General features: G+C 42.5%; 60 protein-coding genes, 2 pseudogenes and 1 other annotated feature (2 of these 63 only partly in view). Of the genes and pseudogenes, 18 read left to right on the top strand and 44 right to left on the bottom strand.

The window, feature by feature from the left end; all coding sequences use genetic code 11:
* On the top strand, positions 1-507 hold the 3' portion of the coding sequence (locus FGG79_RS14330) for a YVTN family beta-propeller repeat protein (RefSeq protein ID WP_138779465.1). The gene continues 486 nt to the left of window position 1, outside the view; the window shows 507 of its 993 coding nt (coding positions 487-993); the start codon falls outside the window, past its left edge; the stop codon is at positions 505-507.
* A 396-nt stretch (positions 508-903) separates the two neighbouring features.
* On the opposite strand, the gene FGG79_RS22450 is transcribed toward FGG79_RS14330, so the two are convergent.
* The 12 genes and pseudogenes from FGG79_RS22450 to FGG79_RS14270 form a co-directional block, all read right to left on the bottom strand.
* Positions 904-1,002 (bottom strand): hypothetical protein, encoded by a 99-nt coding sequence (locus tag FGG79_RS22450; protein WP_481747285.1) that lies wholly within the window; start codon positions 1,000-1,002, stop codon positions 904-906.
* A gap of 133 nt (positions 1,003-1,135) precedes the next feature.
* Complete coding sequence (locus tag FGG79_RS14315; RefSeq protein WP_138779464.1) at positions 1,136-1,576, bottom strand: GNAT family N-acetyltransferase; 441 nt, start codon at positions 1,574-1,576, stop codon at positions 1,136-1,138.
* A 67-nt stretch (positions 1,577-1,643) separates the two neighbouring features.
* Positions 1,644-2,222 (bottom strand): histidine phosphatase family protein, encoded by a 579-nt coding sequence (locus FGG79_RS14310; protein WP_138779462.1) that lies wholly within the window; start codon positions 2,220-2,222, stop codon positions 1,644-1,646.
* A 36-nt stretch (positions 2,223-2,258) separates the two neighbouring features.
* Positions 2,259-3,215 (bottom strand): phosphotransferase family protein, encoded by a 957-nt coding sequence (locus FGG79_RS14305; protein WP_171050943.1) that lies wholly within the window; start codon positions 3,213-3,215, stop codon positions 2,259-2,261.
* Between the two features lie 52 nt (positions 3,216-3,267).
* Entirely contained in the window at positions 3,268-3,723 is a 456-nt protein-coding gene (locus FGG79_RS14300; protein WP_138779457.1) for a GNAT family N-acetyltransferase, read from the bottom strand.
* 52 nt (positions 3,724-3,775) lie between these two features.
* A complete protein-coding gene (locus FGG79_RS14295; protein WP_138779455.1) occupies positions 3,776-4,375 on the bottom strand; it encodes a GNAT family N-acetyltransferase in 600 nt (199 codons plus the stop codon).
* Positions 4,365-4,682 (bottom strand): annotated as a pseudogene (locus tag FGG79_RS14290) (ASCH domain-containing protein); the annotation flags it as partial. The pseudogene FGG79_RS14290 and the gene FGG79_RS14295, both read right to left, overlap by 11 nt.
* A 286-nt stretch (positions 4,683-4,968) precedes the next feature.
* Positions 4,969-5,133: a hypothetical protein gene (locus FGG79_RS21855; protein WP_171050942.1), complete on the bottom strand. Its 165-nt coding sequence runs from the start codon at positions 5,131-5,133 to the stop codon at positions 4,969-4,971.
* Positions 5,134-5,421: 288 nt separating this feature from the next.
* Positions 5,422-6,402, bottom strand: a complete 981-nt coding sequence (locus tag FGG79_RS14285) for a class F sortase (protein ID WP_171050941.1) — start codon at positions 6,400-6,402, stop codon at positions 5,422-5,424.
* Positions 6,403-6,473: 71 nt separating this feature from the next.
* Positions 6,474-7,817 carry a copper amine oxidase gene (locus FGG79_RS14280; RefSeq protein ID WP_138779449.1) on the bottom strand — a complete coding sequence of 448 codons (1,344 nt, stop codon included), beginning with the start codon at positions 7,815-7,817 and terminating at the stop codon, positions 6,474-6,476.
* 152 nt (positions 7,818-7,969) lie between these two features.
* A complete protein-coding gene (locus FGG79_RS14275) occupies positions 7,970-8,389 on the bottom strand; it encodes a DUF4181 domain-containing protein (RefSeq protein ID WP_138779447.1) in 420 nt (139 codons plus the stop codon).
* Between the two features lie 129 nt (positions 8,390-8,518).
* Positions 8,519-9,784: an MDR family MFS transporter gene (locus FGG79_RS14270; protein ID WP_138779445.1), complete on the bottom strand. Its 1,266-nt coding sequence runs from the start codon at positions 9,782-9,784 to the stop codon at positions 8,519-8,521.
* A gap of 99 nt (positions 9,785-9,883) precedes the next feature.
* Between FGG79_RS14270 and FGG79_RS14265 the strand changes: the two genes are divergently transcribed.
* Positions 9,884-11,530 carry an ABC transporter substrate-binding protein gene (locus tag FGG79_RS14265; protein ID WP_138779443.1) on the top strand — a complete coding sequence of 549 codons (1,647 nt, stop codon included), beginning with the start codon at positions 9,884-9,886 and terminating at the stop codon, positions 11,528-11,530.
* A 52-nt stretch (positions 11,531-11,582) separates the two neighbouring features.
* Here the strand turns inward: FGG79_RS14265 and FGG79_RS14260 are convergent, their stop codons facing one another.
* From FGG79_RS14260 to FGG79_RS14250, 3 genes are all read right to left on the bottom strand, one after another.
* A complete protein-coding gene (locus FGG79_RS14260) occupies positions 11,583-11,792 on the bottom strand; it encodes a hypothetical protein (protein ID WP_138779441.1) in 210 nt (69 codons plus the stop codon).
* 278 nt (positions 11,793-12,070) lie between these two features.
* Positions 12,071-13,228 (bottom strand): ABC transporter permease, encoded by a 1,158-nt coding sequence (locus tag FGG79_RS14255; RefSeq protein ID WP_138779439.1) that lies wholly within the window; start codon positions 13,226-13,228, stop codon positions 12,071-12,073.
* Positions 13,218-13,970 carry an ABC transporter ATP-binding protein gene (locus tag FGG79_RS14250; protein ID WP_138779437.1) on the bottom strand — a complete coding sequence of 251 codons (753 nt, stop codon included), beginning with the start codon at positions 13,968-13,970 and terminating at the stop codon, positions 13,218-13,220. Before FGG79_RS14250 ends, FGG79_RS14255 begins: the two co-directional genes overlap by 11 nt.
* Positions 13,971-14,135: 165 nt before the next feature.
* On the opposite strand from FGG79_RS14250, the gene FGG79_RS14245 reads away from it, so the two are divergent.
* Both FGG79_RS14245 and FGG79_RS14240 read left to right on the top strand, forming a co-directional pair.
* Positions 14,136-14,834: a LytR/AlgR family response regulator transcription factor gene (locus FGG79_RS14245; protein ID WP_138779821.1), complete on the top strand. Its 699-nt coding sequence runs from the start codon at positions 14,136-14,138 to the stop codon at positions 14,832-14,834.
* 14 nt (positions 14,835-14,848) lie between these two features.
* Positions 14,849-15,826, top strand: coding sequence for a sensor histidine kinase (locus FGG79_RS14240; RefSeq protein ID WP_240794286.1), 978 nt, complete (start codon positions 14,849-14,851; stop codon positions 15,824-15,826).
* A 116-nt stretch (positions 15,827-15,942) separates the two neighbouring features.
* Here FGG79_RS14240 and blaOXA read toward each other — a convergent pair whose 3' ends face one another.
* A complete protein-coding gene (gene blaOXA / locus FGG79_RS14235; RefSeq protein WP_138779435.1) occupies positions 15,943-16,740 on the bottom strand; it encodes a class D beta-lactamase in 798 nt (265 codons plus the stop codon).
* A gap of 145 nt (positions 16,741-16,885) precedes the next feature.
* On the opposite strand from blaOXA, the gene FGG79_RS14230 reads away from it, so the two are divergent.
* Both FGG79_RS14230 and FGG79_RS21850 read left to right on the top strand, forming a co-directional pair.
* Entirely contained in the window at positions 16,886-18,238 is a 1,353-nt protein-coding gene (locus FGG79_RS14230; protein ID WP_138779433.1) for an aminotransferase-like domain-containing protein, read from the top strand.
* Between the two features lie 49 nt (positions 18,239-18,287).
* Positions 18,288-18,434, top strand: coding sequence for a hypothetical protein (locus tag FGG79_RS21850; RefSeq protein ID WP_171050940.1), 147 nt, complete (start codon positions 18,288-18,290; stop codon positions 18,432-18,434).
* 113 nt (positions 18,435-18,547) lie between these two features.
* Here the strand turns inward: FGG79_RS21850 and FGG79_RS14225 are convergent, their stop codons facing one another.
* The 10 genes from FGG79_RS14225 to FGG79_RS14175 all read right to left on the bottom strand — a co-directional run bounded on the left by FGG79_RS14225 (position 18,548) and on the right by FGG79_RS14175 (position 25,248).
* Positions 18,548-19,204 (bottom strand): DUF3108 domain-containing protein, encoded by a 657-nt coding sequence (locus FGG79_RS14225; RefSeq protein ID WP_171050939.1) that lies wholly within the window; start codon positions 19,202-19,204, stop codon positions 18,548-18,550.
* A gap of 56 nt (positions 19,205-19,260) precedes the next feature.
* Positions 19,261-19,815 carry an ATP-binding protein gene (locus FGG79_RS14220; RefSeq protein WP_138779429.1) on the bottom strand — a complete coding sequence of 185 codons (555 nt, stop codon included), beginning with the start codon at positions 19,813-19,815 and terminating at the stop codon, positions 19,261-19,263.
* A gap of 221 nt (positions 19,816-20,036) precedes the next feature.
* Positions 20,037-20,303, bottom strand: a complete 267-nt coding sequence (locus FGG79_RS14210) for a hypothetical protein (RefSeq protein WP_138779427.1) — start codon at positions 20,301-20,303, stop codon at positions 20,037-20,039.
* Between the two features lie 274 nt (positions 20,304-20,577).
* Positions 20,578-21,720, bottom strand: a complete 1,143-nt coding sequence (locus FGG79_RS14205) for a metallophosphoesterase (RefSeq protein ID WP_138779425.1) — start codon at positions 21,718-21,720, stop codon at positions 20,578-20,580.
* Positions 21,721-21,737: 17 nt separating this feature from the next.
* On the bottom strand, positions 21,738-22,295 hold the full coding sequence (locus FGG79_RS14200; protein ID WP_138779423.1) for a DEAD/DEAH box helicase family protein: 558 nt from the start codon (positions 22,293-22,295) through the stop codon (positions 21,738-21,740).
* A 22-nt stretch (positions 22,296-22,317) separates the two neighbouring features.
* Complete coding sequence (locus FGG79_RS14195) at positions 22,318-22,704, bottom strand: nucleoside 2-deoxyribosyltransferase (RefSeq protein ID WP_138779421.1); 387 nt, start codon at positions 22,702-22,704, stop codon at positions 22,318-22,320.
* A 34-nt stretch (positions 22,705-22,738) separates the two neighbouring features.
* Positions 22,739-23,014 carry a hypothetical protein gene (locus FGG79_RS14190; RefSeq protein ID WP_171050938.1) on the bottom strand — a complete coding sequence of 92 codons (276 nt, stop codon included), beginning with the start codon at positions 23,012-23,014 and terminating at the stop codon, positions 22,739-22,741.
* Positions 23,015-23,220: 206 nt separating this feature from the next.
* The gene (locus tag FGG79_RS14185) at positions 23,221-23,790 is read right to left on the bottom strand and encodes a kinase (protein WP_481747284.1); all 570 of its coding nucleotides are present in this window, start codon (positions 23,788-23,790) and stop codon (positions 23,221-23,223) included.
* A gap of 51 nt (positions 23,791-23,841) precedes the next feature.
* A complete protein-coding gene (locus FGG79_RS14180; RefSeq protein WP_138779417.1) occupies positions 23,842-24,330 on the bottom strand; it encodes a GNAT family N-acetyltransferase in 489 nt (162 codons plus the stop codon).
* 360 nt (positions 24,331-24,690) lie between these two features.
* Entirely contained in the window at positions 24,691-25,248 is a 558-nt protein-coding gene (locus tag FGG79_RS14175; protein WP_138779415.1) for a helix-turn-helix domain-containing protein, read from the bottom strand.
* A 117-nt stretch (positions 25,249-25,365) separates the two neighbouring features.
* Between FGG79_RS14175 and FGG79_RS14170 the strand changes: the two genes are divergently transcribed.
* On the top strand, positions 25,366-26,640 hold the full coding sequence (locus FGG79_RS14170) for an MFS transporter (RefSeq protein ID WP_138779815.1): 1,275 nt from the start codon (positions 25,366-25,368) through the stop codon (positions 26,638-26,640).
* 108 nt (positions 26,641-26,748) lie between these two features.
* Here the strand turns inward: FGG79_RS14170 and FGG79_RS14165 are convergent, their stop codons facing one another.
* Positions 26,749-27,849, bottom strand: a complete 1,101-nt coding sequence (locus FGG79_RS14165; RefSeq protein WP_138779413.1) for a DUF2087 domain-containing protein — start codon at positions 27,847-27,849, stop codon at positions 26,749-26,751.
* A 231-nt stretch (positions 27,850-28,080) separates the two neighbouring features.
* Between FGG79_RS14165 and FGG79_RS14160 the strand changes: the two are divergent.
* Positions 28,081-28,844 (top strand): annotated as a pseudogene (locus tag FGG79_RS14160) (SDR family oxidoreductase).
* Between the two features lie 92 nt (positions 28,845-28,936).
* On the opposite strand, the gene rlmD reads toward FGG79_RS14160, so the two are convergent.
* Positions 28,937-30,337 carry a 23S rRNA (uracil(1939)-C(5))-methyltransferase RlmD gene (gene rlmD, locus FGG79_RS14155; RefSeq protein WP_138779411.1) on the bottom strand — a complete coding sequence of 467 codons (1,401 nt, stop codon included), beginning with the start codon at positions 30,335-30,337 and terminating at the stop codon, positions 28,937-28,939.
* Positions 30,338-30,352: 15 nt separating this feature from the next.
* Positions 30,353-31,222: a DNA-3-methyladenine glycosylase family protein gene (locus tag FGG79_RS14150; protein WP_138779409.1), complete on the bottom strand. Its 870-nt coding sequence runs from the start codon at positions 31,220-31,222 to the stop codon at positions 30,353-30,355.
* A gap of 156 nt (positions 31,223-31,378) precedes the next feature.
* Here FGG79_RS14150 and FGG79_RS14145 point away from each other — a divergent pair, with 156 nt between their 5' ends.
* Complete coding sequence (locus FGG79_RS14145) at positions 31,379-31,561, top strand: hypothetical protein (protein WP_138779407.1); 183 nt, start codon at positions 31,379-31,381, stop codon at positions 31,559-31,561.
* Positions 31,537-31,653, top strand: a complete 117-nt coding sequence (locus FGG79_RS22445) for a DUF4362 domain-containing protein (RefSeq protein ID WP_138779813.1) — start codon at positions 31,537-31,539, stop codon at positions 31,651-31,653. Before FGG79_RS14145 ends, FGG79_RS22445 begins: the two co-directional genes overlap by 25 nt.
* A 66-nt stretch (positions 31,654-31,719) precedes the next feature.
* Here the strand turns inward: FGG79_RS22445 and pdaA are convergent, their stop codons facing one another.
* The 5 genes from pdaA to FGG79_RS14115 all read right to left on the bottom strand — a co-directional run bounded on the left by pdaA (position 31,720) and on the right by FGG79_RS14115 (position 36,013).
* A complete protein-coding gene (gene pdaA / locus FGG79_RS14135) occupies positions 31,720-32,496 on the bottom strand; it encodes a delta-lactam-biosynthetic de-N-acetylase (RefSeq protein WP_138779405.1) in 777 nt (258 codons plus the stop codon).
* A 241-nt stretch (positions 32,497-32,737) separates the two neighbouring features.
* The gene (locus FGG79_RS14130) at positions 32,738-33,307 is read right to left on the bottom strand and encodes a DUF4825 domain-containing protein (RefSeq protein ID WP_171050937.1); all 570 of its coding nucleotides are present in this window, start codon (positions 33,305-33,307) and stop codon (positions 32,738-32,740) included.
* Positions 33,308-33,438: 131 nt separating this feature from the next.
* Positions 33,439-34,995, bottom strand: a complete 1,557-nt coding sequence (locus FGG79_RS14125; RefSeq protein ID WP_138779401.1) for a fumarate hydratase — start codon at positions 34,993-34,995, stop codon at positions 33,439-33,441.
* An 82-nt stretch (positions 34,996-35,077) separates the two neighbouring features.
* Positions 35,078-35,524, bottom strand: coding sequence for a GNAT family N-acetyltransferase (locus FGG79_RS14120; RefSeq protein WP_138779400.1), 447 nt, complete (start codon positions 35,522-35,524; stop codon positions 35,078-35,080).
* 306 nt (positions 35,525-35,830) lie between these two features.
* Complete coding sequence (locus FGG79_RS14115) at positions 35,831-36,013, bottom strand: SE1561 family protein (protein WP_138779397.1); 183 nt, start codon at positions 36,011-36,013, stop codon at positions 35,831-35,833.
* Between the two features lie 115 nt (positions 36,014-36,128).
* Between FGG79_RS14115 and yfkAB the strand changes: the two genes are divergently transcribed.
* Complete coding sequence (gene yfkAB, locus FGG79_RS14110; protein ID WP_138779395.1) at positions 36,129-37,256, top strand: radical SAM/CxCxxxxC motif protein YfkAB; 1,128 nt, start codon at positions 36,129-36,131, stop codon at positions 37,254-37,256.
* 427 nt (positions 37,257-37,683) lie between these two features.
* On the opposite strand, the gene FGG79_RS21845 is transcribed toward yfkAB, so the two are convergent.
* The 4 genes from FGG79_RS21845 to cax all read right to left on the bottom strand — a co-directional run bounded on the left by FGG79_RS21845 (position 37,684) and on the right by cax (position 42,771).
* Positions 37,684-37,857 (bottom strand): hypothetical protein, encoded by a 174-nt coding sequence (locus FGG79_RS21845; RefSeq protein ID WP_171050936.1) that lies wholly within the window; start codon positions 37,855-37,857, stop codon positions 37,684-37,686.
* 104 nt (positions 37,858-37,961) lie between these two features.
* Positions 37,962-38,813: a YfkD famly protein gene (locus FGG79_RS14105; RefSeq protein ID WP_138779393.1), complete on the bottom strand. Its 852-nt coding sequence runs from the start codon at positions 38,811-38,813 to the stop codon at positions 37,962-37,964.
* A 231-nt stretch (positions 38,814-39,044) separates the two neighbouring features.
* Positions 39,045-41,582 carry a transthyretin-like family protein gene (locus tag FGG79_RS14100; RefSeq protein WP_171050935.1) on the bottom strand — a complete coding sequence of 846 codons (2,538 nt, stop codon included), beginning with the start codon at positions 41,580-41,582 and terminating at the stop codon, positions 39,045-39,047.
* A 130-nt stretch (positions 41,583-41,712) separates the two neighbouring features.
* Positions 41,713-42,771, bottom strand: coding sequence for a calcium/proton exchanger (gene cax, locus FGG79_RS14090; protein WP_138779387.1), 1,059 nt, complete (start codon positions 42,769-42,771; stop codon positions 41,713-41,715).
* A gap of 87 nt (positions 42,772-42,858) precedes the next feature.
* Here cax and FGG79_RS14085 point away from each other — a divergent pair, with 87 nt between their 5' ends.
* Entirely contained in the window at positions 42,859-43,272 is a 414-nt protein-coding gene (locus FGG79_RS14085) for a pyridoxamine 5'-phosphate oxidase family protein (protein WP_138779385.1), read from the top strand.
* A gap of 265 nt (positions 43,273-43,537) precedes the next feature.
* Here the strand turns inward: FGG79_RS14085 and FGG79_RS14080 are convergent, their stop codons facing one another.
* Positions 43,538-43,921, bottom strand: coding sequence for an OsmC family protein (locus FGG79_RS14080; RefSeq protein WP_138779383.1), 384 nt, complete (start codon positions 43,919-43,921; stop codon positions 43,538-43,540).
* Between the two features lie 129 nt (positions 43,922-44,050).
* On the opposite strand from FGG79_RS14080, the gene FGG79_RS14075 reads away from it, so the two are divergent.
* From FGG79_RS14075 to FGG79_RS14045, 6 genes are all read left to right on the top strand, one after another.
* Entirely contained in the window at positions 44,051-45,235 is a 1,185-nt protein-coding gene (locus FGG79_RS14075) for an MFS transporter (RefSeq protein ID WP_138779381.1), read from the top strand.
* A gap of 214 nt (positions 45,236-45,449) precedes the next feature.
* Positions 45,450-47,366, top strand: a complete 1,917-nt coding sequence (locus tag FGG79_RS14070; RefSeq protein ID WP_138779379.1) for a heavy metal translocating P-type ATPase — start codon at positions 45,450-45,452, stop codon at positions 47,364-47,366.
* 514 nt (positions 47,367-47,880) lie between these two features.
* Complete coding sequence (locus FGG79_RS14060; RefSeq protein ID WP_171050934.1) at positions 47,881-48,075, top strand: exonuclease/endonuclease/phosphatase family protein; 195 nt, start codon at positions 47,881-47,883, stop codon at positions 48,073-48,075.
* A gap of 298 nt (positions 48,076-48,373) precedes the next feature.
* Complete coding sequence (locus FGG79_RS14055) at positions 48,374-50,095, top strand: pyruvate oxidase (RefSeq protein ID WP_138779373.1); 1,722 nt, start codon at positions 48,374-48,376, stop codon at positions 50,093-50,095.
* Positions 50,096-50,152: 57 nt separating this feature from the next.
* Positions 50,153-51,733 (top strand): FMN-binding glutamate synthase family protein, encoded by a 1,581-nt coding sequence (locus tag FGG79_RS14050; protein ID WP_138779371.1) that lies wholly within the window; start codon positions 50,153-50,155, stop codon positions 51,731-51,733.
* A 259-nt stretch (positions 51,734-51,992) separates the two neighbouring features.
* A complete protein-coding gene (locus FGG79_RS14045; protein ID WP_138779369.1) occupies positions 51,993-53,672 on the top strand; it encodes a hypothetical protein in 1,680 nt (559 codons plus the stop codon).
* Positions 53,673-53,853: 181 nt separating this feature from the next.
* Here FGG79_RS14045 and FGG79_RS14040 read toward each other — a convergent pair whose 3' ends face one another.
* The 5 genes from FGG79_RS14040 to FGG79_RS14025 all read right to left on the bottom strand — a co-directional run.
* Positions 53,854-54,408, bottom strand: a complete 555-nt coding sequence (locus FGG79_RS14040) for a GNAT family N-acetyltransferase (RefSeq protein ID WP_138779367.1) — start codon at positions 54,406-54,408, stop codon at positions 53,854-53,856.
* 194 nt (positions 54,409-54,602) lie between these two features.
* The gene (locus FGG79_RS21840) at positions 54,603-54,776 is read right to left on the bottom strand and encodes a hypothetical protein (protein WP_171050933.1); all 174 of its coding nucleotides are present in this window, start codon (positions 54,774-54,776) and stop codon (positions 54,603-54,605) included.
* Positions 54,777-54,872: 96 nt separating this feature from the next.
* Entirely contained in the window at positions 54,873-55,466 is a 594-nt protein-coding gene (locus FGG79_RS14035) for a hypothetical protein (protein ID WP_138779364.1), read from the bottom strand.
* Entirely contained in the window at positions 55,466-56,896 is a 1,431-nt protein-coding gene (proS, locus tag FGG79_RS14030) for a proline--tRNA ligase (RefSeq protein ID WP_138779362.1), read from the bottom strand. The genes FGG79_RS14035 and proS overlap by 1 nt, the downstream gene beginning before the upstream one ends.
* Before the next feature lie 278 nt (positions 56,897-57,174).
* Positions 57,175-57,380, bottom strand: a binding site (T-box leader).
* A 47-nt stretch (positions 57,381-57,427) separates the two neighbouring features.
* Positions 57,428-57,671, bottom strand: the final stretch of a protein-coding gene (locus FGG79_RS14025; protein ID WP_138779360.1) for a hypothetical protein. Its footprint extends 269 nt past the window's final position; 244 of the gene's 513 nt are visible here — the last part of the coding sequence; its start codon lies beyond the right edge, outside the window — the gene reads right to left on this strand; its stop codon occupies positions 57,428-57,430.

Below are 57,671 nucleotides of genomic sequence, written 5' to 3'. Positions count from 1 at the left end.
GATACCAAAAAAGAAGCAGTTATAGATAGGATTCCTATTACTAATGGAGAGTTCCCTCGAGACCTTGCAGTAACTCCGAATGGAAAAAAGCTGTTTGTGGCCAATCGTGGGAGAGGTGAACCTAGTACAGTTTCTGTTATTGATCTTAAGGGAAATTTAGTAACGAATACGATAAATGTAGGCATTAGACCGAATGGTGTAGCTGTTACACCAGATGGGAAGAAGGTTTATATTACTAATATTAGTAGTGATAATGTAACTGTAGTGAATGCATGTGATGATTCAATTATTACAACGATTAATGTTGGAGATGGTCCAACGGATGTTTGTATTACACCAGATGGAAAAAAAGCTTATATCACTAACTTTAATGCAGGAACAGTTTCAGTTATTCGTATAAAAACTAATAAGGTTACTACTACGATTACTACAGGAAAGCAAACAAGCGATTGTGCTATTTCTCATTCATGCTTTCCTTTCAAAGGAAAAGGCAAAAGACAACTGTAAAAAACCAATTTTGGACTAGAAAAATAAAAAGGGGCTGAGACATAACCAAATCAATATAATCGAAAGACGAACAATCAGGATATAAGACCATGTTAGGGTTTCTTGTGACACCGCTGTTGATTTCCGTGCAAGACTTCGCTTTCCTCGGGGCGGAAGGCGAGCCTCCTCGTCGCTGACGCTCCTGCGGGGTCTCACCTATTCCGCTTTTCCCGCAGGAGTCTTCGTCTTGCACTCCAATCAACAGCTAGAACCAGTTAAATACACTGTGTATGCTTTTAAAATAACATTAAAAAATCCGAACGTTTTCGATTTTCATGAAAGAATATCGAATAATCGTTCGGATTTTTCTTTGGCTAAAACCCTTTTGTCCCAGCCTCTTAAATATCCCCGAACCTTCTAGTATCCACATCTGATGTAATACATTACATCAGATAGTTCTTCTTCGATTGTCCCTTTTATTGTTCTTTGTAGTTCCCATCTCATATCTTGCCTGATTACTTCCGACAGTTCTCCGACTTCTTCTATTACTTTTTGAAAATATGCATTTTAACGATTGGCGAATAGTCTTTCGCTTTAATATATTGCTGTAATTCTTTCATGGTAAGGTTCGTTTCGAATCTGCTTCTCCTTACTTTTTTATTCCCACACCCGATTGTTCTTCGTATGTCTTCCTAAACCCATAAAAGGTCCTGTATCCCTTTTGTTCATAGTACGTATGGGAAGAACTGCTCGCCAACATTTCCACTCTTGTCTTTGGATATAACCCATGGACATAATGAAGCAACGCATCTCCTAACCCTAATCCACGGAAATCGTGGTGAATTAGTAATTCACAAATAAACGTTGTGACGGATTCGTCAGTCATTCCCCGGATGTATCCGATCAGTTGACCATTATGTATAGTTACATACGCAATATTCGAATGGTCCCATGCTTCTTTCGTATCCTCTTTCTTATTCACAAGGTTATTCCATTGTTCTTCTGCGTTGAGGTAATTGATATCGTTAAAATCTTCCGGTCTATATTTTCTCACTTCGATTACATTTTCATCTTTTAATTTCAGCTGCATTTTTAGTCCTCACTTTGTCCTTGTTTTATTTTCACCCTACATATTATCAACAAAGGGTAAAGGGCTTTCACATCAAGTGGTTGGTACAATTGTATAATTCACACTCCCATACCCCTTCAGTTATACTTAAGGTTGTAATGGAGATATTATCCATGTATGTTTTCTCAAACTCCTCTGGAAGTAACTGTTGGAGGGTTAAACCTATTAAAGCACCGTGACTTACGATTAATATTCGCTTTTGGTTATACCTTTGCACTAACCCTTCAATAAACTCAACTCCTCTTTTGCCTACGTCTTCAAAGTGTTCCATTCCAAGCTCTAAATCTCGCCAATTTCTGCCCCATTGGTTTAGTCTGAATTCTTCAGTGGTACCTTCAATTTTCCCACAATTTATTTCTCTAATTCTTTTATCATAGTGACTAATAGGTAGATTAATGGCATTTCCTATGATTTGGGCTGTTTCAATCGCTCTTGATAAGTCACTAGAGATGATCATATCCCATTTGCCTTCATCTAAAAGTCTTTTACCCATTAGGCCAGCTTGTTTTCTTCCCTCTTCATTTAGTGGTATATCGGATACACCCTGAGCTTTGCCAAGAACATTCCACTCTGTTATTCCGTGTCTTATGAACCCTATTGTCGGCATAGAATCGGCACACCTCTTTCAATCTTAAAGTGCTATTCATATATCTAACTCTGGAGTATTGCTTTCACCTGTCTTATTGAATGCGATTCTCTTGATTTCTCCTACCTTGAATTCAATGATTCTTTTCATTTCTTCCTCCTTCGCATACCCCTCAAAATATTTATGAATTTCCCATGCCAACATCATGGTAGTGTGATCTACATAAAGAAGTTTGAAGTCTTTTTGATAATCCTCTTTACCAATAATGAGTTTCTTTTCTTCCAATAGACTTCGATAGGAAAGAAACACGAATTGAATTAATTCAATGTCATAAACGTCCTGCAATAAAATGGTGATATCTCTCAATGGTGAACCGAGGGAGGCCCACTCCCAGTCGATGAACCAAATCTCTCCTTCATGCTGAAAGATATTTTCTAAATGAGGGTCGCCATGAGTTAAGACATAAGGGCCTCTCACTTCATATTGGTCGAAGGACAACTGCTCATATGCATGGTTTATTGTATGTATCCATTCAGCTTGCACCCATTGATGATTGGCACATAACTTGGTCAGTTCATCTAAACACCACCTTCTCCATTCAAAGGTGATTGTGTGAGTTTTTAGCTGGTTACCTAATAAAGGCTGTTCTGAAGTGTGGAGGTCTGATAACCTTTGCAGTACAGACTGGAGTACTTTCTTCTTTTCTTTTAATGATAGTGGCTGAAAACTGTCTTTAAGAGGGGATGAAAGATCACTCATAAGAATCGCCTTTGGAGCCTCATCCCACACCTCTACGACCTTGCTAAACTTCTTCATATGTTTTTTTATCTTCAGATAGATGTCTACTTCATTCTCTCGATTCTCTGCAAATTCTTTATAGATGAACATTCCTCTTTCGTTATCCCCATCCACCACTTCTATTCTAGTGATATGACCTGCGTGAGTACCGTGAATCGTTTCCTTATGAAGCAGCTTCCACTTTTTTTCTCTCACCCTTTGTTCTAACTGTGTCAAAATGTATGTCCTTTCATTTCTAATTGTTTAACTTGATCCCCCAAAAATCTTTTCACCTATGACTATCTTTCCGTGCTTGAATGTAACCATAATAAGCACATGTGCCGTTTTCAGCAGGGTCCTTCACTTCGAATCCACATGTTTCGTAGAATTTGAAATTGTCCGCAGACGTGTGTGCGAACCAATCACCGTGAGGCAGTTTTTGAACACACAGGTCAACAAGTTTCTTCCCTATTCCCTTGCCTCTATATTCTGATAGTACCACCAAGTCCATGATGTTAGCAGCCATGATCTTGTCAGAAATCACCCGTACCATCCCGACCATCTTGTTATTGTCCCACACAGTAAACGCCCAGGTTGAGTTTACAAAAATGAGGGTGAACTTTTCTTTCTGCCAGGTTGGTGTGTCCCTTGCCCATCCCGCATCCTCAAAGAGGGCCTCAACAGCATCTGAAGGTACACCATCTGTTCCCTCGCGAATGACTGAGCCATTAAAATAGTGGTACATGCTGATTTCCTCCTTTGGATTGTGAAAATTTCTTTAAATAGGAGACTCTATATCACTGATAACGAGTCTCTCTTTCCTTAAACTTCTGTTTTATTTGCACCCATTCCTCACCTGTTATCGAATAAAGAACAGCATTACGGATATATCCATCAGACAGGATTCTTTCCTTCCGTAATACGCCTTCTTTCACAGCACCTAATCGCTCAAGCGCCTTTTGAGATCTGATGTTGCGCTCATCTGTTTTGAACTGGACCCTGATCATTCCTAATTCTTCGAAGCAATACATCAGTAGCAGGGATTTGCAATTGGAATTGACGAATGTCCTTTGATACTCCTGGCCATACCAGGTAGAGCCGAGCTCGCATGATTTATGGATGAAATTGATGTCAAAGAGTCTAGTAGACCCTACTATTTTATTCGTTTCTTTCAACCTGACGATAAAGGGCAGAGCAAGTTGATTCTCCCGAAGTTGTATAGCCTCCGCCACCCAGTCTTCCATTTCTTTTAAACTACCAATTTCACGTAGCATATACGCCCAGATACCAGAGTGGTTCTGTTTGAACAGATCAATGGAATGATCTTGTTCCAAAGGCTCAAGCCTTATTTTCTCGTTTTCCAGTATCTGCAGAGTAGAAAACCATTTACTTTTCATTTTCTGCTCCTCCCACCATCGCTTTTGAAAGATTCACCCATATGACGGCTCCAAGTGGATGTTTATAAGGTACAGGTGTTTGATAGAGGACGGGATCTTCGAGTATCCAGGCATACGTTCGTTTGTACGGTAACTGAAGACTACCTTCACTCTTTACTCCATGTCGTGCTGAACTTTGCTGATATTCTGATAACGTCAGTTCTTGGCTACCAACGATATTGACCGTTCCCATTACCCTACCGGAACCACTTTTAATTAATCCTACTCTTCCTCGAATTCGCGTATTGGATCCCCTTATTTCCCAAGTCTTATTTCCATTAGGCTCTTTTCGTAAACTTTGTTGCTATAGAAGGTAGCGAGTGGTGGTTGATTTCCGCTGCAGGCGCTCGCTTTCCGCGGGGCGTGAGTTGAGCCTCCTCGGGCTTCGCCCTGCGGGGTCTCAACTTTCCCGCAATTCCCGCAGGAGTCGAGCACCTTCCGCTACAATCAACTTTCTAGGTATGGAGGATTAATCTACTGTCATACACGGCTAGAAAACATCATTTTTTATCGCTTGCAGTGGTCGATTTTAGCTTGAATAGTAAAATGCCATTTCATTCGTTTTTTTCACTAGTAAGCTCTGTCACGACATCTCTTGTAGATGGTGAGGGGAACGGCGTAGACTCCTGCGGAAAAACGGGCGTGCCGAGACCCCGGAAGCGCAGCTGAGGAGGCTTGGCCGTTCGTCCGCCGGAAAGCGAAGCCGTTCCCCTCACCATCTATCGCATTCACTCATAGACAGAACCTTGGCAGCAACTCCTATGTTTAGAAAACAACAATCTTTGCGAAAAGAGCCTTCCATTAAGAATGTAATCGACCCACGGGGATTTGACTAGTAGCCCTTTCACTCGTTTCTCCCCTCCCTATATATGTACATGTTTTTTCTTAAGCTCCTATTAAATTAGTATACCATCTTAAACACCTAAAAAATGACAATAATCAGATAAATCCGAATGATGGCAAAAAAAAAGCAGAGAAACGAATTCCCCTGCTTTTCTATCTGACGATTATTTTGCTTCTACGGTTGTTGATGGTGCTGATTCTTTTTCCTCAATATTTACGGTTGTGATGTAATAGGCATCACCCTTTTCAGCATTTTCATCAAAGAAGCTTTTTCTCTCATGAGCTGAAATGCTTTCAATCTGTTTGAATTCTTTATCATTTGCACCTTTCTTATACAATCGATAGCCCATAACTGTATCATCTTTTACAGAATGCCAGGAAACTGAACCAGTATCATATGCTACAGCTGTCGGTTGTTCAGGAGTCGTCATCTCTTTAGCCTGTGTTTCAGAAACAAGCTCTGTATACACGACTAGTCGATCCGGATACAGATGTTGGTCATGATTAAACGTACCTGTACAAGTAATGACATTCAAGTGTCGTTTATCTGAGGGTCCAAATATTTTCTCAATCGGTGCTTTATCACTTGGATAGCTTTTTTTTGATTTCACCTCAAAAGTACGTTCTGTTCCCTTTTCATCTGTGACAATAATCTTTTCCCCTATTTCGATATTTTTCAGATAAAAGAAGATTGCAGGTCCTTCCTTGCTGTCCACATGACCAGCGAGAACCGCGTTCCCCTTAGCACCCACCTTGACGCCTCGGTCATACCAGCCGACAACTTCTGTTTCTTCCGGCACTTCCATTTCGCCATTGTCCGTTAATCCTACGGGGATGATGTTCGTATCGATATCCATACTTGGGATCTGTACGCGGGAAGGCGTAATTCCTTCTTCTTGAACCTTTACCTGCTCTTCAAGCTCTGTTTTCCTTTTCTTTAAAGAGTCAAGAAGAACAAACTCTTCTTCCTCATGTGCAGTACCAGCACCACTTTTACTATTTTGGTCCTTTTCTGAAACCGTTTCTTTCTTTTCTGATTGAGATGTCTGATTTTCCTTAGAAGGCTCATCTTTAGCGATTGCCTGGAAACTGACAACACCAATCAAAAGGAAAGTGATCAGTATGATAAGCATTCGTTTCTTCATCATTTTCCCTCCGTTTAAGAGAAGAAGGAAGAGCAGCACTCTACTCTTCCCTTTAACTCTAATTCATTTCATTATTGTTGATCTGCGAATTTTTTCTTAATAACAAATCCACCAGCCATTAAAGCAACTGCTACAAATGTTACCCATGCAGCCATTGGCAATTGTTGATCTGCTGCTCCACCCATACCAGTGTTAGGCATTTGCTCAGGCATATCATTTGAAGCAAATTTCTCAGGGTTTTGTTTCACGATTGCATCTCCAAGCGCTTTACCAACTCCGAACATGAACGCATATCCTTCACGGAATGTATCCGTGCTTGTTTGGTAGTCTTTTGCTACATATGAATCAAACGTTTTCACGACTTGATCTTCATGTGTTTTCAGTGCTGAAATCGCTGCATCTTTAGGCAGGTTTCCTTCCGTTGCCGTTGCAAGGAATGTACCGAATTCTTCAGTGAACATACCAAGACTGTCTTTTGCTGCTTTCACGCCTTCTTCGTCACCTGCTAATGTAGCACTTACAAGATCTGCTTGTGCATTAATGTGCTCACTCGTCCATAACTTCTTGAATTGAGCTGCTCCTTCATCTCCATAAATGGATCCGATGGCTGCCGTCCATGCTTCTGTATTCATATCTTCAGCCCACGTCGCTGTATCATAGTCAGGTGCTTCATTTACGCCTTTTTGCATGCTCATCGCTGCTAACGCGAAGTGCTCTGCTGCCAGGTTATTTAATGTAGAGCGTAATTCTGCTGCAGGAGCGTCTACTTTCGTGTTGTCGAATTTATCAGGCATTTGTGTTACGATCGCTCCGGATAATGCTTTAGAGATATCGAACATTCTGTCGTAACCTTCTTTGAAGTTTGTTTGATACGATTTATAATCTTTTTCCACATAGCTGTCAAACGCTTCGATGACATCCATTTCATGGGCTGCTAATACTTCTTTCGCTGCATCTTCTGGAAGGTTACCTTCTGTTGCCGTCGCCAGGAATGATGAGAACTCATTGACGAATTCTTTTACTTCCGCTTCCGCAGCTTTTCTTGCTTCTGCGTCATCGGATTGTGCCGCTTCTACGAAATCAGGAGTGTAGTCATTATGTCCAGCAAAGATCTCTTCGAATTTCTGAGCGCCTTCTTTACCGTAGACGGATTCAATCGCCGGTGTCATATCCAATGCGTTTTGGTTCAGTGCTTCGTATGCCTGCTTTTCATCCGGTGCATCGTTAAAATCTTTCACCATGGCATTCACTGCTAGTACATAGTGTTCTGAGAGCAACTGATCCAACGTGGCACGAAGGTCGGAAGCCGGTGTCACCGCTGTCGGGGTTTCTGCCGCAAAGCTTGCCGTTGGTGCTAAAAGGGATAATCCTAATATCGGTGCTGCGATTCTTTTAAGCATCTTTGATTTATTCATGGTTTCAATCTCCTCTATTCTACTCGTTTTGTTTTCTGAATAGATAACGAGGAGATTTTAGATATGGATCATCTTTTCTCTCATTAGATTCTTATTTGTCATGGAAACGATGAATCTATGTTTTCTTTGAAGGCTAGTGAGAGAGAGCTCTATTACCACAACAAGTCGAATAAATTAGTAGCGAATACTGAAAGAAACACAATAGATAGAAAGACTAATTGACTGATCGTAAAAAGATAGTCATTCTTATTTTCCGCATATTTCTTTTCCATGATTGCCCTGACTGTTTCAGATATGATGACAAACACAATCACCAGAAAAGGCGTTTCCAAAAACCAAATGCTCTCTGAAGGTCCACGAGTGACATTGATGAAAAAACCGATAACTAAAACAATCACGAAAGAAATCCGAAGGGTCCAATCCATTTTCATATGGGTATCGTTTAGATGATTATAAGAAAACCATTTCTTTTTCTCTACCTTTAGCCATTTCCTCATTACTCTATTAAATAGAAAGGTTATCGTGCTAAAACCAATTAATAGTAACATTAACTTTAACCAAAAATCGTTCATGCATTTACCCTCCCTTTCCCAGTGTTAATTTAACAAAGTGCGTAAAAGTGGTTCATCTAAATTTTACCATAATATTCTAAAAACAGATCAAAACAAAAAGGATTCCCATCATCCGGAAATCCTTTTTACTTACTTTCCACCTCCTGCCTTCACTCCACCATCCAATACCTTTCCAGAAGTCCAGCTTCGTACGAATAATCCGGTATAGATGAAGAAGGTGCCAAGCATGACGATGGATCCAATATAGACGCTCATCATGGTCGGGATCAGAAAGGCACCGATAATGATGGTGGACCTTGCAATGAGATCGGCTCCGCTGAAGGATAGGTTTGAAAAGGCAGAGTAAGATCCCCGTTTGTCGTCTGGAATCATGTTAGCCTGTTCCGCGTTTCGGATCGGTGAGTAAATCAGTTCACCCATGGTGGCGATCAGATTGAACAGCACTAACACATACCACGTATTCGCCGAGGTGACGGTCATATATCCGATTCCGTATAGGAGCAGGCCGATTAATAGAGCATTCTTCTTGTTCATTCGATCAGTGAACCGATTGATGATGAACGTGAAGCAGACGACAAGAAGCATGTTCTGGATGTTCAGGATACTCAGCATCCTCACCCCGACGATTTCAAAGCTTCCCGCGTTCACTGCTTCAAATGTTTCAGCGAGTCGAATCCCGATATAGCTGTTCAGTGAAAATTCTGCCGCAAAAATAAAGGTCGATCCGAACACCACTTTCACGAAAGCTGAATCTCTAAAGGCGATTCGATAATTGCTAATAAGATCGACAAGAACATTCTTATGTTTCTTTTTCAAAAGTCCTTTGAACCGGTCCTGAAGCCAGATTCCATATGCAATCGGAATCATTGTGGACGTGAATGTCAGCATCATGAATAATTCTCTTTGATGATTAATATATAAAAGTCCTCCGAGCGCTGCACCGATGGCCATGGACAAGTTGACGAGCCAGTAGTCCAGTGCGTAAACGGCCTTACGATTTTCCGGTGTTGTAGAATCAATGATGATGGCGTGCATGGCCGGCCGCCCTAGACTGCTTGTGATGATGAACCCTATGTATGCCCCTGCAAACAACCAGATTAGATTCTTTTCTGGAAAAAGGCTGACGGTCATGACCAGAAAGAACAAGGCGTTGAGCCAAGAAGTTGTCAATAGCACTTTTTTTCGGGGAAAGCGGTCCGAAATGTATCCTCCTACTAGATTGATGAAAAAACCAATCACCACAGTGATGATCAGGAATGTCCCAGCCCATACCTTATTCAATTCCTGAGCAAAGAATAGGGCCATAAATGGCATGACAGCTGATGATACAGCACGATTAAAGAATGAGGTAATCATTCTTACTTTTATGTTCTGAGGTAATTGCTTCCACTTCATGTTGTCCCCTCCTCCTATTTACTGTATATTAAACTAGACGAAATATTTTAAAAATAGACATTTTCAATTATCATGTCCCCTTTTAGGAGGAATCCCATCATGGAGAATAAATTACTCACCCTTTGGAGGTACTACCCTTCAGGAAGAATTCGGGTGGAGGAAATCTCTGAAACACTTCAATTAAGTCTGAAGCAGACGACCCGCTACCTCAAGAAATGGGACGAAGAAGGCTGGATGTCTTTTACTTCCGGACGAGGTAGAGGAAATGTTTCAACACTAACATGGGAAAAAGACGTAGAGGAAGTTTTTGAAGAAGAAGCCATGAATCAAATCGATCGGGAGTCTGTAACGTATAGCAGTAAATACCTGATGTACGATTGGTCGACCGACACCAAGCTGAGGCTGATGAACAAATTCCATTCGAAGCTTGGGTTCATCCAGGAATCCAAGGACAAGCTGATCGTTCCTAAGAGACATCCCTTTTTCTCCATCCACCCGTTGGATGCAGCGGATGTCCTTAGTGCCCATCTGGTAGCGAATGTCTTTAACCGTCTGGTCTCCATTACGGAAAAAGGTGACATCCTCGCAGAAATCGCCCATAGCTGGGACGTCTCTTCCGATAAAATTCGTCTCTATTTGAGAAAAGACATCTCTTTTCATGACGGCTCCCTATTAACAGCAAAGGACGTAGTCGAATGTCTCGATCGAGTCCGCACCCATTCTCATTACAAGGGACTTTGGGCACCGATTGAAAAGATTGAGATTAAAGCGCCGCATGTTATCGATATCCATCATCCTGGCGGCTGCAGCTACACTCTCCAAATGCTCAGCATGATGTATGCGAGCATCTATAAAGAGAATAAAGGTCGTGTTCTCGGTACGGGAAGCTTTTCAATTGAAGGAAACAGGGATGAAAAGACAACTCTTGTCGCCTTTAAGGATCACTTCAGGGAGAGGCCACTCCTCGATGCAGTGGAATTTGTCCAGGTACCCCAGGACTTCAAAGGCATGTACCAATCACATCATGAACAACATGTTGCCTCCTCCGTTGAAGTGGAAAGTGATTCGGGATTTGGCATCGTTGTCATGAACGCGACCCGTGACTCGGACATTCAGCGTAAAGAGGTGAGGGATTATCTTCACTGGATCATTGCAAAAAACCGTCACACGATTATGGACTACGAACCTCGTGCCACGGCGAATGACAGAAGTATTTTGGCAGGACAGGATCAGCACATGACGATTTGTGAAGTTGATAAGCCTTTTTTCTCTGCGCCACTTGTGATACGGAGTGCCAATCACACGGCCAAGACGACCCAATGGCTCGAAGACATCTTTGAAAAGGAAAACATCCCCGTGGATCTACAGTGGTTTTCCTTCAAGGATACGCTTAACAGGCAACCTAAAACACTGGATGTGGATCTCTTCGTACACGGAGAAATTTTCGAAGCCAATCAAAACTTTTCATTTTATCATTTTCTAATGAATGGTTTTTCTCCGCTCCTTCACATTCTTGAAAACAGTGAAAAATGGAGGAGCACACTAGGGAATTATCCCCACACCCCTTTTGAACAATGGACAGGTCTAAACATGAAAGTAGAGAGAATGCTGATGGAAGAATCGATCATGATTCCTCTCTATTACGAAAAGCGGTTTATTCCGTTTTCATCAGATATCATGAATATCGAGATGAAGCATTTTGGTTATGTGGATTTTTCGAAGTTGTGGGTTAGGCCTGTGGTGTAGGTGTAAAGAACAAGAGTATGGAGGATTGAAATGGACAGGGGCTTGGCTATGATTATAGCGTCCCTCCCCTTTGTATGTTAGCTTTTTTCTGAGCTTGCCACGTTCGGATCATACTCGGAACACCGACTGACATGCTCACTACCCAACTCCACATGATATACATCCATTCCCCTGTGAAAAGAGCTACTCCTATAAACAACAAAAGCTGCCCTGCGAGCGCAAACCATGAAGCAATCCAGGCAAGAGTTAAATTTTCTTTCATATTCATTCATCCTCCTCTTTGAATTGTCAATTACTCTATATCCAATTCTCGAACCAAGGTCCGTCCCTCAGATTGTTAACTCGCCATCTTGTCTTACACCAGTTTGGTTATGGTTTTTTCTGCTTGGTAGAAGCCGTAGAGGGTTCGTTGTCGTTGATGATTTTTTTAACTTTTGTTAGATATTTTGACATATCCTCTTTGTTGTTTTTCAAATGGGCTACCATATAATTTTTAAAAGCAATCACTAGGCATGGCCCAGTGATTGCTTTATAGGTTTATTAATTCATCACCCATTTATCCTTCAAGAATAGGATTCTGCCAATGATAAAGATTACTAGCATAAAGAGTAGGTTACTCCCGAACGTAAGGAAGATATGCTGATAATCAATGACGCCCATGAACAATTCTTTAAATTGACTGAACAGGTTCAGGATCGGAATGGCGAAGTGATGAAAGGATAATTCGTTCAGCCCAACATTGGTGATGATCATTCCTGGAAAGGCTGCGAGCATCATAATCGGCGCGCTGTAGCTTTGGGCTTCTTTGACGGTTTTCCCAATGATGCTTGTGATCATTTGCAGTGAAGCGACGAACACTGCATACACGATGGTCAAAAGAAGGGCAATGCCAATCACCAAATACACATTTTCCCCAAAGGATACGGCTGATTTCAGATTTTCGGTAAAGAGGCTGATTTCAACAGCGAGTACAATTAACGTAACGATTCCTGTGAGCATTCCCACTGTAGCTATGGTCAACCATTTCGCCAACAGAAGAGTAGAGCGTTTGACCGGTGTCATGAGTAAGGCTTCCATTGTCTTCTTTTCTTTCTCACCGGCAAATAAATCGGCTGCTGAAGGTCCCGTTCCCACTCCAATCGAAATCGCCAGGATCAGAGGTACAAGGAATGCCAGAAGGAACATGCTTGTATCATCATCGGACATTTCCTCCTGTGTGATGCTAAAAGGCTCAATCAGGGAAAGGTCCGTCCCTTGTGCTTCAAGTCTTTCAGCCGTCACTTGTTTTTCATAAGACGTTAGGGCAGTGGTGACAGCATTCATGAGATTGCTTGATTTCTGGCTGAAGGAATCACCGATTAAGGTAATGTTGGCTTCTTTTCCTTCTTCGATGCTACTTATGAACTCAGGACTTACGATAAGAGCAGCAAGGGCTTCCCCATCTTCTAGAGTTTTCTCAGGATCAGAGGACTTTACGAATTCAATCGTCTCATAACCTGCGAATATATTCGTGATATCTTCACTTATTGACGAGTCGACGGCAAGGGAATAAGACTCTCCTTCATCTCCTGAAACCATATTTTCATAGAAGAAGACGAGTCCGCTCATCATAAAGATCGGAAGAAGAACCGTAAGCAAAAGGGTTCTTCTGTCCCGGAAGCTGTCTTTCAATTCTTTCAGATAGATATTAAGAAGCATAATGTTCATCCCCTCTCACAAGTTTGCTCATAAAGATATAGTTAAGATCCCTGCTCTTTTCTGTTTGATAGAGGTGTTCGATGTCCCCGTGATACACCAATTCTCCTTTATGCATCATCGCTACTTTGTCACATAGCATCGAGACTTCCTCCATAATGTGACTGGAGAAGACGATGGTCTTTCCTTCGCGCTTGAGCTGATGGACGAGCTGGCGGAAGACGTTAGATGAAGTGATATCCAATCCTGTCGTTGGTTCATCGAACAAAATGATGTCTGGGTTGTGGATCAGGGTCCTTGCAATGGCAACCTTCTGACGCATTCCTTTTGAAAAGCCTGAAACTCTCCGATCAAGGTAATCCCTCATGCCGAACATTCTCGACAGATCATCGATCCGCACCTTCGTTTCATGTTTGCTCAATCCATATAACCGTGCAAAGTATTGAAGGTTTTCCCGAGCCGTCAAACGGTCATAGAGCCCGGTTTCTCCTCCGAATAATACACCGATTTTTGTTTTGATCTTGTTCGGGTTCTGGACCGTATCTTGGCCTGCCACTTCAATCGAGCCCTCTGTAGGGGTTAAGAGTGTAGCAATCGTTCGGAGTAAAGTCGTCTTACCCGCGCCATTTTCCCCGAGAAGTCCCACCACTTCTCCTTTCTTAACTGAAAAAGACACATGTTTTAATGCCGTCACATATTTCTTCTTATCTTTAAATTGTTTGGTTACTTTCTGTATTTGTATCACTTTTCTCACCTCATCAATTAATATTGTATGTTCATCATACAAACAAATAAGGAAACAATCTCCACTTATGTCGTGAAATATCCATTTCTTGTCGTGAATATGCCAAAATCTTCATTGTAAATGGTAAAATGGAAGGGAACTTCAGAAAATGCGAGGCGAGTAGAAATGAGGATTGGTCTAGTAGACGATCGGATGATTGACTTAGATAAATTGAATGGCATCGTTTCCCGTGCACAGGATGTAGAAATTATTTTCTCCACTACGTCTGCCGAGGAAGCCTATAACCAAATCAAGAAAGAAACCATCGATGTGCTGATTGCAGATATTGAAATGCCTCACTTGTCAGGATATGAGCTGGCAGATATCATTCACTCCCATGCCCTCAATATTTCCGTGATATTCGTAACAGGTAACAGCGGATATGCCGTCCATGCCTTTGAATTGAATGTACATGACTATATTATGAAGCCCTATACCAATGATCGTCTGATGAAATCCATCGAGCGACTAATGGAAAAGTCAAGATCAGCTGAACTAACTGGGCGACTCTATTTAAAACAAAAAAACGATATCCATATCGTCCAGAAGAAAGATATTGTCTTTATCGAACGGTCCGGAAGATCGACGACGATCTATACAAAGGAAGAACAAATCAAAACCTATCTCTCTTTAAATGAGCTTGAAGGGGAACTTCGTGAAAGGGACTTCATCCGTTCCCATCGTTCATTCATCATCAACATCCATTATGTGAAAAACTTCTCTCTCTATGCGAAAAATTCGTATGTCATCACCTTCGAAGGGCTTGATTCACAAGCCATGATTACGAAGGAAAAAGTCGATTACCTGCAACAACATTATTTTTAAAAGGTGGAATCGCTTTGAAACAACCGATTATCTATTGGATTTCCCTCTCCCTTATGGGGTTCGTTCATATTTATTACCTGTTCATGAATCTCCCGTGGGATATACCCTTTTATCTTATTTATCTAGCAGTCTTTTTCATTTCATTCATACTCTATCTAAGAACGAGAATCACCTTTTTTGAATTAGGGTTTCATTGGAATGGGACCCTCATTCTCATGCAACTTCTGCTGTTACTCCCATACATAGTGATACAACCCTCATGGATATATGTAGTCTTTCTTCTTGTTTTCATTGGGATCGAATGGGTTCGGTGGGATGCGTCAGCAGGGATCACTCAGCTTCAAAAAGAATGTGAGCAATTCGAAGAGGAACGATCTCATGTTACGGAAACCTTCCGCATTGTGCGAAGTGAACGCCATGATTTCCTAAAGCACATCTCCTCCATTCACTACATGCTTGAAAACCGCCATCATGAAGAAGCATCTGCTTATTTAGATGACCTGGTGGATGGCTATGAGGAAACGAACCTTTCTATCAAGGGAGAGCGTGGCAGCGTAGCAGGAATCCTTCATCAAATGTACAATCGTGGGACGTCCTCAGGAGTCACCATGATCTATGATATCGACTTGCCTCTTTCCACCCTCCCCATTGCGGATAAAAAAATGGTCACGTTACTCGGAAATCTACTGTCCAATAGTATCGATGCTTCGGTTGAATGGCGGAAACGGTATGAGAAGCAAGCAGCCATCACTCTTCAGTTCTATAAACGTAGCGGGTTGTATATACTGATTTGCCGGAACCCTTCCCTCCCGATTCCGACCAATATACTCGATCAGCTTTTTCAAAGCTATGGGCATTCAACAAAAGAAGAACATGAAGGACTCGGCACAAAGATTATTCAGGAAACCGTCAAGGAACATCAAGGTTTCTCGGACTTTGTGTACCGTGATGAAGAATTTACGGTGAAGATTAAATTTCCGGCGATTCATTAGGATGGTCATTCAGAAAGTGGAACATTTCCTTTATTCAAATTGAAAGGAGTTTGCCATCTTCAGGCAAACTCCTTTGGTTTAGTTGACTTCTTTACTACCTTATCTCACATTCATACTTATTTTTTTCCCATTTCTGACTTAATAATATTCTTTTCCTTCAAGACCTCCACCACAATTTGTTTCGCCTCCGAGCCGCTCCCGTTTAAATTCACAGCAAAGGCCCATTTCCCTTTCTTTGTTTCGACATATCCGACATACCAGCCAAGGCCGTAATCACTTAGTCTTGTTCCTGTTTTCCCATGAAGAATATAAGCATCCTGTTCGTCCTGAATCATCATTCTTTTGACTGTCTTTTGTTGCTTCTCTGCAAAGGGTAGCTCTTCCCCTACAAGTTTTACCATAAAGTCCACTTGTTCGACAGCTGAAATCTCGAGAGAACTGTCCAGCCAAAATGAATCAATTCCTCCTGAGATATCTCGATTCCCATATCCCACTCTGTTCACGTATTCCTGCATCTTTGTTTCACCAATATCCTTTGCCATATCCTGATAGAACCAGATAGCCGATTCTCTCATGGCAGACGCCAATGAATGGTCCCGGTTCCACGCCTCGAATGGTCTCGTGATACCGTCCCAGCGTTTGACTTCATATTCATCTCTAACAGCCCCTGTTTCTAATCCAATTAATGCATGTGGTACTTTGAACGTCGATTCCGGTGTAAATCTTTCCATGCTCCTCTCTTCGTTATAGACGTATGTTTGTCCGTTCTTGAGGTTCTTAAGTACCATCGTACCTTCTTTGCCGTTAAATAACTCCTGAACCTTCAGTTCATGTTTCGCATTGGCAGCGATGGTACCGGTACCCGCCAATAAAAAAGACAGCAACATGAGTAGCACGATTCTCAACATCTTCATCTTTCTACCTCCTCGTAAGAATAGGGATTTTTCATGATGTCATATCCTCAGCTGATACCCTATACTATAAGCAAACCCATCCGTCACCGAAAGCGTTGTTTTGTCCATCTGTACCCATACAGATGAAAGGAGAGGTCAAATTAACATGACAAAATATAGTGAAGTCATGAATGAAATCCAATCGAGAATAGAAAGTGGAAGCCTTTCACCCGGGGGGAAACTTCCCTCTGTCAGAAGTCTTTCCAACGAACTTCAGTGCAGCATCAATACGGTTGTCAAAGCCTATGCTGAACTGGAAAAGGACCACAAAGTTTACGCAGTCAGAAAAAGTGGTTATTTTCTTGTTGGAAGTTCCGCAGCACCCCACGAAAAAACATCCGGCGTAATTGACTTTTCATCTGCAGGACCCGATCGAAGCAAAATGCCTTATCGAGATTATCAGCACTGCATGAACCAAGCCATCGATGTGTATAAAGAAGAGATGTTTCAGTATTCTGATCCCCTAGGCTTAGGAACCCTTCGTCAACAGCTTTCCAAACACCTTCAGGACCTCCAAGTATTCGCTCAACCAGACAGAATTGCGATTGTCTCAGGCTCCCAACAGGCTCTCGATCTTCTAGTTTCTCTTCCTTTCCCAAATGGAAAAGACCAAATATGTGTGGAGCAGCCAACCCACTTCAGCTTCATCGAATCGATTTCGTCCCGAAACCTACAGGCTATTGGCATTGAAATGACCAATAAGGGCATCGACCTTGAGCAATTAGAAGAGATATTTCAACTCGGCACCATCAAATTCTTTTATACAGTGTCAAGGTTCCAAAATCCGACCGGTTACAGTTATTCAAACAATGAGAAAAGGAGGATTGTAGAGCTTGCTCAGTTGTATGACGTCTACATCATTGAAGACGATTATATGGGGGACCTTGATACAAGAAGGAAAGCTGATCCGATGTTTGCTTATGACCCTTCTGGAAGAGTCATCTATACAAAGAGCTTCTCGAAAGTCCTGCTTCCCGGATTAAGACTCGGCACAGCCGTTCTGCCCCGTGAGATGGTGGAAGGCTTCCAAAAAGCCAAATTTGCAGCCGATGTCCACACCCCCGTTCTTACCCAGGGTGCGCTTGAAATCTATTTAAAGAGCGGCATGTACAATGCCCACATTGAGAAGTTACGAAAGCAGTACAGAACAAAAGGATTGATTTTACATAAAGCATACTTAGATCATCTTCCAGAAGGGACATCCTTTTCAGGTGGTGAGTCGGGATTCTACTCCACTATCAATCTCCCTGATGGACTAAAAGCAAATGCTCTTGCTCACTTTCTTAAGGAAAAGAATGTTCTCGTTCAAGACGCAACAAGTATGTTCCTCCCTCCATACCGGAAAGAAAATGTGATCAGAATTAGCGTGTCACAAGTGGAAGACCATCTGATTAGAGTAGGTGTCAAAAGGATTGGAGAAGGGATAAATGAGCTCTGGATTAAAAGAAAGCATTATTAAGAGGAGCACATTCACACGTTTTAGAAAATAAAGCAAGGGGAATATGGCTATGAATGATTCGAGAGGAGGAACTTCAATGATGGGAACTTCTGAAGCTGTGTTATATTTCTTTATTCCTCTGTTAATTATTGCAATCATTATTGGAATAACGATTAGGTATTTTAAGAATAAAGCAGATAGAAATAGGGATTTTTAGCATAGAAAGTGATTGGGTTCTTACATCAATTATGAGGTACCCCCTTTATCAATCGGGTTCACATATGGGGGACCTCTTTCGTGTGAATGAATGCATTGTTGGATATTCACACCTTATCTTCTAAACTCCAGCACTCTTCCCTCCCCTATATAAGAGGATTGTTTCAATAGTTCCTTGTGTTCTGAATCAATCCAATAGTATTGCAATGTATCCCCAAAGTATGTCTTCACCTTCCAGGCATCAGTTATAATCCCTTCTCCTTTATGTATCGATTCCAATTCCAACACTTCAATTCGAATGGGGATTTCCGACTCAATAGTGGAATTAAAGCCTTTCAACTTCATGAAGAATCCGGATGTGAAGGGTATTACTCTTAAAACCAATTCAATAGAAAAGGTATCCACACAACCATCGCTTTTTAGCTTTATAATTTTCAAGTCATCGTTGGCGACGACATGTACCTCTCCATCTCTATACACGGCCTTCATTCTAATCTGATTATTTATGTAATCAGTAAATGAAATAGGTTTAAAAGAAGTTCTTTCTACAACTGTGACTCCTTTTCTATTACCTAATAAATCCGAAGTCAACGTTTGTACCCTTTTAATTGCTGACTTCCCATCAACCTCAATAAATTGGATCTCTTCTGTAGTTTCACCAACCTTCCTTTCCACACCTTCTTCAATGAGAAAAACCTCTTTTTCATCCCTTGCTTCACATAAATCTTCAATTGAAATACAAGAATCCATTGGTTGGAAATACCTTTCCATTCTAGTCATTGCACCCTTTCAACCATATTTTATGAGTGAGATCCGTGTAATCCCTCTCAGAAAGAAATTCCCACAATCTCCTGAATAACCCCCTCCACATCATCCTCGTTATGAATCACAACTAAATGATCCGCTTCCCCTTCTACTGGTGCCGCTACATCCTGGAAGTAAGAGGACGACTGTTGCCTTTTCAACACTTCCTCAAAGGTAACTGCGCTCCTGAAGATGGCTTTACTGCGCTCACTGTTCGCCACCCTGGCTTGAAGGACACTGTCCGGGATATCACAATGGACAAGGATCGTGTGGAATCCACTTTGTTGGAATTGCTCCAAGCGCTCCGACCTTCCATTACGACTCAAATTTGAATTACAAAGAATGATATGTTTAGAAGTTTCATGTATGGCAAAGTCCACCATCGTTTGACTGATAGCATATTTGAGTATGTTAGGACCTTTCACTGGAACTATATTTTTATAATATGTGTTGATAAATTCAGCATGATTATCCTGATCAATCACAACAGAATTCTCCAATTGTTTTGCCAGTTTCATAGCGAAAGTTGTTTTACCACTGTGGGTTTTACCGACTGTCATAATGATTAGTCTTGTCATGAGTTCTCTCATCCTTTTCTGATATTCAAATATCCGTTGAAGGTCCTTCTTTTTCACACTGCCCGCCAGCATGTGCCTCTTTTTCGCTTCTACGGATGAGCAGCCACTTACCATTATGATGAATGGCGCTTTCTACATTTAAGATGTAGATGAAAGATTCCTCCAGACATTAGTTGAAATCGAATAGAATAAAAGAATCGTCCTTAGAATATCAGTAAAGATCAAAACTCAATCTCCAAATTCTCTTTGATCCTATTCAATAGTTCTTGATGTTCTTCAGTGGTCACGAGTGGTTCTTCCTGTAAGGAATCCACTCCTTTATGAGTAAAGATAATGGTGCCATCTTCCATAATGTAAAATGTGTAAGGTACTATCTTCACTCCAGTGATGTCATCAGTCTTAAAAAATGAAAACATATACGTTTCTTTTGATTTCATCATGTCAAATACATGATCGCTCTCTTCTTTTTTCACTTTCAAACCATTCATGAGCTCAAGTGTATCTTTGATTTTTGATACGTCCGTAATCTTCTTTGTTAGCTCTTCTCGGGATGAATTATCTTCTACCTTCTGTACAAATAGAGTTTTAGCAAAGTTTTTATCTTCATCTTCATCACTTCTTCCTTAGCAGAACAAGCACTCATTAATAGTGAGAGGGTTAGTAAAAGAAAGAATATTTTTTTCATTTTTCCACATCTGGATAAATTTTACTTTTATCTCAAATGGACAATTTCTTGATTGATCATGTTCACCACCTTTGAATTCAGGATAATACCTTAATTGCTTTTTCTTTCAATTTGTTCTCATTTACTTGAAGAAGGATGCCTTTCTCTATCCATCCTTCCACCCCATCTTTTTTGATCAAATCAAATCCTTCACAGTTGCTATCCACAACGGAAACAACATCCCCTTTATTTACCGATATTTGAGCACATGATACACCCGTCTTTACATGGAATTGTCCATTTTCGTATTGTTGGATATACTCATTTTTCACATAAAGTTGTTCATTCGTTTCCGGTTGCTCACAAAGGGTGAAATGTTCATCACTCTGAAGAGGGTTGATATCAAAATATGGGTAAGAAATAACCCCCGTCATCATGGGTTCTGATTTGAAATCCATCAGTACTTCATAGACTGGGTGCTTATCTGTATAAGTGTTGTTAAATGTATCTCCTGACGGTGTTCGTTGTATGATGAATGCATTTAACTGTCCTGTCGATTTGATGACATTCCCACCATCAATGGCGATGATTTTCTTTGCATGATCAATAATCGGATTATAGGTAGGAATGCGTGTTGAGTAATTGACAACCGGCCAGTGTCCTACTACGACATATTTGCCTGTTTGATGGGAGCGATCCAGGAATGCAGGCATAGTGATGGCGGTTATTCTATCCGTTTCCCTCCAATTTTCTCTATCATCAAGACCTGCATGTACAAAAACGTAGTCTTCTGTTTCAATCGCAGTCGGCAATTCCATCAGCCAATTAATTTCAGTAGAAAAATGCGCTGTCAGGATCTCCTTTATTTCTTGTACAGTAGTACCTTCCTTCATTTCGAACCCTACTTCCACGAGCCACTCCGAAATAATCGTATGTTTCCTTGTATGTAAATAGTTCATCAACTTAGGGTTCTCATCCAGAAGATCTTCCACCAGCGTGTCACAGTTCCCTTCTGTGACATAAACGTGTGGATGACTTGCTGAAAGGTCCATGATAGACCGGACAACACCTTTACTATTAGCACCTTTTTCACAAAGATCACCGTTTATAATTAGGTAATCTTCTAGACTGAAATTCACTTTTTCTAAAAGACTCTCAAACAGTTCCAGCTCTCCGTGGATATCCGAAATTACGATGACCCTTCCGTTACTTGGTATGCTTACCTCTCTTATTTTGTGCAATTGTGGCCACTCCTTCTCTATAATGCGAATCGCTGTTTAATCATTTGTGCCACCTCTGCAGGCTCCAGGTTCTCATTATTAATTCGTATATAATGTTCCTCTTTGATTTCTCCTTCTTCCGAGTTCAATCTGAGGGTATCCATCGTGCTTAAGAGATGTTGCTCCGACTGTTCGACATTCCTCTTTGTCGGCTTTTGTTCGAGTCTATAAGGCGTTCGATTTCTCTTTAGCCTTTCTTCGACACCTGCTTCCAGCTCGACGAAGTATATGTCAGCTCCATTAGATCTGAATATGCTGCACATTTTCTCGACCGCTTCCCAATCCCCTTGTTGGTCAAATGCCCACACATAAGTGAAAATCATTCCTTTATTATCACTAGATGCAAAGGCCTTAAATACTTCCTGACGAAACAAACCCGATAACTTCCACATTTCAGGACTGAACCCAAAGAAGGGCTCCAATAAATCAATCGTCATATGATTATGAAACAGCTTTAAACCTGTTATTTTTTCAAGCTCTCTTCCAACCGTCATTTTGCCGACTGCTTGCGGTCCAAATAGTAATAAGAACTTCATGCTTTATCCCCTCGTTGTTTGATTAATTTAGCACCATCACATCATTCAATAATTCCTCTACGCTCCCTGAGCATGTCTCCACTTCCGGTAAATGATAAAAAGTCGTGGTCTGTGCGAAGTCGTGCACCTCACCCTTTGGAGAATGGATGATAACCCGTTTGTTAAGTCCAATGGCCAGCCCCAATTCAACGTGACTCCCTTTTCCACCAGGCAATAACACGATGACGATATCCGAATCGACGATGGCATCCTTTTCTTTTTGGCCGATCATTTGGAGGTCTCTAAATGTCGTTGCCTTCTCATTTTTGGTCCAATCATATGTATGGATGAAGCCGTTTTGTTTCAGTTGGTCGCTTACAAAACGTACTTGATCCTTATTCGCAAAGCTTGATGCAATATAAAATTTCATGACGTATCCCACTTCCCCTTAGGTAAAATGTCTACTATTGAAACAGTTTCCGCTGCTTCATATAATCGATTGCCTTGGTCTTATTCTTTTGGTTGGTCACATATTCTGCTTCGCTCTTATCTCTGTGATAGGTATTCAATCTTTCTTGAGAAAGATTCCCTTCCGAAATGGCTTTTTGCACTGAGCAGTGTGGCTCGGTTGTGTGAGTGCAGTTTGAGAACTTACATGTTGTGGATAGGTTTAAGATATCTTCAAATTCGTCAGGTCCATGTTGGTCCATCATATCGTTGACTTTTTTATTGGCTTTCATCTTTTATTACCTCCAGTTTGAAGTTTCCCTATTAAACTAAAGATTGAGGATAAACAGCATAGATAGCCCCTTTATTACTCACTCGTTTCCACACGTCATCAATCTCTTTTTATTCCAATTATTCCAAATTTTAATTCGCATTACAATCCCTATTCCCATTAAAAAAGGAAGCTTCTCTATTATTAGAAAACTCCCTTCTTCCTACATTATGTCTTTATGACAACGTCAGCACTCTCGGTTGGGTTGTATACATTCAAATAATACTCTTCTGCCTTCCAATATCTGTTCTCAAATTTCGCAGGGTTCTGTTGTGTCGCTTGGGATTCACGCATAAACCTTTGTTCCCTTGTACAATCCAGATAGACAACCTTGTCAAAGAATGCTCTCCATTTCTCCCGTTGAAGGAACACCCCTTCAACAATGATTACTCCTTTTTTGGGCAAACGGATGAATTTACTCTGATGTGTGTCTGTTTGACTATCATAAAAAGGGAGAGTGATTTGATTGCTATTCTTCAAATCCCGAAAAAAATTCTCGGTCAGCCAAGCAGTGTCCCATTGTAATTGAAAATATTCGTACCATTCTTCATAGCCTGTATTATATCGGCGTGCTCGTTCCACGATGTGGTCGTCAATATGGAATATGTGAAAGTCTTGAGATTCTTTCACGAGAATATCTTGAAGTTCCATTACAAAAGTTGTCTTACCCGAACGACTTAGACCGTCTATTCCTAAGATGAAACTGGAATTGGTTTGATGAGAATTAATCATTTGCATGAGATCAAAGTCGGTCTTCAACCATTTCACTCCTTACCATCAGAATTTTTTTTAGGATGGAATTGAAATACTGAATCTTGATTGCTCATTTCCGAATCGCTCGAGTTTATTCTCAAACTTCATTCCGACGGAGGTTAATAACCTACAAGATGCATTATTTTGCGACTGAGTTTCAGCCACGATTTTGTCCAAAGCTAATGTATGAAAACCATAATCTATTACTTTCGTGATTACTTCCCTGCCATAGCCTTTGCCCCAGAATTCAGGCAATAATTGATAGCCGATTTCTGTCTGTACCCCATCATGGTAAGTATCAAGAAAAACCAGTCCCATAAACTCTCTAGTACCTTTTTCAAAAACAGCCCAATGAAGGTCACTGTTCTTCGAATGTAGCATATCGGTGAACCTGAGCTTATAGACTTCTTCGTTAACAGTACCGCCTAAATATTTTCTTACTTGCTCATTCTCATACAATTTTTTTATATGTTGCTCATGACTTTCCGACATCACGTGCAGTTCACATCTTTTTGTGAGTAACAAATCATTCACTCCTTTCGAATAAAGTCATAAGAGCTCATCTCATTTGTGACACAAGACCATTTTCTGATGATTCTTATCTGCCCTCTATGAGACCGGTGATTGTCTCATAATCTATTCTCATAAAGCCACCCATCATTCCGATTGTCGAAAACCTTTGACAACATCTACTATTTTCATAATCTCTCGTTTCCTTTCAATCACATACCTGAAAGGCTATTCTCATAAATCATATTAACATTAAATCCCATATTATTGCTCCTATTTTCATAAAATAAGTGCGTGCTCTCGTAAGTTTTCTCGATAGTAAAAAAGAATGGCCACCCGCTTTGCGAATGGCCACTACCATTAAATTAAGTCTCCCTACTCCTCCGGATAATAAATCACCATACTCAACCTCGTTAGTTCATCTCCAGGATTCAAATAAACATGATCATAGTCTGCCTTAAACTTGATTGAATCTCCTGTATTCAGAATTTGTTCCTTTTCTTGTACCGTTAAGCTAAGGGTCCCATTGAAGACAGTTATGCACTCGATCGTTCCGGGGCTGTGGGGATTGGATTCGAGTTTTGCTCCAGAATCTAACTCCACTGTGTACATTTCAAAAGGTTTTTGATCTTCATAGGTAAAAGAAGGATATAGTCGATAGGATTCGTCCTTTTCAGAGAGTGGGTCTATTTCACTTTTTCGTACGATTTCCGTATCCGGAAGTTCATATTTCATAAGGGACGTGAAGGGGATTTTCAATCCGTTGGCAATCTTCCAGAGTGTTGATATCGTTGGATTGGATTCATCTTTTTCAATCTGTCGAAGCAGGCTTTTACTCACTCCTGTTACTGACGCCAAGTCGTCTAAACTCATTCTTCGTTTATTACGGATACTCGTCAGATTTTTTGAAATGATGCCTTGTATATGTTCCATATGTAAAACCTCCTATTGAACAATATCGTTTCCCTATTGTACAATATAATAAATTATTATAATAATCATTTTGTTCACTATAATAATTTTATCATAGGATGATTGTGGGTGGTAGGTGTGAAACGTCTTCATTACAGTTGGATTATTTTAACCATTTCCTTCTTCTCGATTATTGTGGCAGGAATTGTCCGGTCTTCTTCTGGAGTCTTTATTGAACCGTTTGAGAACGAGTTTGGCTGGGACCGGTCTGTCATTTCCCTCGCCTTTGCTGTGGGTCTTTTTTTATATGGAATATCCGGTCCATTTATGGCAGCGCTAATAGAAGTGCTGGGCTTAAAGAAGATCATGATCATGTCGATGGGAACATTATTGGGAGGAACTTTACTCACATTAGTCATGAATCAACCATGGCAGCTCATTCTCATATGGGGCATCATCATTGGGCTGGGCTCTTCTCTATTCTTGACAGTCTTAAGTCCTTATGTTGCCAATCGCTGGTTTGTAAAACGAAGGGGCCTTGCGGTGGGAATCTTAACAGCCAGTACTGCAACTGGACAGTTAATTTTGCTGCCCGTATTAGCCATCATCATCGATCAATATTCCTGGCGGGGGGCTATCAGCCTCATTGCCATTCTTAGTATCATCATGATAATCATAATCATCGTCTTTATGAAAAGCTCTCCCAAAGATATTGGGATCCTTCCCTACGGAAGCGAAAAAAGCGCACATGAAATCGAGGACAAAACAAAGAAAAATCCAATCATTATAGCATTCAGTGGATTAGCTTTAGCCGTTAAGGTCAAAGAATTTTGGCTGCTTGCAGGGAGTTTTTTCATTTGTGGACTTTCCACCAGTGGATTGATTGGAACTCATTTCGTGTCGTATTGTTTAAGCTACGGAATCCCATTAGTCACAGCCGCTTCATTACTTTCATTTATGGGAATCTTCGACCTGGTTGGTACCACTTTATCAGGATGGCTATCCGATCGCTTTGATAGTCGCTGGCTGCTGTTTTGGTATTATGCTCTAAGAGGAGGCTCCCTTGTATTACTTCCTCTTGCATTGTCTAAAGGCTCGGTGGCTCTGCTGATGATTTTCTCCGTCTTCTATGGACTGGACTGGATTGCCACAGTACCACCTACAATTAACATCTCGAGACAAATCTTTGGCGTTGCCAAAAGCGGAATCATCTATGGTTGGATATTCGCAGCGCACCAGGCAGGGGCTGCCGTTGCCGCCTTTGGTGGTGGAATCATATTCAACAAACTCAACTCTTACACATGGGCATTCCTCATGGCTGGCATATTCTGCGTATTGGCAAGCCTCTTTGTCATCATGATCAAAAAACAGACCTCCACCATAATATCAACCAGACAAACATTGAAGGGGTAAAAGAGACAGTGATAAGAGGGACGTGATAAGAGGGACGGACCTCACATTTCAGCCATAAATCCCTCTATATAGGGAATATTACTGATTAATGGAGGTCCGTCCCTCTGGTTAGTTCTCTTTTTTTACTCGGTTGTATCCTTTTTCTCCAAAGGGGTTGAGTTTGGTTATCCATTTTTCTTTTAGGTCTTCTAGTACTTTCTTTTTGTTACGCTTTAGCAGATCCTTTTCGTTTGCAAGTTCTAATATTTCGAATGTGAAGGCTTCTTCTCCGTATTGTTTCCAATCTTGTTGGAGCCCTTTATTTTGGTGACTTCCTAAATTCAGTTCGAATTTTAGCCCATTTAATGATTTAAGGTTTGGAGACGAACCAACAAACACCTTCCCGTTTTCCTTGTTGACTAATTGAAAGACACCACTTTTCGGCTTTTCTTCTTTTGCTTTTAGTTTTAATTCCTTTTTACTATCCATCTTCATATCCTCTCCCTCCATAGGATCTACCACATGATATTGACTGCCGTCATGGTGACGAGAGAGGAATCCTCTGTCTACAAGCTCCCGCCTCAGCAGTACATAATCTTCGTATATTTCTCCTAATACCTGATTGATTTCACTCTCAGAGTACTTTTTCCCATAATGGAATAAGCCCATGATCTCTGACAATACCTTTTCCTTCTCGTATTCCTTTAGTTGATAGGTTTTCAGGCGCCCATCTTCCTCTGAGAAGAAGCGTGATATCTCATCAGATGGTTCTATCGGTTTTTCAATTCGGTCTGATTCCTCTTCTCTAGAGGAATCCATTTGCTTGTTCAACAATGACATTAATGCTCCCATTACTTTCGCCTGTCGCTCTTTTTTACGAAGAACAAAGCGATGGTTCCGTATTGTGGACAAACTGCCGATATTTAACTCTTTCTGAATCTCCCCATCATCCTTCCCTTGATAAATTAGCCTCAACAGCTTTGACTGTTGTTCAGTCAATCCTGTATGTTCCTTCCCACTTGCAAGGAGTACGTCAAATACGTCTCCGTGTTCTTTCTTAATATGATGTTCCATATAGTACCAATCCTCGTACAACATACCATCTACTTGATAGATTCTTCCTTTGGTCACTTTCTTCTCACAGAAAATACATCCAAATCCAATTGCGTCTTCAACATACCCTTTCTCCATCACTTCGATGGAAAGATTTCGGGAAAAATAATGGTTCATAGAAATCCTCCATGTTCATTTCGATTGATATCATCATACTACGCTTTTATTATTTTAACAAACGTTTTTAAATTATGTTTATATTTTTACAAACATATTAACATTTCGTTTGTTTATATTATAACTAATTTTAGAAATAAAAGAGATTGAGTTCTAAGGTTCGCATTATTTCATTTTGGCTATTAAAATAAATGCTAAGTAAAGAAACTACCCAGAAGTGAGGAATGGTTTATGAACCTAACTGGAAACACGATATTAATAACCGGAGGCGGCTCTGGAATCGGCTTTTCATTTGCAGAGCGTTTCATGAAGAATCTGAATCAGGTCATCATTTGTGGAAGAAGTGTGGATAAGCTTGAGGAAGCAAAAAAGAAATATCCTCAAATCTTTACCAGAGTATGCGATGTGACGGTGGAATCTGAACGTGTAAACTTGTTTGAATGGGTCACGACTCATTATCCTGACGTGAATGTGCTCGTGAACAACGCCGGCATTCAACAGCGTTATCACGTGCTCAAAACAGATGCGAAAGATTATTGGAGCTATTACAACAAAGAAATCACGGCAAATATGGAAGCACCAATGCACCTTGCTTTACTGTTTGCGCCATACTTCCAGGACAAAACCTATGCAGCTATCTTGAATGTCACATCAGGACTTGCCTACACACCCCTATGGCGATTGCACCTATTTATTCAGCTACAAAGGCAGCACTTCATTCCTTTTCCACAAGCATCAGACAACAGCTTGCAGAAACGTCCATTGAAGTGATAGAAGTGGCTCCGCCTGCCGTGAACACAGATTTAGGAGGAGTCGGTCTCCATACTTTCGGCGCACCAGTCGATGATTTTGCCGATGCGATTTTCAATGATTTAAAGGAAGGAAAGACAGAAATCGGATACGAAAGATCCGCGAATGCGATGAGAATGTCGAGGGATGAAATTGATCAGGCTGTTGTGGAAATGTATAAGCATACGAGGGGCTCGATTGAGTAAAGAGATCTCTATACAAAAAGGGTATCAAATCAAATCGATTTGGTACCCTTTTTAGAATATCTTTGAAAATAGAATTCGAACTTGTTCACTAGTTATTTCAACACAAGCTTCGCCACAACTTCCACATGAGCCGTCTGCGGGAACATATCCACAGGCTGCAAATACTCGACACGATACTGTTTCTTCAGAAAATCAATATCTTTTGCCAAAGTGGAAGGGTTACAGGAAACATAGACGAATGTTTTTGGTTTCACCTCTTTAAGTGTATCAAGTAGCTTGTTGTCGCATCCGGTTCTTGGAGGGTCGACTACGACTACATCCGGACGCCAGCCTTCATTTTTCCACTGCGGCATGAGCGTTTCAGCACCGCCTACAAAGTACTCGGCATGATTGACACCAAACTTCTTCGCGTTCTTCTTCGCGTCATCGATTCCTTCCTTGATGACATCCATACCGCGGATCTCTTTCGCACCGTCAGCAAGCCAAAGACCAATCGTCCCGACTCCACAGTAAGCATCGACAACTTTTTCTTCGCCTGTAAGTCCGGCCGCTTTTTTTGCTTCATTGTACAACTTACTCGTCTGGATCGGGTTGAGCTGGAAGAAGGCACGCGCTGAAAGTTCATAGGTGAACTCTTCAAGGCGCTCTTCGATGCTTTCTTTTCCTGACAGATGAATTGTTTCGTCACCGAAAACGAGAGCCGTTTTTTTAGGGTTTATATTTTGGGCAATCGAAACGACTTCTGGAAGACGCTTTTGGATTTCATTGAGTAACAATTCCTTACGAGGAATCTTCTTCTCTGTTGTAACAAGTACAACTTGGACTTCACCGGTTTCAAAACCTACACGTGTAACAATTGTTTTGATAATCGGTATTTTCTTTTTCTCATCAAAGACCGGGATATTGAAATCATTGATGATGCGTTTAATTTCAGATGTCACTTTATTTGTCAGTGGGTGCTGAACGATACACTCGTCGATATCGATGAGCTTGTTGGAGTTCATGCTATAGAGGCCAGCGATCGCTTTACCATTTTGTGTGCCCACTTGAAATTGACTTTTGTTCCTGTAATGCCATGGGTTGTCCATTCCCATCGTTTGGCGAATATCCATGTCTTCAAGCTTGAGCTTCGTATGTCGTTCCAGTGATTGGAGCAGAATGTCCCGCTTTGCGTCAAGCTGTCCATCGTATGAAAGATGCTGAAGCTGACATCCCCCGCATAGTTCATATACCGGGCACGGAGCTTTCGTTCGCTGAGGAGACTTCTTCCGTATTTTTTTGATACGGGCTTCTGTGAATTTTGGGTGGACCTTGGTCACTTCGACAACCACTTCTTCACCTGCAAGGGCACCTGGCACGAAGACGATCTTGCGCTTGAAGAATCCGACTCCTTCACCGTTGATTCCGATCTTTTTTATAGTCAGAGGAAACTGCTGTTTCAGCTCAATTTTCACTTCATTGCTTTGTTGCTTTTTTTCATATTGTTTTTTCATTGGTTCACGTCCGTTCTATTCAATACTTCTCCATAAATACAAGGATGCATAGCTTAAATAAGGATGCCAAGCCGCGCTGAATTGATCCAGTTCGTCCATGGTTGGCTTTTCGTCCATCCCGAATAATTTTTTGATGGCGTTTTGAATACCGATATCCGCTTTCGGAAAAAGATTCGGCCGCCCCAACCCAAATAATAAGAAGCTTTGGGCTGTCCAAGGACCAATGCCACGGATTTTCGTAAGTTCTTTAATGACCTCTTCGTCAGGAAGTTGGGATAATTGTGCCAAATCGAGATCGCCATTTGAAACCTTTTCTCCGAGTCCAATCACATACTCTGCTTTTCGCTGACTGAATTGAAGCTCTCGGAGTTCTTCCACTGTGAGACCCGCTATTTTTTCAGAGGATGGATAGAACCATACCCCGTCCTTTTCCCAGCCGTACTTTGTGACAAACCGGTGGGTCAGGGTAAAGGCGAATTTCAGATTCAGCTGTTGATGTATGATGCTTTTCACGATGGTCGCGAACGGATCGAATTCAAGCATGATCGGTGTTCCGACATGTTCTTCGAAAATCGGCTTCAGGTCGGTTTGCAGGAAATGCTTGTGCATGTCAAGAAGACCTGTTTGCCATTGAAAAATGTCTGAGATGCGCTGTTGCTTTCGGTCAATCTCCTCTTCATTCTCAAAGCTTATGTTGAATTCCGGTTCGTCGGTTGTACCAACAGCCTGTACCGTGATGACCTCCCCTTCTCCATCCGGGAGATAATAAGGAACCTTCACGCTCCGCTCTGACCGATCTACTGCATTTAACGGATCCAGTGCTAATCGTTCAAGCACCCGGTCGAAATCATATGGACCTTCAATCTTACTATTCCTTACTACCATTGTCCTCACCCTTCCGCACAAAACTTGTATGTGTATTATAGCACACCGCCTATGTAACACATCAACGTTATAGACCGTCTAATTCCAGTAGTATAGGGACGGACCTAAGTCTAATGATTTTATTAAGAGCTGGTGGAGTGAAGGGAAAATAGGTGATTGATTATTGGACTATTCCTGGGAATTGGTTTTGCATGCTGTTCAAAGCTTGGGGATCAGGTCGAGATTGGTACCGGCGGAAAGATGAATGCGTATGAACCCACGGCAACGGATGTGGTTGTGATGGATACACATGGGGAAATAAAGAATCTCGAGAGATATTCGAATTTCTCGATAATGTAAAAGAAGGCGCACCTGATAAAATCCGAATCGCCAGCTATACGGATGAAGGGGATGGGACCATTCATGAAATGGAGTTCGATGGGAGTGGATAAGAGTCTCATTAAGGGGACGGACCTCAATTCCTAGGACCAGGTCCTAGGAATGAAGGTCCGTCCCTCTTATTTTTTCATCATTGGGTGCTCGTCCAGGCTTTTGAATGTGTATCCTCGTTTTTTGAGGTCTTGGATGGCTTTTTCCAATGCGTCTGCGTTGTCTTTGGAGACGGAGTGCAGAAGGATAATGGCGCCGGGATGGGCTTGAGACATGATGTTGTCATAAGAGTATTGCCAGCCTTTTTGTTGATCGGTCTTCCAATCAATGAAGGCAACCGACCAGAAGACGTGGGTATACCCCTCTTCTTTTGCGATTTGGAGAGTGCGTTCAGAGAAGACGCCTCTTGGCGGACGCAGATACTTCATTTCTTTCTGCCCGGTTAATTCTTTCGTTTTCACTTTCACTTTTTCAAGCTCTTCTCGAATTTTTTGGTCAGTGCTTGCGGTGAAATCCGGGTGATGCCAGGAATGGTTTCCGATGATATGCCCCTCTTTTACCATCCGCTTCACCAGGTCCTCAGCACTCAGCAGATAATGCCCTGTCACGAAGAACGTGGCTGGTACTTTTTCCTGCTTTAGTACATTGAGAATCTTCTCGGTATAGCCATTTTCATACCCGTTATCGAATGTGACGTATAGTACTTTTTTATCTGGTGAGCCTTTGTAGAAGGCATCGTATTTCTCAAGGAGCTCGTCATACGCAGCACCCGCTTCCGGCTGTACTTCATTTTGACTCTTTTTAAAACCCCAGCCGATTGGATTATTCGAGACTGCATATGCTTGGGCCGGGATGAGCAATACTAAGATGGACGCTATTATTAACACATATAGTGATTTCCGCAAAATTGAACCCTTCTTTCACTTCCGTTTCCTTTAGTTTTTGAGAACGGGAAGGATTCATGTGTACTAATAGTATCCAAAAATGGATGTTCATGCGATTTTTTTAAACAAAAGCGAGTTAAAAAGATTATTTTTGAGGGTGAAATCTTCACTTGGGTCGCTTATTGCGGAACTTTTAGCGTTTGTTCCGTGACTTATAACCGTTGTTGCGTTCAATTGTGAACAAAAATAAAGGTCCGTCCCTCTACTCAAAAAAAGTTTGATACTTTGTTGCCATTTCGGTCAGTTTTCCTTGATGTTTATCGATGAATGAGGCAACGGTTTTTTTGTCCCAGATGTTTTCTTCTTTTGGGAAGTCGCTGAATTCTTTGGAAAGACCTGCGACCATTTTGTCCCTTGTGACGGAAACCATCGATTCGTCGACGGTGAAGTGATATTCCTTTGCGTTTGGAACAAGGAGAGTCAAATAGATGGCGTTGAAGTAAAAGTTCTTTCTGTTGACGTTGGTACCGTCAAACCAGTATTCATTCACATCGTTTTCAGACAGTTTCCCTTCCTTATAACCATACGTCACTTTCACCATCTCACCTGATAGGTCAATCTCCTTGATTGTTTCACCACCAGGCAGTTCTTGAAGGATCGCCTGTACCTTCGAGTTATCTCCTACATAGGTTCCGCTATTTTCTTTTAAAGTATCCATACTTACATCCTCGATGGAGGTGATATCCGCTTGCTTTTCCGGATTGCTTCCACACCCTGTCAATAAGACCATCAACGTTAAAATCAACATACCAAGCATTTTATTAAAAATCATCATAGCCCTCCAAGTTTTGTTTGTATGTCATACGGATTTACTTGTGGTAAAGTTTCATTTCTTCACTTATATTAACATAATTACCCATCAAAAAAACCACCCCGCAGCTTGTGCGAGATGGTTCCATTTTCTTATTTAAAAACAGGTTCTTTAAACTGAGCCAATTTTTCCAATGATGATTTATCCACTTCTTCATGAAGACTGTTCCCATGGGAGTCCATCGTCACGACCGCCGTGAAGCCTTCGACAGTTAAATGCCACATTGCTTCAGGGATACCGAACTGCATCAAGTCCACACCATCTACTCCCTTGATACAATCAGCATAATACTGGGCCGCTCCACCAATCGCATTCAAGTACACTCCACCATGGTCCTTTAAGGCAGCCAATGTATTCGGGCCCATGCCGCCTTTACCGATAACCGCACGGATACCGAACCGCTTCATAATGTCACCTTGGTAAGGCTCCTCGCGAATCGATGTTGTCGGGCCCGCAGCTTTCACATGCCAGTTGCCCTCTTCGTCTTTTAGCATAACTGGCCCACAGTGGTAAATAATCTGTCCATCAAGATCAACCGGGGCATCGTTTTCGCTCAGATGCTTGTGGATTGCGTCACGACCTGTATACATACGGCCATTGATGTGAACTACATCTCCCACTCTCAATTCACGGATTTTCTCTTCCGTGATTGGTGCTTCCAGTACCACCACATTAGGTTGTTCTTCTGATAATGCAGCTGCCGTTTCAAGCTCCGCCTCAGATCCTTGGGTCAGATCAATCTTATCCCCTTCCTGATAAAACCAATCGTCGATGCCTCCAGACTCCACATCAAGCTTCACGCCTAAACGACGGAACGCCCAGCAGTTATAAGCAACCGATACGAAGAAGCTTGCTGGGATACGATTCATGACCCCTACTTTACATCCAAGCAAAGTCGTTTCCCCACCGAAGCCCATGGTTCCAATTCCAAGCTCGTTGGCATTGTCCATCACATACTCTTCCAACTTGCGAAGATCTTCATTGGGGTTTTCGTCTTCAACGGAGCGGAATAGTTGTGCTTTTGCCAAATCATAGCCAGAAGAACGGTCTCCCCCGATGCCGACACCAATGAATCCAGCGCTACAGCCTTGCCCTTGTGCCTGGTACACCGAATGCATCACACATTTACGGATCCCATCAAGGTCCCGCCCGGCACGGCCCAGTCCTTCAAGCTCACACGGAAGACTGTACTGAATATTTTTATTTTCGCAACCCCCGCCTTTTAAGATCAGGCGCGCGTCGATATAATCCTTTTCCCACTGCTCAAACTTGATGACAGGTGTACCAAGACCCAGATTGTCACCGGAGTTTGCCCCTGTCAATGAATCTACGGAGTTTGGACGAAGCTTACCATCCTTTGTCGCCTGTACCATGGCCGCATAGATAGCTTCTTTGATCTCTAGCTGATTCACGTCGACCGGTGTTTTTATTTTAAAAGTTGGAAGACCTGTATCCTGACAAATCGGGGATACATTGTCATCCGCCATCTTCACATTATTTGAAATCGTATCCAAGCTCATCGCTGCACGCGTCCCGGCGTTCTCACGTGCCTTCGCAGAGCGGATCGCACGCCTGACATCCTTTGGCAGATTCGTGGACGTTTCCACAATCAAATCGTACATACTTTGCTGTAATGTCTCTTTATTCATCATTCTCCCCCTCTAAAGATCTCAAACAGTCTCAATTTTCATTCATTATTATACTCCTATAAGAATGAGATTGAAAGGGATTTCACAATGGAATTTCCTTCTCGAAATAACACGACATTTCATCTTCTTCCTTATATATGTAGCCGTTCTTTTTGTAAAATTGGATGGCATCCGCCCACTTTTTGTTCGTTTCAAGGTTGAGTTTGCGTGCTCCTAATGTATGGGCTTTTTCTTCCAAAAATTTGAGCATGATACGGCCGAGTCCACGTTTTCTGAAGGGGGAGAGCACCGACATCCGGACAATCTGATATGTATCTTCTGTTTCTTTTCTGATCGCTCCGGTACAAATGATATTGTCCTTTTCCTTTCCGACAAAAAAATGATGCTGCGTGCCGTCGTATTCAAGTGTGATGTCAAGGATATCGGGATTCAAGGTGTGATCGATGAATCCGAATCGCTCAAGGAATCCGGACAGGATGACGTTTTTTGCTTGTTCGCTTTGATGTTTTTCAATGGGTGTGATGATCATGGGGATGTCGCTCCTTTAATAGGTAGTGTTCTATTAAAGTTAGACATATCGGTAAGGAAATCCTGCTTGTGCATTGTTGTCTTGTGGGGCGCTGGAATGGAATGTATGATTTATCGACCGTTGTGGGGAAATATCGACCGTTTTTTCAATATATCGACCTTATCTTCATTTTATAGACCATAATTTCAATTTACCGACCGAAACTACCCGTATATCGACCGTTCTACATAACACGTCAAACCCGCAAACCGTCACCCTCGATCGCCAAGGTCCGTCCCTAAAAAAAAGAGCCCCATACCAGGACTCCTACTCACTTTTCTTAAACTGCTCGCATTTCACTTCTATGTCATCGATCATAGCGATTAGGCGATCGATATCGTCAATATCAGTTTGTTCAGGGTCGATTGAGTCCAGAACGTCGACGAAAAGGTTAAGGCGTTGTTTTAAATAACTCACTTGTGAGTTATTATCATTGATTGCTTTACCCAAGAGTCCTCTCTCCTTTCAATACGTTTACTATGGTAACCAATAAATTTCCGATTGACAAGGGCTGACCCTTTCTCAATAATGGATAGATGACTTATTTATAAAGGAGCTTTTACGAATGAAAACTGAACCTCTCACCAAGAAAATGTCAATTGATCATGATCCTTGGGAGGCGTATTTAGATGTGGATGAGCATGGTGACATCACGCTTTCGAATATAGAGTTCACCACTACCACGCTCTGTAACATGAGATGCGAGCATTGTGCCGTCGGTTACACACTATCACCGAAGGATCCAAGCGCTCTCCCCATTGAGTTGATTCTTCAGAAGCTCGACGATATTACTACTCTTCGCTCCCTTAGTATTACCGGAGGAGAGCCAATGATGTCAAAGAAATCCGTTGAAAATTATGTCCTGCCTTTACTGAAGTATGCACATTCTAGGGGCGTACATACCCAAATCAATTCGAATCTCACTCTCGGTCTCGATCGTTATTTACTGATCGCACCGTATTTGGATGTTCTGCACATCTCTCATAACTGGGGAACGATCGATGAATTCATCGATGTCGGGTTTGCCAATATGGAAAGAAAGCCAACGAGAGAGCAGCGCAAGAAGCTGTTTGACCGCATGATTGAAAACAGTCGCGCTCTATCCGAACAAGGCGTCCTGGTATCAGCTGAAACCATGTTGAACAAAAACACCTTGCCTTACTTGGAGAAAATTCACCGTCAGGTTGTCGATGAGATGAAATGTGGCCGTCACGAAATTCATCCTATGTACCCGTCGGATTTCGCTTCGAGCCTTGAAACTCTTTCATTGGAAGAAACCCGTGAAGCGATCCGGGATATTTTATCATACCGTGACGAAAGTGTTTGGATGCTATTCGGGACATTACCATTTTATCCGTGCAGTTCTTCACAAGAAGACCTGGATTTCCTGACAGAGCTTTATTCTGCAAAAAATGTCAGCGTTAGAAATGATCCAGACGGCCGTTCCCGCCTAAACGTGAACATCTTCACAGGAGATGTGATCGTGACCGACTTTGGAGACACCCCACCCCTTGGAAATATTACGACGGACACGCTACCGGATATTTTTGATAAGTGGAAAGAACAGCCTCTTGCCAGTGAATTAAACTGTCACTGTCCGATCGCCCGCTGCCTCGGACCTAATGTACTGGTGAAATCGATGTACTATAAAGATGTGGATTTTTCAAAGCGTGAAGCAAAAATTTCCCGATAAATCATGAATGAAACTCAAATCTTTTGTGGATTTGGGTTTTTATTTGCTGAATGCCTGGGGTTATACCGAAATGCGATGTAATTTAGGGTTGGTGAGGCGTTTTCGGCATTTGTTTGGCACACCTTAATCGTTATTTGGGCCACTTTCCGACTTTATTGGGCCACTTCTAGCGTTTATCGGGCCACTTTAATCGTTAATTGGGCCACTTCTAACAATTATTGCGCCAAATTGTGAACACACAAGCATCGCCATTATTTTCAGTGATTCAGAAAACACCAGACTCTTCGTCATCTGCAAACGGGAGGTCCGTCCCTCCAAACTAGTCCAAAAACGCCTAGATTACGCTATTTCACTAAGTAAAAACTAGGTCCGTCCCTCAAAAATAAACCAAAAAAAGAAGCACATCGGATATTTATCCGGTGTGCTTCTATCCGATTGGTGTTCGGTCGTTGTTTTGAGCGATTTTTTCTAATGCTGGATCCATGACGTTATATTTTTGTTTTTTGATTTCTGCATAGATTTTTGCCCTTCTTGCTCCGAACCATACTCTTAGTGTGATGAATGCTACCAGCAGCCCACCAAAGATAAGAAGATATTCCATTTTACCCCTCCTCAATTCTGAATATTCTAATAATTATAACATATTAAATGAAATATTAAAAGAGTGAAATAGGTTTTTACCCGATTTCACTCCTCTTTAAACATTTATCTTGGTGCTTCGCTTGCCATGAACCCGAAATGGACGTGATCCTGAACTGGAATCCAGGCACCTACTCCTTGTGAGGTTACGTTTTTCACAACGATGGAGCGCTTTGTCCCTTTCATAACGAGGAACACTTCGCCGTAGGTGACTTTTCCTTTTTCGTTAATCGCTGGTGCAAAGGCATATAGGTAACCAAGTCGTTTAGGTGAGATATTGTACACCTGATCCTTCTTCGTCCCTGCACCTACAATTGTTTGAAATGCGAGTGGAAGCTTAGATTTATCCATGGCTTTGATGAGCATCATTTTTTCCACGTCATCTGCATGGGGAACCTTTGCCGTCAGTCCGCCTTTTATTACTTTTTGTGCTTCTTGAACGTAGTGGATTTGATAGTTGGACTTACCTCCACGGTTGTCGAAGTAGTTTGTGTTGACCTTCTGATATTCCCAATTAGGGGAAGTTTCGGTCGAAGCATAATTTAGGGGCCATTCCCCCAGATAGAGGGTCGCCCTTAGACCAATCGTTGGTGCTTTATTCATGGTGGACTCATTTAACATACGAATCAGATTCGGGTTTTCGATTCTCACATTGGAGGTTTCAATTAATTCCTGTGACCACTCGCTTGGTTGTAGATACGGTTGATCCTGTGTAGAATTTGGGTACGTATTTTCCTTGGCGATATTCAACACGGAGTTAGGGACTTTCACTCTCGCATCTTCATTTACTTGCGGAGCTTTTTCCGTTGTCTTTGGTGCTTTGTCATTTGCTTTTTTAGGATTATTTTCTGCATGGATACCTGTTGTAGAAACGAAAAACGCGAGAATAATCATAAGAGCAGTGCGCATGATTTTCATATCATTGACTCCTTTCAAACTTACCTTAAGGGTTTGCCGTTAGTTTTTCCTAGAAGGCTTAGCTTATCCCAAAAACTTTATTTGAAAGAATATTTACAAAATTCTAATTTTAATTTATACTAAAAACGAAAAGAAAATGGCAGGCTTCTCCTACAAAGCATACTGACGTTTTCTATCATTCCTACATCCCCACAAAAACAGAGGAATCCACCAATGGATTCCTCTGTTTTTTTAATCGTGACCATCAGTTGATGGACACGTACAATTTACCATGACACAAAATGGTTGCGTGACAATCCTTTTGCCTTCCCAAAGAATGCTGGCCCTTAAGGTGATACTTTCGTCCATTCCAAGTTTTGGTATGATGCGTGCCGAATACTTACCTTCACCATCTGTGACAACTGGATTTGGTGCGATGATCTTCTTCAGATGCCTTTCCATCACTTCAAAATGGACTTCCATACCTTCAATTGGAACGTCGTCACAGATGACTTCACCTCTGATACTCCCGCCCCGGCATTCCACTAGCAGCGGTGCCCATAGAGAAAGTTCTGGTTTCTCACATGGCAAACAACCTGCACATATATATGCTTTAGCTGAAATTGGCTTCCCTTCGAAATTGGCAGTTGCTGTATACGGGATTTCCTTAAATTCACTTTCGACGGGTACTGTGACTTCACTTGAAAACCTGCCCTCTTCATCCGTGGTCACCATTCTTGCTTTAAAATCGAGAACGGGACTGTTCAACGTTACCTCTATATGTTGTAACGCCTCTCCGTCACAACAGACAATCCCGCCCACCGACCCATAGCAGTCGATTTCGTCGATTCTATCCAGCTTAATCTCAGGATGTTGGCATGTGCAGTGAATCTTGACGAATTTTCTCTCGGAGGTAATGTTCCTTTCTCCAATGACGGCCGTTGCCTGAACCGAAACCTCTTCTGACACATCCGAATTGGGAATGATCATGGCTTCATATTCACCCTGTTCATTGGTTCTTATCTCGTTAGGCTTAATGGTCACTATGTCAGGTGAAACGGTTAACATGATACTTGCGTTTCTGACAGGCCTTCCGTTACAGGTGAATTTCCCTGTCGCCTTCGCCCCTTCGCATTCAATACAGTCCGGTACACAAATTGTCAGTTCTGGCTTCTTACATGACAGACAGCCTGCATAAACGAACACTACATCTGATATGGTCTGCCCATTAATCGTGGCTGTTACGGTATATGGAACCTCTCTGAACGGGGTATTCGGCGGAACAAAGGCATGGCTCGAGAAGCCGCCATTTTCATCCGTTTTAACCACGGAAGGTTTAAACGATATGACAGGACTTGAAAACGAGATTTGCTCATTTGCCAAAGGAAATCCTTCACATGATAGGCTTCCTGAAACAATCCCCTTACAATCAAGTTTTTTTATCTTTTTGAAATGGAACTTAGGGTTTTCACACTGACAATCAATGGTTACTTTAGCAAATGCCACAACCTGTTCTCCATCAATGGTGGCCGTTGCTTTAACCGAAATCGTCTCTACAACCCCCAGACTTACGCTCAGCATGGTAACATACCTGCCGTTTTCATCTGTGATGGCAGGATTCGGCTGCACTTCCACCACATCTGGTGAGGATGCTGTAACGATAAACGAAATGTTCTTATTTCGAATAGGGACACCGTCACATGTTAATTCCCCAGTTAACTTTGTTCCTTTACATGTGACAGTTTCACAAGGAACGTCAAGGGTCAAAGTAGGCTTCCTGCACTTTTTACATCCTGCTTTGACTGTATTCGTTGCGCGGATTGTTTTACCATCGAGAACCGCTGTTGCCGTATAAGTGGCCATTTGAAAAGGCGTTCCCTTCTTCACCGTAACAACAGAAGAGAACGATCCATTCTCATCTGTGACAGGATTCGATGGATGAAATGTCAGGACGTGTGAAACGGTTAAGGTAACAGGGACATTAGGCTGTGGAATCCCTTGACAAGTAACTTTACCGGATACGATGGCTCGACAATCAATTTTTTTCAACTTGTTTAACAGAATGGTTGGATCTTTACATTTAACGCAACGCACAGTCACTTCTCTCGTAACAGAGGAAACCTGTAGACCACCTATCTTCGTTGTGGCTGTGATAGTGATGGTTTCATCTATATCAGGAAATGGAACCAGGGTTGCCGTATACGTTCCGTCACTCATTGTAATAGCTGGATTGGGAGTAATGACTACTTTTTGGGAAGCCGATGCAATGATGAAGGTAATTGCTGCACTTCCAATCGCCCTCCCATCACAGGTAAGCCTACCCCTTAACCCAGTTCCCTTACAATCGACCGGACAAGGGATGGGGTCCAAAGAAAGTACAGGGTTCTTACATTTGATGCAATCGACTCTCAATGATATGGAATCTCTAATCGTTTTGCCAATGACGACTGCCGTTGCTGTAACGATGACATTAGGTGTAATCGGAGTACCCGGAGCCACTGAGACCCTTGTTGAGAACCTGCCAGTGCTGTCGGTGACAGGTGTGGAATCTTCAAAGATCAGTCCAGGGAAAGAGGAAGTCAAGGTGACCGTCACGCCTTTAAGCGGTTGATAATCACAAAGCACTCTTCCACTGATCACTCCTTCACAGCTGATTATTTTAATATCATCTAATTGTATGGTTGGATTGGTACAGCCTTCAAAGGGAAAAATCCCCGAGCACCCTCTTGGGGGTAACTCAAGTTTACAGTCAATGATTTTACCGGGAGACATTTTTTTCTTTTTTCTCACCTATACTCATTCCTTTATACAAAAACTCTCCTGTTATCTTATTCAAGATTGAGTAGGCTGTTCTCACAAATTTCATGAACAAAAAGAAAAAGCCCGACAGACACTCTGTCAGAGCTTAAGACGCTAGTATTTATAATAAATAAAATCCGATTCCCATGATCAAATACGCAGCCATAAGAGTCAACCCTTCAAACCAGTTCGTTTCTCCATCATTAGATATGATAATTGTGACAAGGACCGCTGATACCATGGAGACCAGTTCCGGCAACGTAAACACCAGTGACATACTTTTTTCAAAGAATAAGGAAATCAGTACAAGAACAGGCGCCACGAACATAGCTACCTGCAGAGTGGACCCGACGGCAATTTCAACCGCGATATCCATCTTATTCTTATATGCCATAATCACAGCTGAAGCATGCTCGGCTGCATTTCCTACGATAGCTACAATGATTACCCCGATGAATAGTTCACTCCACCCGAAGGCATCTCCTACCTCTTCAAAGGTATGGACAAGACGCTCTGATACATAGGCAACAGCAACAGTCGACGCAGCAAGGATAAGTAACGCCTTCCTTTTACTCCATTCGGGCTCCTCGTCATGACCATGAGCCCCTTCCCCATGCTCACTCTGATAAACACCTCTGTGAGTAACAAGCTTGAAGAATAGAGCAAATAGATAAAGGGCGATCAAGATCACCGAAATACCGATGGAAAGGTTCATCGTTTTCGTTTCATTCATCTCCATTGAAAACACTTCCGGGATGACAAAAGCTACAATGACAGCGAACATGAGCAGTCCTGAATTATGACGGGCATCATACACGTTAAATTTCTGACGTTTGTACTTGACACCACCGACAAAAAAGGACAATCCAGCAACAAGAAGTAGATTACCAAGTACAGAGCCTGTCAGGGAGGCCAAAACAACCCCAATCAAACCAGCCTTTAATGCAAATATGGAAATGATCAATTCAACAGCATTTCCGAAAGTGGCATTCAATAATCCACCAATCCGAGGACCCGACACAACGGCTAAACTTTCCGTTGACCGTCCCATAAAGGCAGCCAAAGCAATAATCGTGACACAGTAGATGACAAACATGATAACACTTGGCCAATGAAGCAGTGAGCCGATCACCGAAACCGGAACACCTGCCAGAACGAGCAGAGTAAATACTTTATTCACTTTTATGATCCATCCTTTATAAGAAATTTGGTTAAAACAAGTCGATTTAGACACATTATAGATAGAACCCTATGAGGAGGAATATCCATGCCACAAACTTTAAAAGAAAAAATAGTAGAACTGTTTTCCCATCATAAAATCGGGACCCTTGCCACTATCCGTGACAACAAACCGTATTCACGGTTTATGATGTTCGACCATGACGATCTTATTCTTTATACTGCAACAAACGAACATGCCCACAAAGCGGAAAATATTTCACAGAACCCTCATGTTCATATCCTGCTTGGCTATGATCGTGACTCCGATCATGAACACTATGTAGAGATCGAAGCAGAAGCTTCCATTGAACAATCAAAAGAGTTGAAAGAAAAATTCTGGAACGAAAAACTCAAACACTGGATTACAAGCTCGGATGACCCGGAATACATGCTCCTCAAACTCACACCCAAAACCATCCTCTACTACGAAAAACCTGGTGCCGAACCCCAAGAACTCTAACGGAGGGACGGACCTCTAGATGGCATTGAAGGGATGATTACAGGTTCTTTTTGAGGGACGGACCTTCGGATGGATAAGTTCCTTGACTGTAAAGGCGTACTATTCAGTGGAGGTCCGTCCCTCTTTTTCACTGAATAAACCCCTCCGGAATGAGGTTTTGGATGCTATTATAAGGGACGGACCTCACCGTCCCTTATAAAACAACCAAAAAACTCATTTCACGCAACAGCTTCCATGAAGGTCCGTCCCTCCCGTTACATCCTCTCTATTGCACCAATTCAAACGTTTCTTCGATTTTGATGCTGTCCTGTACGGATTGGACCATGGAGCAGTTTTTGCGTGTTAGCTTCATGGCTTTTTCGACTTTTGCTTCGTCAAGGTCCGTCCCTCTGATCGTGAAGTGGAGGGAGATTGCTTCGACGCGGTTGGCTTCTGTTTCGTTGCGTGTGACGTCAGCTTTGATATGTATGTCGTCAAACTGGATGCGCATTTTCTCCAGGACTTTGCGGAGAACACCTCCACTGCACACGGCTACGGATGAAACCAATAATTGGAATGGGCGAAAGCCATACTCTTCGTTACCCGATACCTCCAGTTTCCCAAACCCTAAATCTGTGTAAAATCCTCCATCTTGCATTTTATATTGCATGAATGTATCATTCCTTCCTTATTATGTTGGTAGTTGTTTTGATTTTACTCTATTGGCATCGTATTGCCAAACATTGAAATTGAGAGTACCATCAAAGAAGATATTCACAATGATTAGGAGTTTTCATATATGAATCAAACACTATCCTTCCGTTTCAAGGTGCTGGTCGGAATCGTGGCCATATCCGGTTTCTCACAAGGCATGCTCCTTCCGCTTATCGCCATCATATTCGAACAAGACGGCCTTTCCTCATCACTTAACGGATTAAACGCAACCGCTCTTTATATCGGAATCCTGCTTGCCTCTCCTTTAATGGAAAGACCCCTGCAGAAAATCGGCTACAAACCGATGATCATCATCGGTGGAATCATCGTCGCCGCGTCTCTCTTATTATTCCCTGTATGGAAATCCTTCTGGTTTTGGTTCATTCTCCGTCTTTGCATCGGAATCGGTGATCAAATGCTGCACTTCGCCACCCAAACATGGATCACATCGTTTTCACCGGAGAAGCATCGAGGACGGAACATATCCATCTACGGGGTTTCATTCGGCATCGGGTTTGCCGTCGGACCAATGATGACACAGCTCATTTCGATCCACCAAGCACTCCCGTTTATTATTTCTTCCTTATTAAGCCTCTTGGTTTGGGGATTCGTCTTTACCTTACAAAATGAATTCCCCGAGCAAGAGAATATGGGCAATGCCACGTTCTTGGGATCATTCCACCGCTTCGGGAAAGTATTCAAATATGCCTGGGTCGCTCTGCTTCCCCCATTAGGGTATGGATTCTTGGAAGCTTCATTAAATGGAAACTTCCCCGTTTTCGCCCTTCGAAACGGACTATCCATAGAAGCCGTGGCGATCCTGCTTCCTGCATTTGCGGTAGGCAGCATCATCTCTCAGGTTCCACTTGGAATTCTGAGTGACAAATACGGAAGACAAAATGTCCTCCTCATCGTCATGATGATCGGTTTCCTTTGCTTTTCCGCTGCTGGAATCGTATCCGAATCCACCATCGGTTTATTTATCTGTTTTACAATGGCCGGGATGGCGGTTGGGTCGACTTTTTCCCTTGGGATCAGTTATATGACCGACCTGTTGCCAAAAGAATTACTACCTGCCGGGAACATCATGTGCGGTGTTTTCTTCAGCTTCGGTAGTATGATAGGTCCATTTGTTGGAGGGATCACCATCGACTGGCTCAAAGGTTCAAGTTTCTTCTATCTTATCGCGTTTATGATGTTCATCATTTTTATCAGCCTGCTCGTCTTTTCCCTCCAAAATCGAAGGGGAGAAATATCACAGAATAACTAGCACAAAATGCTTCCCATTCTCATATACTTGTGATAGGATTAGATTATAATAATTATAAATTAATCACTTTATATAGCATCAACTAAGAGCACGTGCAGTTTTGCTGTCACCTTTCACTGGTGGCAGCTTTCGTCGTTTTATAGGGGTATTGACGTTGATTATTATTCTCAATGAGAATCTCAGATTTTCATTTACCTTAAAGGAGGAATACGCTATGAGTTCACAATCGAAAGCCTTGTCCATGAGTACACCAAAAGAAAAAATACACTTCCTTGAAAAAATGAAACCTCATGCAGAATTGATTGCCGCACTGGTCAGCGGTGTGTTTATTTTATTGGGTTGGCTGACGTCCACCAACGACTCCACCTTAAGCATCCTCTTTTACCTTCTCGCCTTTACCATCGGTGGTTTCGCCAAGGCAAAAGAAGGAATTGAAGAAACCATTGAAAACAAAGAATTGAATGTAGAAATGCTGATGATCTTTGCCGCTGTCGGATCCGCCATCATTGGCTACTGGACAGAAGGTGCGATCCTCATCTTCATCTTTGCAGTCAGTGGCGCACTTGAAACTTATACCATGAACAAAAGCCAGAAAGAAATATCTGCCCTCATGCAGCTGCAGCCAGAGGAAGCTTGGCTTTTGACCGAATCCGGTGAAAAGAAAGTCAATGTTACGAGTTTAGAAATCGGAGACCATATTTTAATTAAACCTGGTGAACGCGTACCTACAGATGGTGTTGTAGTGAGAGGAACAACCTCTATCGATGAAGCAGCGATCTCCGGTGAAGCCGTTCCCGTTACAAAGGAACAACGGGATGAAGTATTCGCTGGTACGGTCAATATCAACGGGGCCATCACAATTGAAATGACGAAACCAAGCAGCGAAACCCTCTTCCAAAAAATCATTGATCTTGTTCAATCGGCACAAAGTGAAAAATCTCCCTCCCAGCAGTTCATTGAACGGTTTGAAGGAACGTATGTAAAAGTCGTCCTCGCCGTCGTCTTCCTGATGATGTTCCTCCCACACTTCGTCCTCGGATGGAGCTGGACAGAAACATTCTACCGGGCGATGGTCCTTCTAGTAGTCGCATCGCCTTGTGCACTGGTGGCTGCAATCATGCCGGCGAGTTTATCTGCCATTTCAAATGGTGCCCGTCACGGCATCCTGTTTAAAGGCGGGGCCCATTTAGAAAACCTAAGCAACATCAAAGCGATTGCCTTCGATAAAACAGGGACGTTGACGAAAGGGAAACCTGTTGTGACGGATATCTTGATTACAGAAGATCTGAATGAACAAGATGTGTTACGTGTGGTTGCTTCTATTGAAAGCCAGTCCAATCATCCACTCGCCCAAGCAATCGTCGGTCATGTCCGCCGCGTAGCAGATATCAACTTGTTTCAGCCTGATTCCCTGGAGGATGTTTCCGGATGGGGAGTAAAAGCCCTTGTGGATAAAACCGAATGGAAAATCGGGAAGGCAGATTTTGTGGATAAACGGTTGGCAGAACAATTCATGGACGGAGCCTACGAAAGGATTGCCTCTGAAGGAAAGACGACTGTCTTTGTAGCTAAAGAACAGGAAATCGTTGCATTAATTGCTCTGAAAGACGTGGTTCGTAAAGAAACCATCAAGGCTCTGAAGCTTTTGGAACATGAAGGCGTTCAAACGATCATGCTAACGGGCGATAATGAAAAAACAGCCCGGGCGATTGCTGAAGAAGCAAAGGTTTCTTCCTTCATCGCCGAGTGTCTGCCAGAAACGAAAGTAGACGAACTGAAAAAATTGAAACGTCAATTCGGTACGGTCGGAATGGTCGGTGACGGAATCAATGATGCCCCTGCACTAGCGACGGCAAACGTCGGAATCGCCATGGGTGAGGGAACCGATGTAGCCTTGGAGACAGCCGATGTGGTGCTAATGAAAAATGACTTAACCCGTATTGCAGAAGCCATCAAGTTATCGAAAAAAATGAAGCGGATCGTCCAGCAGAATGTAGTTTTCTCCATCGCCGTCATCATGCTTTTGATCGCATCGAATTTTCTACAAATCCTTGATCTCCCTTATGGGGTCATCGGTCATGAAGGAAGTACGATATTAGTTATATTAAATGGCCTGCGTTTGTTGAAATAATGTTATGAAGCACCCAATCTTGAGGATTGGGTGCTTCTTTGTGAATCGCTCTAGTTGCGATTCTGAAATAACAAATGCCATCCATCGATAAACCCCTGGGTCATCACCCGTGCATGTGTGATTCCCAAAACCATTCTTTTCAAAATCAACTCCACCTCTTTATTTATCCACAATCACCATCAGATACTGACATCCACACTCAGTTATCCACAGACTCCCTTTCCTTCGAATCTACCTAGCGAATTTACAATCTCCATAGCCTCTTCTTATTCCCCAAGGTCCGTCCCTCTTTCCTCTAGTAACTCAGCACCAATCATTGCGCCATTCGTATTGGGCGTATTGGGCCGTCTATTATTACCATTCGGTCTGCATCCTATGTTAACGGTCCCAATCAATTACACAGAACTTGGTGGAACATACACGATCCTAACAGGTTCAAGTCAATAATAATGCCCTTGTACATGGAGAGGAATACGATTATCTTCTTTCAAAAGGACTTGTGGATACTTTCGATGTGGAGATTGACCGTGACAGGGGCATCACGGTTGAAGGAAAGATTGCAGGTTGGGTGGAGAATAAAGTCGATTTGTGGATCGATCTTGTACTTCACAGTGAAAAAGTAGCGGTGGGATCCTCCAAAGCCATCTTTAATTCTGCGAATAAGCCTGTTATCTCGGATCATTTCGGCGTAGAAGTCGTTTTGAAGTAGGGAAATAGCAACCGAGCCTCGATTGGTTGCTTTTTTTTACTGGGCAGCCTTCCATCATGGAAGGCTGCCCTAATTATATCGGCGAAATCTTTGATTTAACGGCGATATTCTGGATATAACGGCGATATTTTTAATTTTATCGGCGATATCCCACATTTATCGGCGATATCCCTATTTTATCCGCGATACCCCATTTTATCGGCGATACCCAAATCCCCTCATCTAAACATACTCCCAAACGTTTAATAAATCACCAACAGTGGTAAAAATCACTATACAACTATAAGGAGGTTCAACTATGGCACATAAACTCGCTGGCCAGGCAGTTGCCGATATAATGGAACAATGGAAAATTAAGCATGTGTTTGGACTACCCGGTGATTCGATTAATCACTTTGTCGATGTATTACGGAGTGAAAAAGAGGAAATTGACTTTATTCAGGTTAGACATGAGGAAGTCGGAGCACTCGCTGCCTCATCATATGCGAAGCTCACAGGGAATATTGGAGTTTGTTTGTCTATTGGCGGACCAGGAGCCGTCCATCTTTTAAATGGTTTGTATGATGCGAAGGCAGATGGGGCTCCCGTTTTGGTTTTAGCAGGGCAGGTGTCAACGGAAGAGCTTGGGATGGATTCATTTCAGGAGGTTCATTTAGACCGCCTATTTGCAGATGTTTCCGTATATTGTGAGCGTGTCTCTTCTCCAGAGTCCCTTCCCAATCTTATGAATCAGGCAATCCGAACCGCTTATGCAAAAAAAGGTGTCTCCGTATTGATCATTCCTGACGATATGCCGGGGCAAAAGATCAAGGACGCTGTGAAGGATACATCCAGCATTCCTTCTGCTACGATCGCCGCTCCCATGGATCAAGATGTGAAGACCGGGATGGAATACGTACATAAAGCGAAACGACCGGTCATCCTAGCAGGTACAGGGAGCAAGCATGCAGCCAAGGAATTAGAGGCCTTCGCTGAAAAGATCGCGGCACCGGTTATCTTTACGCTTCCGGCCAAAGGTATTTTCCCTGACAAGCATCCCCATAATCTTGGGCAGCTCGGTCAAATTGGAACGAAGCCTGCGTATGAAGCTATGGAAGAAGCTGATCTGCTCATCATGATCGGGACTTCATTCCCTTACCGTGACTTTCTTCCAGATGATACACCGGCTGTTCAGATTGATGCAGACCCAGCTCAAATTGGGAAACGGTACCCTGTTTCTGTCGGCATCGTCGGGGATTCAAATCTTGTGTTAAAGCATTGGAATCAACAGCTTCCTACCAAGGATGACAGATCATTTTTGGAAGAGTGCCAGACCAATATGAAGAACTGGTGGAAGCATATCGAAAAAGACGAAGTCGAGGTAACGACGCCTATCAAACCACCTCAAGTCATAGGGGCTCTTCAGAAGATTGCAGCTGATGATGCGACCCTATCCGTCGATGTCGGAAATGTAACCGTATGGACCGCCAGGCACTTCAAGATCACGAATCAGAAGATGATCGTCTCGAGCTGGATGGCTACAATGGGTTGCGGCCTTCCCGGCGCCATCGCAAGCGGCATTGCCGAGCCTGAACGTCAGGCGATTGCCGTGTGCGGTGACGGAGGCTTTACCATGGTGATGCATGATTTCGTCACAGCTGTGAAATACAAGCTCCCGATCATCGTCGTGATTTTAAACAACCGAAAGATCGGTATGATCAAATATGAGCAGGAATCGATCGGTCACCTGGAATATGAAACTGATCTCCAGGACATCGATTTTGCTCAATTTGCCAAAGCTTGTGGTGGAGAAGGATATCGTGTCCTCAAGCATGAGGACTTGCAGCCTGCTTTTGAAATGGCTTCGAAATCCAATAAACCGGTCATCATTGATTGCGTGATCGAAGACCAGCCGCCCCTGCCCGGGAAGATCAATTTTGAGCAGGCTACAGGCTACTCCAAGCACGTCATGAAGAAATTCTTCAAAAAGCATGAGGTCGAAATGCCTCCATTACGGAAAGCATTAAAACGACTATTTTAACAAGAAAGCAAGCCGTTCCAGGATGGAACGGCTTGCTTAACAAATGGAGGAATGAATATGAATAGCATATCCATCATTCAATGGATTCTCCTCGTTATCATTGTCCTCGCACTCCTAATTCCTGCTGCTCTGGTTTTACGCTTATGGCTGACAGACGAAAAACAAAAAGAGCATGCGGTGCTAAGGAACTTTCCGATTTTGGGAAGGATGAGATACATTTTAGAGAAGGTCGGTCCTGAACTCAGACAATACCTTTTTCATAATGATAATGAAGGAAAGCCCTTTTCAAGAGTCGAGTACCAAAACACCGTTCTTGCTGGAAAATATAAATCCCGAATGCTCGGTTTCGGATCTGAGCGAGATTTTGAAAAAGAGGGATATTATATTCGCAATACGCTGTTCCCAGTCCAAAGAGACGAACTTCGCATCGACAACTCACAACAAGTAAAAACAAAAGTCTACAAGTTGGATAAAGATAATTTGTTCAGCCGCAGGGAACACCGAGAAGAAACAGAAGAAAATCCCTTTCTCCTGAAAGGCGAGGATGCTCCGGTTATCGGGAAAGACACTTGCAAACATCCTTTTCAAGTAAAAGGACTGGTCGGTCAATCTGCCATGAGCTACGGCTCTCTCGGTGAAGCAGCCATCACTGCCCTTTCCACAGGCTTAAACCAGGCATCCGGTTCGTGGATGAACACAGGAGAAGGTGGATTATCCAAGCATCACCTCAAAGGCGGTGTCGACATCATTTGTCAAATCGGTCCAGGTTTATTCGGTGTCAGAACGAAAGACGGAGAATTCTCCTGGGAAGAATTCAAGAAAAAGAGTGAAATAAACGAAGTAAAAGCCTTTGAGTTGAAGCTTGCCCAAGGTGCAAAAACCCGTGGCGGTCACGTGGACGGAAAGAAAGTGACACCTGAAATCGCCAATATCCGAAACGTTGAACCATGGAAATCAATCGATAGTCCCAACCGATTCAAGGAATTCAATAGCAACGAACAAATGCTAGACTTCATCGAACAACTCCGGGAAGTGGGAGGTAAACCTGTCGGCATCAAGCTGGTCGTTGGTAACACCCATGATATTGAAAGCCTGGCCTCCTACATGACCACTTCAGGAAAACATCCAGATTTCATCACAGTGGACGGTGGAGAAGGGGGAACAGGAGCATCCTATCAGGAATTGGCTGCATCTGCCGGAATTCCGATCAAATCGGCCCTCCCTTTCCTCCATGATACTTTGGTAAAATACGGTGTCCGGGACAAGGTGAAAATCTTTGCATCAGGGAAACTATTGACTCCCGATAAAATCGCGTTCGCCCTCGCACTGGGAGCCGACTTTGTCAACATCGCCCGTGGTTTGATGTTCTCTGTTGGCTGCATCCAAGCCCAAGTCTGTCATACAAATAATTGCCCGGTCGGCGTTGCAACGACTGATGACAAACTTCAGCGAGCACTTATCGTGGAAGAGAAAGCTTTCCGTGTCTGCAATTACATCATTTCTCTTCGTGAAGGCCTCTATAACCTTGCCGCTGCAGCAGGAATCGATACACCGACCAAATTCGGCCGGGAACACATCGTATTCCGGGATGAAAAAGGGCGCTTGCATCCTATCAAGCCGGAAAATGCCCTATCTTAGAGGAAACAAGCAACCGATTCAGGATCGGTTGCTTGTTTTTGCTTTACCCCTGCCATGCTTCATTTTTATCTGCCATTCTGGAGATTTATCTGCCATATTCCGGTTTTATCTGCCATTCTACAATTCTCGACACTAACAACATTCCGATCAAGTGCGCAATCAAACCAAATACACTCCCAATAAAAACAATTGAAACCTCCCTGCCCCCTCATCCGTATATACACTATAAACAGAATCACAACCTTGAAAGGGGAACACTATGGGAAACATATTACTATTTTCAGTGATTGTCGGATTAGTTATGGCACTCTTGCTCGTACCGATAACCATCATGAAAAAACAAAATAAAAAAGAGGGGTATCCTTCATTCTCAGCTCTATTCGGGGCAACCCTTCTAATTACCACACTTGTGGTATTCATCTTCTATTATCTTACAAATCTTGATCAGAATTTCACGAGCATGTGGATCTTACTGATTATTGCTTCAGGGTTTGGGGCAACACTTGCAACAGGTAAAGAGCGTATGGCGAAAGGTGGATTGTTTCTGGCAAGTCTCTTCATAGGTGCTTACTTCATGACAGCCTTTGTCTTCAATGCCGATGAAAAATTCGAATCGGCTAAAATGGATGTCAAAACGGAGATTCAAGCCTTTGATGAAAAGGAAACGCCGGCAAGCGTCCCTCCACAATTTGCCCGCAATAAAATGAAGAAAGCCTTTGGCCAGGTGCCGAATACAAGTTATTATGAGCTAGGAAACTTGCAGATCCAAAAGGTGGACGGTGAGTATGTGTACATTGCTCCTGTTGAATTCTCCGGCTTTTTTAAATGGTTCAAGGGGGATGAAACTCCTGGATACTTCAAGCTGAGTGCCACGGATTCAAACGCAAACCCTAAATTCATCAAAGAAACAATGGTTTTCACACCTTCTGCTTTCTTCAACAAAAAGGTCGAGCGTCATATTCGTTTGAATTTTCCAAAGAAAATTTTCAACGGTGATGTCCAACTTGAAATTGATGACGAAGGAAAACCTTTCTATATCCAGACATACGGAAATTTCATTTCGGCCCGTAACGGGTTTGTTGTGAAAGGGATCGTCATGGTCGATCCTAAATCCGGTAAAACCAACTCCTATAAGATAGACGACGTTCCTGCATTCATCGATGGTGCGGTCTCACCTGAGACAGTGAGCCTTCAAAACAGCTATTTCGGCAACTACGTGAAAGGATTCTGGAACAGCCGCTTCGGTAAATCTGACGTGAAGCTTCCTTCAGATGAAGGAACGGAAGCGAATGTTAGCCCTATTTTTGACGAAAATGGTGACATGTATTACTTCACCGATTTCACTTCGCCAAAAGAAGGCGTCGATTCCATGCTTGGTTATTCCTTAACGAACTCGCGTACAGGAGAATCCACATTCTACACTGGAAACCTGGAAGAATCATACATGGATTCCCAAGGTGCCTTGCAAATCATCCAGAAGAGGTTCATCGAAAAGAAATGGGACGGGGAAATGCCTGTTCTGTATAATTTCTACGGTGAAGCAAGCTGGCTGACTCCTGTGCTCGATGCAAATGGTTTCTTACAAAACTATTTCATCGTCTCAGCTGCCAATCCAGAAATATCAGCCTATGCCAACACACCTAACCAGGCATTGAAGCAATACAAAACCGCTCTTCAACGAGGTGGCGGAAGTGTTGACGGAAGCTCGAAAGCCGAGGAAAAGCAAGCAAGCGGTAAGGTCGTCCGTGTATACAAAGAAAAATCTGGTGACTACACAGTTGTATCGTTCCTACTTGATAACGGGAAAAACTTTATTGTCTCTTCTGAAAATAACCTACTTGCGATTTACTTAAAGGAAAATGATAAGGTAAATATTAAGTATATGGATACAGGCGAAGCATTCCTGCCTGTGAAAGAAATGACGATTGACGGATTATAAAAAATAGGAAGGCGGAAATCACATAGGTGATTTCCGCCTTCCTTTTATCCAGTGACTGCCTCTAACAGCTTTTCAATATTCTGCTCCATCAGCATCGATTAAGAATTTCGTAAAATTTCATTTGATCGAATAGTCATCACTTTAGTATTCGGGATGCTTTTCATTTAATAAAGGACTAAGGCTACTCCCCAGCATTCACATAATACACCAGATTATCCGTCCACTTCCCAAACTCATAAATAAATCCTTTCCTTGTGCACTCATACTGCATACCGACACTTTCAGCAAGCCTAATCGAGGCCGTATTATCAAGATTGATATGAGCTTCAATACGGTGATAATTTAATTTCACAAAAGCTAGTTGAATAGCAGCCTTCACCGCTTCCTTCCCGTATCCTCGGTTCCAATTACGGTTGTGAATGGTGTAACCGACTCTTCCCCAATTAAAGTTGTATCTCATGAGGGTAGAGAAATCAATAGTCCCGATGTTAGGACCTTCTTTCAAGAAGATTCCCAGGATATAAACTTGATCCCCATCAATCATTTCATCATGCTTCTTCAGCATGTCCCTGAACCACAACTCCGTGCACTCGCTCATTTCCTGATAGCCGACATCGTATTTATGCTGAGATGGGAGCCTGTTCAAATGTTCCCTTATCCAGTTATCGTAATCCTTGTTCACGAAGGGTCTGATCACTAGTCGGGGTGTCTCTATGATTAAGTCCTTGTGCTTCATTCTACACGCCCTCCCTTATGTATATCTCTCTTTTTCCATTTCGTTTCTTCCAACGGCTAAGGAGATCGATGGGCAGCGAAACGCCCCTCACCTCCGACCATCTTATCAGTTTAATAGTACCAACCCATCTAATAGAATGATAGTCTTTTTCAAATAAACGGAAGGCGCTCCTCTGCCGAGAAACGCCTTCACTGCTACTTATCTCTATTCCATTCTTCCTCTAATTCCTTCTCGATCTGCTCATCGGACAAATATTCTTCATCCAGCTGCTGCACATGCTCGGTGATCCGGTTTAGCTTGGAATGTACGACCCAAAGGCTGATTCCCACGAAGACCATAAATAAAATGATGATGAGACCAACATCCATATAATCAATGCCTCCTTTACCTATGTTTATTAATCAAACACGGGAAAAAGAAGGCTTTGGCAAGAAAAACTCGGGAAAGGTTCGAAAGTCCCTTCCTCACCTCGAAGCGACTATATACCAGTGTCCATCTAGCTTCTCGACTTCTATAAAGTCCCCTCCAAAATCCCCTGAACGAGGTTTTGCACCTGATGAGGAATAAACAAATCCAGAGAAGTTATCCAGGACCCCGCAGAACGTATAGAAGAGAATCATCGTATCGCTTCCCCTCTTTTCCACCACAATATCTCCTCCACCTTTAGTCAGCTCGTCATATTCATCCGGGAGGTGTATGAGCGAATCATTGTGTAAGACGTTTGGCACGAGTTTTCCTCTCTCCACTTTTTCAACCACCACCTCACGTTCCACCTTATTCATTTTGAAATCTATGTCCAATACTATCTTTGTGAACGGAAAAAAGAATAGCAATAGAACTGTGATGACTTGAATGAGTATAGGTTTCCAGTCCCATCTTTTCAAAAGGGCAATGATAGAAAATACGGCAACTACAAGAAAATACCCTCCCGCCGCAAGCCAGAGGAACGGCATGAGAAATGGTGTCAAGATTTCGACGAGATGCCATTGAAAAATGGCCAACCCAATCATCAGAACACTACTTATGACTGACAAAATCAGGATGCTTCTCGCTTTCATCAATATGCCTTCGCCCAATACACCAGATGTTTCGCAACTCGCTGACAGCACACACATGCATCGGATATCTTTTCTTGCTCAAAAGGCATGCATCTGGAGGTAGCACTCGTTTCTTCCTTGATCTTGTCTTCACACGCACGATCACCACACCACATTGCTTTGACGAATCCAGCTTTTTCACTTATAGTCCTTTTAAATTCTTCGAAGGTTGTCACAACCGACGTCTTTTCATCACGGTGAGCCCTTGCTTTTTTAAGTAAATGGTCCTGGATATCCTGGAGAAGTTCTGTCACTTCCCCCTCAAGTTCACCCAGTGAAACAGGGATTTTCTCTCCGGTATCACGCCTTGCAAGTACAAACTGCCCGTTCTCGATGTCCCGTGGACCTACTTCCAGGCGAAGTGGGATCCCCTTCATTTCATATTCATTAAACTTCCAACCAGGCTTCTTATCACTGGCATCGATGTCGACACGAGCTATTGATGCCAATTTATTTTTCAGGTAATAGGCAAAATCCAGGACCCCTGCCTTATGCTGGGCAATCGGGACGATCATCAGCTGAGTAGGCGCAATCTTCGGTGGAACCACCAGACCCCTGTCATCACCGTGAACCATGATCATGGCCCCGATGATACGGGTCGTGAACCCCCATGATGTCTGCTGCACATGCTGAAGCGCACCAAACCGGTCTGTGAATTGAATACCAAATGCTTTCGCGAATCCGTCTCCTAAATGATGGGAAGTACCAGACTGAAGTGCTTTCCCGTCATGCATCAGACTCTCGATCGTGTACGTATATTTCGCACCGGCAAACTTCTCTTTCTCCGTTTTCTGACCTTTGACGACCGGGATCGCAAGCAATTCTTCGCAAAGCCCCGCGTATACCTCGAGCATCTTCACCGTTTCATCATGAGCCTCTTGATCGGTTTCATGACATGTATGTCCCTCCTGCCAAAGGAATTCCAATGTTCGGAGAAAGGGTCGGGTCGTCTTTTCCCAGCGAACCACATTGGCCCATTGATTATATAATTTAGGCAAATCACGGTAGGAGTGAATGATGTTTTTATAATGTTCACCAAACAACACTTCTGACGTCGGACGCACACAAAGTCGTTCTTCAAGCTCTTCTTCCCCGCCATGTGTCACCCAGGCAACTTCTGGAGCAAATCCTTCGATATGATCTTTCTCACGTTGCAGCAGGCTTTCTGGAATGAACAATGGCATATACACATTTTCATGCCCGGTTTCTTTCAATTTAGTATCAAGAGCATTCTTGATATTCTCCCACAGTGCATATCCATAGGGTCTAATGATCATCGACCCTCGGACACTTGAGTAATCGATCAGCTCAGCCTTCGTGACAACATCGGTATACCACTGGGCGAAGTCATCCTCCATGCCCGTTATATCTTTCACAAATTCCTTTGCCATGTTGAGCACCTCATTTTTAGTTGATTTGGATTTAGGTTGGTGTTTTGATATTATCGGATTTGGGACTTAGGGGTTTGGGTTATCGGCGAAATTCTACGTTTAACGGCGATATTTCAATTTTATCGGCGAAATCACGAATATAACGGCGAAATTCCATTTTTATCGGCGAACTCGCAAATATAACGGCGATCCACTTTTTCCCGACAGATCACAAATCCAACAGGAAATCCTCCTTTGTTCAAAATGTAACCCATAAAACAAAAAAAGCCCTGCTTCTCATCAGGGACCATTTCTGGCGGTACCACCCTGATTCAAAGCAAAGCTTTACACTCATTCCATGATAACGGTATCGGACCGCTGATATCTTCATTCGATACAGAACTTAGAGGCAGGTTCAAAGGTTTATCAATGGGGGCATTTCACCAAGTTAGCTCCCTCTCTGAAAAGACAAGATCCTTTTACTGATCCTCGGCAATGTTTCATATATTTTAGATGATTATATAGAGATTTGATGGGGGTGTCAATTGTATTTTATTCTCCGAATCTTACAGGCGTGATCTCGAGCTGATCATAGTCTGCTTCATGGATCATATAATAAAAACGCGCATGTTTGGAGATTTCAAGATCTCTTGAAGGTCCGTCCCCGAAAACCTTCATCTTTTCAATACTCGGATCAATGGCTTTCCCATACAAGATCGGAATCTTTACCCCGCTCTCGGTTTCAAGCACAAATCCTGCTGTGGAGTAACTCATTTCCCCATCACTTTCAAATCCA

Source organism: Bacillus sp. BHET2, from assembly GCF_005938125.1.
Taxonomy (GTDB): domain Bacteria; phylum Bacillota; class Bacilli; order Bacillales; family Bacillaceae_B; genus Rossellomorea.
This window is presented reverse-complemented; position numbering and strand designations above follow the sequence as displayed.

Excerpts from the sequence above, each read along its gene's own strand:
- FGG79_RS14125 (WP_138779401.1), bottom strand. The coding sequence starts at position 34,995 with ATGAATAAAGAGACATTACAGCAAAGTATGTACGATTTGATTGTGGAA.
- proS (WP_138779362.1), bottom strand. The coding sequence starts at position 56,896 with ATGGCAAAGGAATTTGTGAAAGATATAACGGGCATGGAGGATGACTTC.
- FGG79_RS14075 (WP_138779381.1), top strand. The coding sequence starts at position 44,051 with ATGAATCAAACACTATCCTTCCGTTTCAAGGTGCTGGTCGGAATCGTG.
- FGG79_RS14260 (WP_138779441.1), bottom strand. The coding sequence starts at position 11,792 with ATGAAAGAAAATTTAACTCTTGCCTGGATTGCTTCATGGTTTGCGCTC.
- blaOXA (WP_138779435.1), bottom strand. The coding sequence starts at position 16,740 with ATGAAGATGTTGAGAATCGTGCTACTCATGTTGCTGTCTTTTTTATTG.
- FGG79_RS14035 (WP_138779364.1), bottom strand. The coding sequence starts at position 55,466 with ATGAAAGCGAGAAGCATCCTGATTTTGTCAGTCATAAGTAGTGTTCTG.
- FGG79_RS21850 (WP_171050940.1), top strand. The coding sequence starts at position 18,288 with ATGAATGATTCGAGAGGAGGAACTTCAATGATGGGAACTTCTGAAGCT.
- FGG79_RS21840 (WP_171050933.1), bottom strand. The coding sequence starts at position 54,776 with ATGGATGTTGGTCTCATCATCATTTTATTTATGGTCTTCGTGGGAATC.
- FGG79_RS14265 (WP_138779443.1), top strand. The coding sequence starts at position 9,884 with ATGGAGAATAAATTACTCACCCTTTGGAGGTACTACCCTTCAGGAAGA.
- FGG79_RS14045 (WP_138779369.1), top strand. The coding sequence starts at position 51,993 with ATGGGAAACATATTACTATTTTCAGTGATTGTCGGATTAGTTATGGCA.
- FGG79_RS14225 (WP_171050939.1), bottom strand. The coding sequence starts at position 19,204 with ATGGAAAGGTATTTCCAACCAATGGATTCTTGTATTTCAATTGAAGAT.
- FGG79_RS21855 (WP_171050942.1), bottom strand. The coding sequence starts at position 5,133 with ATGGTGAGGGGAACGGCTTCGCTTTCCGGCGGACGAACGGCCAAGCCT.
- FGG79_RS14200 (WP_138779423.1), bottom strand. The coding sequence starts at position 22,295 with ATGAAGTTCTTATTACTATTTGGACCGCAAGCAGTCGGCAAAATGACG.
- FGG79_RS14300 (WP_138779457.1), bottom strand. The coding sequence starts at position 3,723 with ATGTACCACTATTTTAATGGCTCAGTCATTCGCGAGGGAACAGATGGT.
- FGG79_RS14275 (WP_138779447.1), bottom strand. The coding sequence starts at position 8,389 with ATGAACGATTTTTGGTTAAAGTTAATGTTACTATTAATTGGTTTTAGC.
- rlmD (WP_138779411.1), bottom strand. The coding sequence starts at position 30,337 with ATGAAAAAACAATATGAAAAAAAGCAACAAAGCAATGAAGTGAAAATT.
- yfkAB (WP_138779395.1), top strand. The coding sequence starts at position 36,129 with ATGAAAACTGAACCTCTCACCAAGAAAATGTCAATTGATCATGATCCT.
- FGG79_RS14190 (WP_171050938.1), bottom strand. The coding sequence starts at position 23,014 with ATGAAAGCCAATAAAAAAGTCAACGATATGATGGACCAACATGGACCT.
- FGG79_RS14270 (WP_138779445.1), bottom strand. The coding sequence starts at position 9,784 with ATGAAGTGGAAGCAATTACCTCAGAACATAAAAGTAAGAATGATTACC.
- FGG79_RS14050 (WP_138779371.1), top strand. The coding sequence starts at position 50,153 with ATGAATAGCATATCCATCATTCAATGGATTCTCCTCGTTATCATTGTC.
- FGG79_RS14120 (WP_138779400.1), bottom strand. The coding sequence starts at position 35,524 with ATGATCATCACACCCATTGAAAAACATCAAAGCGAACAAGCAAAAAAC.
- FGG79_RS14220 (WP_138779429.1), bottom strand. The coding sequence starts at position 19,815 with ATGACAAGACTAATCATTATGACAGTCGGTAAAACCCACAGTGGTAAA.
- FGG79_RS14130 (WP_171050937.1), bottom strand. The coding sequence starts at position 33,307 with ATGATTTTTAATAAAATGCTTGGTATGTTGATTTTAACGTTGATGGTC.
- FGG79_RS14280 (WP_138779449.1), bottom strand. The coding sequence starts at position 7,817 with ATGAATAAATCAAAGATGCTTAAAAGAATCGCAGCACCGATATTAGGA.
- FGG79_RS14285 (WP_171050941.1), bottom strand. The coding sequence starts at position 6,402 with ATGAAGAAACGAATGCTTATCATACTGATCACTTTCCTTTTGATTGGT.
- FGG79_RS14295 (WP_138779455.1), bottom strand. The coding sequence starts at position 4,375 with ATGAAAAGTAAATGGTTTTCTACTCTGCAGATACTGGAAAACGAGAAA.
- FGG79_RS14255 (WP_138779439.1), bottom strand. The coding sequence starts at position 13,228 with ATGCTTCTTAATATCTATCTGAAAGAATTGAAAGACAGCTTCCGGGAC.
- FGG79_RS14055 (WP_138779373.1), top strand. The coding sequence starts at position 48,374 with ATGGCACATAAACTCGCTGGCCAGGCAGTTGCCGATATAATGGAACAA.
- FGG79_RS14175 (WP_138779415.1), bottom strand. The coding sequence starts at position 25,248 with ATGGAACATATACAAGGCATCATTTCAAAAAATCTGACGAGTATCCGT.
- FGG79_RS14080 (WP_138779383.1), bottom strand. The coding sequence starts at position 43,921 with ATGCAATATAAAATGCAAGATGGAGGATTTTACACAGATTTAGGGTTT.
- FGG79_RS14195 (WP_138779421.1), bottom strand. The coding sequence starts at position 22,704 with ATGAAATTTTATATTGCATCAAGCTTTGCGAATAAGGATCAAGTACGT.
- FGG79_RS14085 (WP_138779385.1), top strand. The coding sequence starts at position 42,859 with ATGCCACAAACTTTAAAAGAAAAAATAGTAGAACTGTTTTCCCATCAT.
- FGG79_RS21845 (WP_171050936.1), bottom strand. The coding sequence starts at position 37,857 with ATGGAATATCTTCTTATCTTTGGTGGGCTGCTGGTAGCATTCATCACA.
- FGG79_RS14230 (WP_138779433.1), top strand. The coding sequence starts at position 16,886 with ATGACAAAATATAGTGAAGTCATGAATGAAATCCAATCGAGAATAGAA.
- FGG79_RS14245 (WP_138779821.1), top strand. The coding sequence starts at position 14,136 with ATGAGGATTGGTCTAGTAGACGATCGGATGATTGACTTAGATAAATTG.
- FGG79_RS14315 (WP_138779464.1), bottom strand. The coding sequence starts at position 1,576 with ATGCAGCTGAAATTAAAAGATGAAAATGTAATCGAAGTGAGAAAATAT.
- FGG79_RS14165 (WP_138779413.1), bottom strand. The coding sequence starts at position 27,849 with ATGAACCATTATTTTTCCCGAAATCTTTCCATCGAAGTGATGGAGAAA.
- FGG79_RS14150 (WP_138779409.1), bottom strand. The coding sequence starts at position 31,222 with ATGGTAGTAAGGAATAGTAAGATTGAAGGTCCATATGATTTCGACCGG.
- FGG79_RS14185 (WP_481747284.1), bottom strand. The coding sequence starts at position 23,790 with ATGCAAATGATTAATTCTCATCAAACCAATTCCAGTTTCATCTTAGGA.
- FGG79_RS14310 (WP_138779462.1), bottom strand. The coding sequence starts at position 2,222 with ATGCCGACAATAGGGTTCATAAGACACGGAATAACAGAGTGGAATGTT.
- FGG79_RS14070 (WP_138779379.1), top strand. The coding sequence starts at position 45,450 with ATGAGTTCACAATCGAAAGCCTTGTCCATGAGTACACCAAAAGAAAAA.
- FGG79_RS14210 (WP_138779427.1), bottom strand. The coding sequence starts at position 20,303 with ATGAATGGTTTGAAAGTGAAAAAAGAAGAGAGCGATCATGTATTTGAC.
- FGG79_RS14040 (WP_138779367.1), bottom strand. The coding sequence starts at position 54,408 with ATGAAGCACAAGGACTTAATCATAGAGACACCCCGACTAGTGATCAGA.
- FGG79_RS14105 (WP_138779393.1), bottom strand. The coding sequence starts at position 38,813 with ATGAAAATCATGCGCACTGCTCTTATGATTATTCTCGCGTTTTTCGTT.